At 57.6% G+C, this 42459-nt stretch carries 38 protein-coding genes; 12 read left to right on the forward strand and 26 right to left on the reverse strand.

The window, feature by feature from the left end:
• The 4 genes from RV1423_RS25455 to RV1423_RS30160 all read right to left on the reverse strand — a co-directional run.
• Window positions 1-1160: hypothetical protein (locus RV1423_RS25455; RefSeq protein WP_155835289.1), on the reverse strand; the 1160-nt coding region annotated here is incomplete at its 3' end.
• Window positions 1161-1568: 408 nt separating this feature from the next.
• On the reverse strand, window positions 1569-1769 hold the full coding sequence (locus RV1423_RS25465) for a hypothetical protein (RefSeq protein WP_034303125.1): 201 nt from the start codon (window positions 1767-1769) through the stop codon (window positions 1569-1571).
• A 33-nt stretch (window positions 1770-1802) separates the two neighbouring features.
• Entirely contained in the window at window positions 1803-2009 is a 207-nt protein-coding gene (locus RV1423_RS25470) for a hypothetical protein (protein WP_034303127.1), read from the reverse strand.
• Between the two features lie 131 nt (window positions 2010-2140).
• Window positions 2141-2302, reverse strand: coding sequence for a hypothetical protein (locus RV1423_RS30160; RefSeq protein ID WP_155835290.1), 162 nt, complete (start codon window positions 2300-2302; stop codon window positions 2141-2143).
• A 371-nt stretch (window positions 2303-2673) separates the two neighbouring features.
• Here RV1423_RS30160 and RV1423_RS25475 point away from each other — a divergent pair, with 371 nt between their 5' ends.
• Window positions 2674-3081: a hypothetical protein gene (locus RV1423_RS25475; RefSeq protein ID WP_051516955.1), complete on the forward strand. Its 408-nt coding sequence runs from the start codon at window positions 2674-2676 to the stop codon at window positions 3079-3081.
• A gap of 244 nt (window positions 3082-3325) precedes the next feature.
• On the opposite strand, the gene RV1423_RS25480 is transcribed toward RV1423_RS25475, so the two are convergent.
• A complete protein-coding gene (locus tag RV1423_RS25480; protein ID WP_034303129.1) occupies window positions 3326-3754 on the reverse strand; it encodes a CesT family type III secretion system chaperone in 429 nt (142 codons plus the stop codon).
• 622 nt (window positions 3755-4376) lie between these two features.
• Window positions 4377-5099, reverse strand: coding sequence for an SDR family oxidoreductase (locus RV1423_RS25485; RefSeq protein ID WP_034303131.1), 723 nt, complete (start codon window positions 5097-5099; stop codon window positions 4377-4379).
• A 161-nt stretch (window positions 5100-5260) separates the two neighbouring features.
• Here RV1423_RS25485 and RV1423_RS25490 point away from each other — a divergent pair, with 161 nt between their 5' ends.
• Window positions 5261-6646 carry an aminotransferase gene (locus tag RV1423_RS25490; RefSeq protein WP_034303133.1) on the forward strand — a complete coding sequence of 462 codons (1386 nt, stop codon included), beginning with the start codon at window positions 5261-5263 and terminating at the stop codon, window positions 6644-6646.
• A 151-nt stretch (window positions 6647-6797) separates the two neighbouring features.
• Here the strand turns inward: RV1423_RS25490 and RV1423_RS25495 are convergent, their stop codons facing one another.
• Together RV1423_RS25495 and RV1423_RS30165 are read right to left on the reverse strand one after the other, a co-directional pair.
• Window positions 6798-7634, reverse strand: coding sequence for an IclR family transcriptional regulator (locus RV1423_RS25495; RefSeq protein WP_231502508.1), 837 nt, complete (start codon window positions 7632-7634; stop codon window positions 6798-6800).
• Between the two features lie 368 nt (window positions 7635-8002).
• On the reverse strand, window positions 8003-8284 hold the full coding sequence (locus RV1423_RS30165; RefSeq protein ID WP_155835291.1) for a hypothetical protein: 282 nt from the start codon (window positions 8282-8284) through the stop codon (window positions 8003-8005).
• A gap of 270 nt (window positions 8285-8554) precedes the next feature.
• Between RV1423_RS30165 and RV1423_RS25500 the strand changes: the two genes are divergently transcribed.
• From RV1423_RS25500 to RV1423_RS28755, 4 genes are all read left to right on the forward strand, one after another.
• On the forward strand, window positions 8555-8962 hold the full coding sequence (locus tag RV1423_RS25500; protein ID WP_034303137.1) for a hypothetical protein: 408 nt from the start codon (window positions 8555-8557) through the stop codon (window positions 8960-8962).
• 544 nt (window positions 8963-9506) lie between these two features.
• Window positions 9507-10199, forward strand: coding sequence for a hypothetical protein (locus tag RV1423_RS25505; RefSeq protein WP_081769009.1), 693 nt, complete (start codon window positions 9507-9509; stop codon window positions 10197-10199).
• Between the two features lie 567 nt (window positions 10200-10766).
• Window positions 10767-15425, forward strand: a complete 4659-nt coding sequence (locus tag RV1423_RS25510; protein WP_034303139.1) for a hypothetical protein — start codon at window positions 10767-10769, stop codon at window positions 15423-15425.
• Window positions 15426-15430: 5 nt separating this feature from the next.
• Window positions 15431-15850, forward strand: coding sequence for a hypothetical protein (locus tag RV1423_RS28755; protein WP_051516956.1), 420 nt, complete (start codon window positions 15431-15433; stop codon window positions 15848-15850).
• A gap of 40 nt (window positions 15851-15890) precedes the next feature.
• Here RV1423_RS28755 and RV1423_RS25520 read toward each other — a convergent pair whose 3' ends face one another.
• Window positions 15891-16487 carry a HAMP domain-containing protein gene (locus RV1423_RS25520; RefSeq protein WP_231502509.1) on the reverse strand — a complete coding sequence of 199 codons (597 nt, stop codon included), beginning with the start codon at window positions 16485-16487 and terminating at the stop codon, window positions 15891-15893.
• Between RV1423_RS25520 and RV1423_RS30700 the strand changes: the two genes are divergently transcribed.
• Window positions 16440-16904 carry a hypothetical protein gene (locus tag RV1423_RS30700; protein ID WP_231502510.1) on the forward strand — a complete coding sequence of 155 codons (465 nt, stop codon included), beginning with the start codon at window positions 16440-16442 and terminating at the stop codon, window positions 16902-16904. The two genes, RV1423_RS25520 and RV1423_RS30700, sit on opposite strands and share 48 nt — an antisense overlap.
• 66 nt (window positions 16905-16970) lie before the next feature.
• Here the strand turns inward: RV1423_RS30700 and RV1423_RS28765 are convergent, their stop codons facing one another.
• The 3 genes from RV1423_RS28765 to RV1423_RS25535 form a co-directional block, all read right to left on the reverse strand.
• Window positions 16971-20141: a filamentous hemagglutinin N-terminal domain-containing protein gene (locus RV1423_RS28765; RefSeq protein ID WP_051516959.1), complete on the reverse strand. Its 3171-nt coding sequence runs from the start codon at window positions 20139-20141 to the stop codon at window positions 16971-16973.
• A gap of 54 nt (window positions 20142-20195) precedes the next feature.
• Window positions 20196-21857: a ShlB/FhaC/HecB family hemolysin secretion/activation protein gene (locus RV1423_RS25530; protein WP_051516960.1), complete on the reverse strand. Its 1662-nt coding sequence runs from the start codon at window positions 21855-21857 to the stop codon at window positions 20196-20198.
• A 654-nt stretch (window positions 21858-22511) separates the two neighbouring features.
• A complete protein-coding gene (locus tag RV1423_RS25535; RefSeq protein WP_034303190.1) occupies window positions 22512-23243 on the reverse strand; it encodes a GntR family transcriptional regulator in 732 nt (243 codons plus the stop codon).
• Between the two features lie 159 nt (window positions 23244-23402).
• Between RV1423_RS25535 and RV1423_RS25540 the strand changes: the two genes are divergently transcribed.
• Together RV1423_RS25540 and RV1423_RS25545 are read left to right on the forward strand one after the other, a co-directional pair.
• Window positions 23403-24650 carry an FAD-binding oxidoreductase gene (locus tag RV1423_RS25540; protein ID WP_034303142.1) on the forward strand — a complete coding sequence of 416 codons (1248 nt, stop codon included), beginning with the start codon at window positions 23403-23405 and terminating at the stop codon, window positions 24648-24650.
• A 16-nt stretch (window positions 24651-24666) separates the two neighbouring features.
• On the forward strand, window positions 24667-25665 hold the full coding sequence (locus RV1423_RS25545; protein WP_034303144.1) for a 4-hydroxyproline epimerase: 999 nt from the start codon (window positions 24667-24669) through the stop codon (window positions 25663-25665).
• 93 nt (window positions 25666-25758) lie between these two features.
• Here RV1423_RS25545 and RV1423_RS25550 read toward each other — a convergent pair whose 3' ends face one another.
• The gene (locus RV1423_RS25550; RefSeq protein ID WP_231502511.1) at window positions 25759-26829 is read right to left on the reverse strand and encodes an amidohydrolase family protein; all 1071 of its coding nucleotides are present in this window, start codon (window positions 26827-26829) and stop codon (window positions 25759-25761) included.
• On the opposite strand from RV1423_RS25550, the gene RV1423_RS30705 reads away from it, so the two are divergent.
• A complete protein-coding gene (locus tag RV1423_RS30705) occupies window positions 26806-27021 on the forward strand; it encodes a hypothetical protein (RefSeq protein WP_231502512.1) in 216 nt (71 codons plus the stop codon). The two genes, RV1423_RS25550 and RV1423_RS30705, sit on opposite strands and share 24 nt — an antisense overlap.
• A gap of 12 nt (window positions 27022-27033) precedes the next feature.
• Here RV1423_RS30705 and RV1423_RS25555 read toward each other — a convergent pair whose 3' ends face one another.
• The 7 genes from RV1423_RS25555 to RV1423_RS25585 form a co-directional block, all read right to left on the reverse strand.
• Window positions 27034-27738 carry an ABC transporter ATP-binding protein gene (locus RV1423_RS25555; protein WP_197035006.1) on the reverse strand — a complete coding sequence of 235 codons (705 nt, stop codon included), beginning with the start codon at window positions 27736-27738 and terminating at the stop codon, window positions 27034-27036.
• A 2-nt stretch (window positions 27739-27740) separates the two neighbouring features.
• Window positions 27741-28496, reverse strand: a complete 756-nt coding sequence (locus RV1423_RS25560) for an ABC transporter ATP-binding protein (protein ID WP_034303146.1) — start codon at window positions 28494-28496, stop codon at window positions 27741-27743.
• Complete coding sequence (locus tag RV1423_RS25565) at window positions 28493-29380, reverse strand: branched-chain amino acid ABC transporter permease (protein ID WP_034303148.1); 888 nt, start codon at window positions 29378-29380, stop codon at window positions 28493-28495. The genes RV1423_RS25560 and RV1423_RS25565 overlap by 4 nt, the downstream gene beginning before the upstream one ends.
• Window positions 29380-30252, reverse strand: coding sequence for a branched-chain amino acid ABC transporter permease (locus RV1423_RS25570; protein WP_034303150.1), 873 nt, complete (start codon window positions 30250-30252; stop codon window positions 29380-29382). The genes RV1423_RS25565 and RV1423_RS25570 overlap by 1 nt, the downstream gene beginning before the upstream one ends.
• Window positions 30253-30265: 13 nt before the next feature.
• A complete protein-coding gene (locus RV1423_RS25575) occupies window positions 30266-31483 on the reverse strand; it encodes an ABC transporter substrate-binding protein (protein ID WP_034303153.1) in 1218 nt (405 codons plus the stop codon).
• Between the two features lie 406 nt (window positions 31484-31889).
• Complete coding sequence (locus tag RV1423_RS25580) at window positions 31890-32789, reverse strand: dihydrodipicolinate synthase family protein (protein WP_034303156.1); 900 nt, start codon at window positions 32787-32789, stop codon at window positions 31890-31892.
• 162 nt (window positions 32790-32951) lie between these two features.
• Window positions 32952-33689, reverse strand: a complete 738-nt coding sequence (locus RV1423_RS25585) for a GntR family transcriptional regulator (RefSeq protein ID WP_306411232.1) — start codon at window positions 33687-33689, stop codon at window positions 32952-32954.
• 226 nt (window positions 33690-33915) lie between these two features.
• Here RV1423_RS25585 and RV1423_RS25590 point away from each other — a divergent pair, with 226 nt between their 5' ends.
• Window positions 33916-34935 (forward strand): Ldh family oxidoreductase, encoded by a 1020-nt coding sequence (locus RV1423_RS25590; protein WP_034303159.1) that lies wholly within the window; start codon window positions 33916-33918, stop codon window positions 34933-34935.
• A 63-nt stretch (window positions 34936-34998) separates the two neighbouring features.
• On the opposite strand, the gene RV1423_RS25595 is transcribed toward RV1423_RS25590, so the two are convergent.
• The 6 genes from RV1423_RS25595 to RV1423_RS25620 all read right to left on the reverse strand — a co-directional run bounded on the left by RV1423_RS25595 (window position 34999) and on the right by RV1423_RS25620 (window position 41939).
• On the reverse strand, window positions 34999-36273 hold the full coding sequence (locus RV1423_RS25595) for an amidohydrolase family protein (protein WP_034303162.1): 1275 nt from the start codon (window positions 36271-36273) through the stop codon (window positions 34999-35001).
• An 80-nt stretch (window positions 36274-36353) separates the two neighbouring features.
• Window positions 36354-37082, reverse strand: coding sequence for an ABC transporter ATP-binding protein (locus RV1423_RS25600; RefSeq protein ID WP_034303164.1), 729 nt, complete (start codon window positions 37080-37082; stop codon window positions 36354-36356).
• 1 nt (window position 37083) lies between these two features.
• Window positions 37084-39042: an ATP-binding cassette domain-containing protein gene (locus tag RV1423_RS25605; protein WP_197035007.1), complete on the reverse strand. Its 1959-nt coding sequence runs from the start codon at window positions 39040-39042 to the stop codon at window positions 37084-37086.
• A 14-nt stretch (window positions 39043-39056) separates the two neighbouring features.
• A complete protein-coding gene (locus RV1423_RS25610) occupies window positions 39057-39947 on the reverse strand; it encodes a branched-chain amino acid ABC transporter permease (RefSeq protein ID WP_034303169.1) in 891 nt (296 codons plus the stop codon).
• A gap of 303 nt (window positions 39948-40250) precedes the next feature.
• Window positions 40251-41402, reverse strand: a complete 1152-nt coding sequence (locus RV1423_RS25615; protein WP_034303172.1) for an ABC transporter substrate-binding protein — start codon at window positions 41400-41402, stop codon at window positions 40251-40253.
• A gap of 126 nt (window positions 41403-41528) precedes the next feature.
• Window positions 41529-41939 carry a thioesterase family protein gene (locus tag RV1423_RS25620; RefSeq protein WP_034303197.1) on the reverse strand — a complete coding sequence of 137 codons (411 nt, stop codon included), beginning with the start codon at window positions 41937-41939 and terminating at the stop codon, window positions 41529-41531.
• Between the two features lie 270 nt (window positions 41940-42209).
• On the opposite strand from RV1423_RS25620, the gene RV1423_RS25625 reads away from it, so the two are divergent.
• On the forward strand, window positions 42210-42459 hold a 250-nt coding region (locus RV1423_RS25625; protein ID WP_155835292.1), incomplete at its 3' end, for an NAD(P)/FAD-dependent oxidoreductase.

Here is a 42459-nt window from a genome sequence, read left to right on the forward strand (position 1 = left end):
TCCTTGTCGGTGTAATAGCCGCTCTGCGCCATCTGTTGCATCTGCTGCGCCGAAATCAACTGGATGTCGTGATCGTTCTGGAACTGGTTGATGGTCTTGGCCGCGCCCGACTCCGACGGCAAGGTCGAGCCGGTCGCTTGCTGATACGACGGCGGTGCGAACGACGGTATCTGGAAGCCACCCTGCGGGAAGCCGCTTGGGGAATTGAATCCGTACGGCGATGCACCGGTCGCTTGCTGATAAGACGGCGGCGCAATGCTGCCATCGTCGATCGCTTCGCCGAAATCGCCCATGCCCAGTTGGCCGTCGTGCTTGCCGTCGGTGGCCGATTCGAGTTTCTTGAACAGTTCGGCGTTGTTGGCCATGAAGACCTGTGCGGCAGCCTGCACTTCCGGCGGCACCTGGATGGTCTTGCCGTCCTTGTCGGTGTAATAGCCCGTCTCGGCAAGCTGATGCATCTGGCCGATGTTGAGCAAGCCGATGTCGTGGTCCTTCTGGAATTGATTGATGGTCTTGGCGGCGCCGTATTCCGACGGTCGGTTAGGCGAAATATGGCCGTTCATCACGGCACCCATGAATGCGTCGGGAGACAGGCCATAGATCTGCGGCCGGGAACTGGTGGCGGGATCGGAAGGATTCGAGGAAATCTTGCCGGACGATATCGCGCTGTCGTAATCGGCTGTGCTGAGCAGGCCGTCATACTGACCGTTCTTGGCGCTCTCCATTTTCTTGAACAGCGCACCGTTATTGGCCATGAACGCTTGCGCGGCGGCCTGCACTTCCGGCGTCACCTGGATGCTCTTGCCGTTCTTGTCAGTGTAATAACCGGTCTCGGCCATTTGCTGCATTTGCTGCACTGACAGCAGGCCGATGTTGTTGTCCTTCTGGAATTGATTGATGGTCTTGGCGGCGCTGGCGTCGGATGGCAACGCACCCTGCGTGCCCACCCCCATCATGTTGCGCAGGTAATTCTTGATGCCTTCCGGTACGGGCAAATTATTGATCCACGCCGCGACCTGGTCGGGCGGCATATTATTGCCGCCCTGATGGAGGTCGCAAGCCCCAAATTCGTTACCGGGAAAAGGCGGCTTACCGGAGTATCCGGGAAAACCAGCGTCGTAATAGGTGGTGGTATTGGTGATGGTAACTGTAACCGACATGCTTTTCTCCGAAATTTGGGGGTGGGTACTCAAACGTCTTGTCTCGTTATCCGGTAAGGGAAACGGCGTCCCTCGAGGAGATCGATATCCTCGCCGACGACAGCAGGCCTCACGGACTTGTTTTTAAGTGGCGGCGTCCATGCGATAGTTCCACCGGAACCGAAGGTGAAATGCGCATCGAAATATCTGCGCAATGCCGCGCCCATGAACAATGTGTCCATGCCGGGCAACGAGGAGAAAACACGATCGGAAGTCCGTACGCACGGGACGAGCCATTTCCCGGCCGTCGACAATATCGGCAAGCACACGAACAAGGCGCTACGCTCCGGAAAGTACAGAGAGACGGCGGCAAAATGGCGTAGCCGGCCCGATGCAAGCATCATCGGGCCGGCGGGAGTTACAAAAGAATCAGAGCGCGGCTTGGGCGCCATCCTCTGCTTTTTTCAGCATCTTGGCAAAGATGCCGATATTGTCGACTTCGGTCTGTGCCGCGTCGACGCCTTTCATGTCGGCGATCGCCTTCTTGGCGGCATTGCGCGATTCGGCGCTGGTTGCCGACGTGTCGGAGGACTCTCCGGCGAGGGAAGAAGCAGATGCAGAAGCAACCATAAAAACTCCTTTCTTGCGATTTGCCGTCGCGCGCTACTGCTGATCGTTGACGTTTTTCGCCATGGTGTTGAAGATCTTCAGCTTCGCCAACGAAGATGCCTGTTGCGATACCCATAACTGGAATTCTGCAGCTTGCGCAGCACCAGCCTGGGCTGCCAATACTGTCGGGCTTGCGCCTTGGCGCATGGAAGGATTCTCGGCCGCATAGTCCTGGCCGAGTTGACTTTGGAAAGTGGACATCGCACTCCTTCGAAGATCTGGGTGGGATCAGGGAAAGCGCCGGCTTCCCTGATCCCGATTTCAAAAAAATGTCGGGATAGAGCGTACCGGATGGCAGAACCTATCCCGTCGAACAACATTCGAGATGAATGTTATCCGCCTGCCAGATCATTTTTCGAAGTGGTGCGCCCCGATTTTGCGACCTTCAAACCTGTCGCCACCGCATCGACCGCTTCTTGTGCGGCATTCGTTGCTGTCATGTCGCCAATAGCTTGACCTGCACCGAGACCCGCTGCTGCGCCTGTTGCTGCCATGATAACCTCCATGAAAAATTAAAAAATACCGCCCGGATCAAGAAGTGAACAGAACGGTCGCCAGTAAGTGGGAAGGCCAAACCACTTGGTTCCACCGGCCATTCAAAAACCATTCTTGCGTCTCCTCCCCTGTGCAACGATCTCTTACCACGCATTGCTGTCTTCGCGCGGAATTGCCTGATATCCGGCAATGAGTGGCGCCGGACCGGTTGCAGTTCTGTGTTGCGGATCGGTTCAGATATTCGTGCATGGCGCGCACAGCGCAAATGATGTGTTGCATGACTTGCCGAAAGTGGAACTCTTGTGCTCTGCGCCGCAACCCAATGACGCAGTCACGATGTTTGATCAACCCCCTTCTTTAAGGAATCCCCATGAGTACTATCACAGGCTTTTCCAACGCGCCCATTACGGGCAATGTCCCCAGCGTAGCGGACATGAATGCCTACTCCGCCGGCTTGAAAGACCAAAAGACCGATGCACTGCTGAGCAAACTTGCCGATCCGTCGACCGAGCAATGGCAAAAGGATGCGATTAACAAGGAATTGCAAAACCGGGTCAATACGCAAAGCCCCGACGGCGCCAACGCAGCCGGCGGTCAAGGCGGCAGCGGCAGCGAGATGGATGAACTGCTGAAGAAACTTCAAAAGGGCACCATCTCGGACGAAGAGCTGCAAAAACTCGCGCAGATGCTCGGCGTCGATCCGGCCAAACTGGAAGCAATCAAAGGCAAGGATGGCGGAGGCCAAGCTCCGGTCGCCGGGGAAATCCAGGGCGGCTGATCGCTGGCCGGGCGGGAACGCCCGGCTTTTCTCCTGCCCCTGCGCAACACACGTCGGCATCGGCACCGCCCACCTCCATCGCGGCACCACGGCTGCGATATGCCTCCCTCGCCCGACCTGAGATTATCCGGTTTTACACGCACTCCACGAGCCGCATCGCCAGCTTCCTCACGTCCGTCCGGTCGCAATGCATGGCCTGTGGCGATCGATCTCCTTGAAAAACATCAGCGATTTTTCAAGCTTGTCAGTCGCTGCGAGGCTTGCTGGCGGATGCTTCGTCCGCCGCCAGGAAATAGTCCTGATGCCAGCATTGTGCCAAGGCGGAAAAATAATCCAGCGTCGAGCGCAAGGCGGCGTCATCAAGTTCGAGCCGGCAAACCAGCACAACCTGGTGGCTTGCGGCATCGTAGGTAAACGCAGCGCAACGTTCGTCGAATAAATAGGTGTTGATTTCCAGCAGGCGCAGCGGCACGAGATCGCGTCGGCCGGCCGGCATGGCGCCGAAGTCGCAATACAGCAGCAGGCTCTCAGGCGCCAGGACACCGCCGTAACACAAGGTGAATTCCCTGCCATAGAGGGTGATATGCGCCACCTGATAGGCAGTTCCCGGAGCGGGAATATTGAGACTTGCACATAAGCGATCAATCAAAACGCGGTAGCGTTCTATCGACATACTGCCCCTGATATTTTTATGTACGGCACCGGCCGACATTGCCAAAGCGGCAGCGCTGGCGCCGGCAAGGACTGCGGCAAGAAAACCCGGGCGTCCGCCGCCGCAGTTCAGTCACGCGGAATCATTGCCTATTCAATGTCTCCGGTTTGAGGCGCGGGCGGCTTGCTGCCGCCGGTAATGGTGCCGATGGGATCGGACAAGGCGCCGATCGGATTGCTCAAAACAGCGAGCGGGTTGGGAAGCATGGCCATCATTTCTCCTTGGTGAAAATAAGTCGAACAACGCTGCCTGACACAAACCGGAAGCACAGCAAACCTGCTGATCCTGCGTGTTGGCACAGGTGTGTCAATCCGCAGCGCTTGGCGGTTCCAAAACCATCGCAACATAGCGCCTCAAAAAACTGAAAGCAGCGCGGTGCGCACAGAAGATACCGCCCGAATGCGATGTTCCTGCAGAGCTTCCGCCTTCTGCAATTCAATCCACTCAAACAATGGAAAAGGATTCAAAAGTTTCAACATGACACATACGCACCACCGACACCTGAACGCATCTCACGCCATTTATGGTCAGCAATGATGCGATGTAAAAGACTATGCCAAGCGGCATTACATTTTCTAATGCCTCATGAAAATGCCGCCACCGGCACAGCGCCGAAACCGTCAGACAGCAAGAAATCGACGATGCGAGCGGCCGCTGTCGGCGAACTCAGCAAGTGGCCTTGACGTTTGAGTTCGTGAAATTGCTCGCGCAACGGGAACACCTCCTCCTGGGTGGCGCGCAACTCAGCCTGCATGTCGGTATCGATCACCCCGGGCGCGACGCTGCACAGACGCAAACCGGACGAACCGTCGAGTGCAGCAGCACGGGCATGATGATCAAGCGCTGCCTTGGTGGCGCAATAAATGCTCCAGCCGGCATAAGCGTCGCGACCGGTGCCGCTGGAAACATGCAAGATGCGGCGCTCCTGCGCGTCCATGGCGGCCACCGCGGCTGCCAACATCAGCGGCGCCGCGACATTCAGGGCCACGGCCTGCCCCACCGCAATCGGCGCCAGGCTGGCGAGGGCGCCTAAGGGTTGGACCGTACCGGCGTTGTTGATCAACGCAATCGCCATATCGTGCTCGTGTCGGCAAAACTGTTCCAGCGCCGGGCCGTTCAACCAGGCCGCCAGCCGCGCCGTGTCTGCCAAATCGATCTCGTGTTGCGTCAACAGCGCGGGAAATTCCCGCTGTAATATGGGGTTCTGCTGCCGCGACAATCCCAGCACTGCTATGCCGCGCCCCAGCAGTTCGGCGGCAATCGCAGCGCCAAGCCCGCGACTATGGCCGGTCACAATCGCTTTCATATCGAGCTCCTTTTGGTTGCCGTTCTATCCTGGTTTTGACTGGTCGCTTGCGCTTGTGTGAGATGGAACCGCTCCCGCATCGTCGTCACTCACGAAACAAGCGCGGCCGCCTGGCACCGATGGCGCAGCTAGCATTTTCCACCACACTCTCCGGAACTGTCATGAACCATTTCGTCGGCCAAGCACTGGCACAGAAGGATTACAAGGAAATTCACCTTACGCGGCATCTGTTGCCGTTCGAGGATCATAAGTTCCTGAAGAGCGCCGACACTCGCGTGATGGTCAGGGGCAAAGGCCTTTATCTGTGGGACGAACATGGCAACCGTTTTCTCGACGCCTTGTCGGGGCTCTGGTGCACAGCACTCGGCTACGGTCGCCCGGAACTGATCGAAGCTGCTGCACGCCAGATGGAAACGCTGTCCTATTGCAGCCAGTTCTTCAACACCACGCATCCCGCAGTCGCGGAATTGTCGAGCAAGCTGTTCGACATATTGCCGGCTTCCTACGGCCGCATCCTGTACACCAACTCGGGATCGGAAGCTAACGAAATCCTGATCAAGATGGTGCGCCGCTTCTGGCAACTGGCGGGTAAGCCCGACAAGAAAATCCTGATCGCGCGCCACAACGGCTATCACGGCGCCACCATCGGCAGCGCGTCGCTGGGCGGCATGAAGGCGATGCATGAATTCGGCGGCTTGCCGATTGCCGATATCCATCACATTCCCGAGCCGTACTGGTTCGGCTACGAGGGCGCGCTGACGGAACAGGAGTTCGGCTTGCAAGCGGCCCAGGAACTCGAGATCAGAATCCTCGAACTAGGCGCCGACAAGGTCGGGGCTTTTGTAGCGGAACCGTTCCAGGGTGCAGGCGGCATGATTTTCCCGCCGTCCAGCTATTGGCCGGAAATCCAGAGGATTTGCGAAAAATATGATGTACTGATCTGCGCCGACGAAGTCGTCGGCGGCTTCGGTCGCACCGGCCGCTGGTTTGCACATGAATATTTCGGCTTCGAGCCGGACATGCTGGCCATCGCCAAAGGCCTGACGTCGGGTTACATTCCGATGGGCGGCCTGGTGCTGTCGCGCAGGATAGGCGACGCGCTGGCCGATTGCGGCGGCGTGTTCGCCCATGGCCTGACTTACCAGGGCCATCCGGTGGCGGCCGCCGTAGCCTTGGCGTCGCTGCGCCTGCTGGATGAAGGCGGCATCATCGATCAGGTCGAGAGCGATACCGGTCCTTACTTGCAGCGTTGCCTGCGCCAGGCCTTGGGCGATCACGTGCTGGTCGGCGAAATCCAGGGAGTCGGCGCAGTGGCTGCGTTACAGTTGGCCTACATCAAAGAAGAAAAAAAACGTTTTGTCAATGAAGGTACGGTCGGCCAATATTGCATGCGCAAAGCGATGGAGCATGGCATGTTGTTACGTGCGGCGGCGGCGCGCCTGATCGTCGCCCCGGCGTTGGTCGCCACACATGGAGAAATAGACGAACTTGTCGCCAAGCTGCAACTTACTGTGGACGACACTGCGCGTGCATTGAAGATGATGTGAGCGGATAAGATAGAAAACGCAGGCAGAGCCGGCGGTTTTAGCACATCGGCGAACAGGATATCAACGAAGACGACGTCGACGACATCTGCCATACCGTCATTTCCGTCAGTCTCCCAACGACGCTCACCTGACGCATGAGTATGTCGAACCGTTACGGTTCGACATAACCCAATGCCGCTGAAAAACGGATCGACGCGAAACGCAATATCTCGACATATTTACTGAGATTTTCCTTCGGCACCCGGCTGGCCGGGGCCGTCATCGACAATGAAGCGATCACTGCTCCGGTGGCATCGCGCACCGGCGTTGCCACCGCCACCATATCGGTCGTCTTTTCCGAGAACGAGGTACTGTACCCATCTATGAGGATTTTCTTCAGTTCTTTTTTCAGCTCATTGCGCTTGGCGATGGTGTTTGGCGTGAATTGTTCCAGCCTGCCGCTCAGGATCGCTTCCCGGATTTCTTCCGGCGCATGGGCCAGCAGCAATTTACCGGAAGCGTCGACGAACATGGGACGGCGATCGCCCAACTGGCTATGTACGCGCAAAGCGTGCGGTGCATCCCACCAGGCGACGCAAATCGTTTCAGCACCATCGCGAATGCGCACCAGTACACTCTCATTGCATTCACGACCGATCGATTCGAGGATGTCCTTGGCGACATGGATCAGGCTCAATTGCGCCTGTGCCGCAGTGCCAATGATGAGGGCGCGATAGCCGAGACTGTAAGTCGCCATCGGCAACTGGCGTCGCACCAGGCCGCTTTCTTCCAACGTCGTCAGCAGTCGGAATGCGCGCGCCTTGGTATTGCCTGAGCGTTTGGCTAACTCCGTGACCCCTTTCCCGCCTTCTTCCGCTACCAGAAAAAGCAACTCGATTGCTTTGCTCACCGCATCAACGGTATAACTCATAAACGTTCCTTTGCTTGCTGTCATCCAACGACGACGCTTTTTATCGAGACCAGCTCCGCCTATATGCGAAAACGCCACTCTCGCAAGCCTTGTTTTTATTGGCGACAGGCTCGCTCCTTATCAGGGACGTAATTTTCGCAGAAGGCACTCCATCTGTCAGCTCCGGCCTGCTCCAAACCGGCACTGCACAAGGCTGTCGGCGTTGACTTGGTCAGCAAGAAAGCCCTCCTCCTTTCCCGAATATCCCACGCCTTCAACAATCAAAAAAATCTGGCGGCGCCGCTGGACAATGAATCAGGAGCATCACGCACCCGTCATTGCTGACACCGACCTGACCGCGCGTTTCCGTCAGGAACGAACCTGTTGGATCCATTACCAACGAGCGCTCTATCGACGCTTTCGTCAGGCGGTGGTTTTTATTGCTTGTGCCTGACCAAGCTTATTGCTTAAAATACATTGGATATCGTTAAATGATACTTTGTTTTACCAAAGGAAACAATATCAGAACTCGTGTCATCAATAGGCGTGAGTGCGAGCGTGTCCTGTTTGGGATGAAATGCAAGGCGCATCTGCGCTTGCAAGCGCAGACCGTTATGCAGGTGCGCGGCACGCTGTGCGCCCCCCCCCCCTCCTGCCCCTCCCAGGATTATCTTGACCGATCCTTGCCACGCCGAAACCTCATTGGTATTCCATCCGGCCTGCGATGGAATACCGAGGGAATTCCTCATCAGCTTCGGTGCTTTGGATAGCCTTGGCAGGCGTCCAGGCCAATAGCTTGCCGGCGCAGATACCGGCAGCACCTCATATAGTCTGGACGACCTCCGCCACGCAATTGAAACTGCCCGCGATTTCCCTGATTTCCTGGCAATAAATCTGCTGCGGATTTTCTCGCTGCCGGTTGCCGACGCCGCCATTTAGAGACATGTGCCGAAATATGCCCCACGCATTAAAGATGAGGCCCGGTAGAACTCTATGCGGCCAGGATGCACTCATGACGCATGACAGTCACCGGCAAAAATATGCACCATCTCGGTTTTTCATTGGAAGAAGCTTACCTGCACGCCCAACATGCCCGCCCCAACCGACGTGCGCTGATTACTTTGATCCAGGACGACGGCAGTTACTGGTGGGGCGGCAATATCAATAAATTGCGACCGCAATCCAGCGTGTTCCCCTCCCCGGCGGCAGCCGAAGAGTACCGTCAGTTGGTGAAGCGATTCCGTCATGGCCAGGCCGCCAAGGCGCACATGCTGCTGGTGCATGGCGACGGCGCATTCGGTGCGATCATGCTGGGCATGGAATCGAAAGAGGAAGCGCTGGCATGGCTGCACGACACTGTGCGGGCGCTACGGCAGCCAATGGTTGAAATGATCGAGGCAAGCAATGCGCTGGAAGTGGTGAATTGACGGCGGGATGTTCATTGAACACGTCTGGCCGCACGGCATTTTTCGGAATATTTCATTGACGCTCAGGATCATGTCGACCAACCCATCATCAGCGCTTCATTGCTTTTCCGTGCGCATCGATACAGGTCTCAGGCGCATAGAATATCTTGCCTTGGCGCGGCATAGCGCCGACGCAGTTTGCGCCGCACTGGAACGGTTCGGCATCTGTAGCGTCAGTGTCAGCGTCGCGCCGCGGCCCCGCCGTTAAATCGCTCCGCGTTTCCGATTCTCGTTACCTGCTCATGCCGGCCTGAACGGCGACGCCTGCTTTTCCATTTATCCCCTCTTTTCAGCAGGAAGGAACTGCGGCCACACACCGGACATTCATGGATAAATGAATATTCCGCCGGCAGCGTCCTGCAAACAGCACGCATGCCGGCCCAGTTGGATCGGCTTATTGCTGTTCTGCCCGCATCACCTTCTTGCCTTCCACAGCATCAAGCCGGTCTTTTTCCAGAATCGTTCATTGGACGCGTTCTTAACTTGATGAAAAAAAGAGAAGACCATGGAAGATCAATTTTTGCGCCCACCCGAATCGAGTTTCCCGCTATGGGGGCTGGTGCACACCCCCTCACGCGATGATGCCGACACAGGCATGCAAGACCAGACTTTTTATATCAACATCCGCAACCAGGGCGGCGTCCTGACGTTCGCCTCGGCCCTGGATGCCGAAATCTATTGCCAGCGCCTGTATGCCGCCGGCATGCAAGGTTGGACCCGGCAGCGCCTGGAAAGGATCGATCTCGCCAGAATCATGGCGACGATTCCCGCAGAAGAGCGCAAGCTCATGCTGGCGCTCGGTTTCTTCGCGTCGGACACCAACGACTTGCTGCTCGATAGCGACCAGACGCTGATCACGCCGTTGCTGCCGGTGCCATTCGACATGCACCACACTTTGCACGGCATGTCGCAATTGCGGATCAAGGCCGACGTCCTTGCCTTCATCCATGAATGGTGGGAACGCATCGGCGGCATGAACTATTCGGAGCAGGTGCATTCGCTGGGCAACTGGTCCGATATCGCCTTGGCGAAATGCGCCACCGAAGCCCTGGAAAAAGCTCAGGTCGTCGGCCTCGCGCAATATCGCGACGCCTGGACCAGCATAGGCACGGTGGAGGAATGCGCGGTGTTCGTCCCCGAATCCGGCGCATGGCAATTCACGCCGCTGGACGGTCCGCGCAATCGATTATTGCATTGACTATTCCGATCGACCACCGTACCGGTCCTTCAATCATTCCCTATTTCTTGCGGCCGGCGCGACCAGTTCCGCCGGCCGCTTCTACAATAAAAAGCTTTTTGGTTTATCTATTGACCGGCATCCTGGTCGGTTTTATCTGGAATTCATTTCATAAATAGGCGCCAGATGCGTTCTATGCACTCGCTAAAGTCCGCTCGCCGCTGCCATCACTGTGAGTGACGATCGGTTTTTCCGGATGTTCCTCGGCGAACAATTTCCTGCTTTCGTACAGTGACTCGGCGCAGATGATGCAGTTGTGTTTTGGAGAAGCGCAGCGAACCTCATCGGACGTGCGGCTACGCGGAAGAGAAGGCCACCGGGCACATCGGCTGCGGCCCCGCTTGCCCTCTCTTTGAAGAGGACGGAACCGGATATCGCAGATACTTACTCATGCATCAAGAGCTGTCCCAAACAGCGCTTGTCAAACTTTCTTGCTCTGAGGATTGCATAACGCGTTGCCAACTTTGAAGAGGCGGAGCAAGCCGCTGACGCGGGAGCTTTCTATCTCTATTCTCGGAACACGCCATCATGTTTTCCCTATTCAGAACAAATAACCATCATTCGTCCTCGCATTCGTCAAGCCATCGCGCCCACGCAAGCAAAGCGAATCCGCCAACCGTCAAGATCGGCGTTCCATCCCATATCGCCCGATATGGCAGGATCGCAAAAGAAGACAATTCACTGCAAGAAAATCTCTATACACGCTTTGTCAACCTGACTATCGCCGCCCAAAGCAAGCTACCGAAACGCATCACCGCAGCAGAAAAAACTGCCGACGGCATCGGCAAGGAAAAACGGGCTTGCGAAAAACGCCTTACCAACAATGAAAAAAACGCCGCCGAATATCCCGGACTTTCCGACGCGCAAAAGCAGGCGGTTGCTGAAAAGCTGGACTTGGTGGAAAAAGACGATGCGCAGCGCGAATCAATCGGCTATACCCGACTGAAACAAGAAATCGACGGGTACAAGGATGAGCGCGATGACATCAAGAAGGAAAAACGTCAGGCCGAGCACGATTTGCGCAAATTGAAGCGGAATAAAAAAATCTCCCAGAAAGAATATGACAAGAGTGAAAAAAAGCTGAATGCGAAGATCAACAAGCTCCAGTCAGATTTGGATACCATCGACGAAGAGTTGAAACAACTTGACACACGCAAGACTGAGTTGAAAAAGCAACTGGAACCCATGCTTGCAGAAATCGATGCCATCAACAAGAAGTTGGATCAATTGGAGGTATCGTCAGTCGACGAGAAAGCGCTGACCGAACTCTTCAAGGCAATAAGGGCGGATAAGAAAGAACTCGATTCGCTCTCAGGCACGCTTGCCGCTCTTGAAGAGGCGCCGATAGGAATCGGCGAGGACGATGCCCTGCGACCTCCCGTCGCGCCTGATGGCCTTGAAAGCAAGGACAAACTTGTCGCCCTGCTCGCTGGCATCCAGGCTGACCTGACAGTGCTGGATGAAGAAATGAAAGCAGGTCTCGACGCCATCGATAACGCCAGGCGAGCCTCCAGGACAACCGTTGAGAAAAGCGGCGCGCCGCCGACGGACAAGCAACGCACAGCGGTAAAAACCTCTTCCAGAAAAGAGGCGCAAAAAGCTCCCGTGGCAGGATGGGTCAGGACGCCCAAATCCAGGAACGCTGCGGGGACGAAGATCGGTTTGCAACAAGCTGCGAGAACGGACAAAAAATCTGCTCCAGTGACGACGGCAACCACGTCGACGGCGAGCGTTTCCGATCATGTGGCCCCTGTCACACCCGGCATGGTTGCACATGGCGACGATGCTGTCGCTGCCACGATAGCGGTAACCTCGACTGTAACGACAGCGGCAACCACCTCCGCGCTCCGTGAATCGACCGCCGCCAAGCCCAACACTGCCCTCGAAGAAACCTCGACCGAACTACCCGTACCTGCAACGCCGGCAAAAAATACAACGGCATCGGCCAGTACATTGAAAAGCAGCTCTGCCAAGGCCACCATGGCGGCGACATCCACACCGATGACCGCTGCCAGGACGACTGTGGCTGCCGACAGGCAGTTTGCCGTCTCCTCGAACAATGCCTCATCGGCCTCAACCGTCACGCCGGCATCGCAAAGCGCCACGGCGACGCCCGCCGCTATCAAGAAGAAAGCGCCTGTGCAGTCGGCGATCGTGACAAAAACGGACAGTGCCACAGCAGGCGTTCCAGCGGCAACAACATCGGAGACTGCAAAACCTGCCGTGGCTCCGTTCACTCCGAACGCATCGTCGGCGACCAACACCAGCGCTGCCGCGCCCCTTGCTGCCGCCACAAAAAAAAGCGCAGTAGTGGAACGGCCGACGACAGTACCTGTCGCACCAGAAAAACCAGTGGCGGAGGATGCAACGGCGGTCAGGGACACATCGGCGCACGCTGCCGCGACGGTGGACTTGAAAAGCGAGCCTGCCGACAAGGCCAGCATCTTGACCTCCTCCGGAACCACTTACCAATCTCGCAAAAAAGCTACCGTAACCGAACCCGTCATCGCGGAAACCGGAAAGACAACTGTCACCTCTCCAGTTTCAACGCCAGCCCCGGACAACAAGAAATCTGTGCCGACAACTGCCATGCCGGTAACAGCCGAACCTGACGAAACACGATCGCACAGCTCTACCTATAGCCTCAAATTCAAGGACGGCGTTCCTGTTGAAGATTCCGCACCGAAGAAGCAAGCCACCCAGGCCACGATGCAAACACAGAGTCCGACTCCGATCCCGGCAATGGCGTCGGACAGCAAAAAAACCGCGCCCGCGACACCGACGCCAACGCCAACGGCAAGGACCGAAAAAATCGAACCAACGCCTGCAGCCGCACCGGTGACCATCGAACCAGAGGCAACATCATCGCGCCGCTCCACTTATAGCCTCAAATTCAAGGACGGCGTTCCCGTGGAAAACCCCACGGAGATACCGGTGCCGCTTGCGACAATGGCGTCGGACAGAAAAAAACCCGCGCCCGCGACACCGACGTCAACGACAAGGACCGAAAAAATCGAACCAACGCCTGCAGCCGCACCGGTGACCATCGAACCTGACGCAACATCATCGCGCCGCTCCACTTATAGCCTCAAATTCAAGGACGGCGTTCTCGTGGAAAACCCCACGGAGATACCGGTGCCGCTTGCGACAATGGCGTCGGACAGAAAAAAACCCGCGCCCGCGACACCGACGCCAACGGCAAGGACCGAAAAAATCGAACCAACGCCTGCAGCCGCGCCGGCGACCGTCGAACCTGACGCAACATCATCGCGCCGCTCCACTTATAGCCTCAAATTCAAGGACGGCGTTCCCGTGGAAAACCCCACGGAGATACCGGTGCCGCTTGCGACAATGGCGTCGGACAGCAAAAAACCCGCGCCCGCGACACCGACGTCAACGGCAAGGGCGAAAAAAATCGAACCTGATGCGACGCCTCCGAATCTTTTCCAGTACGGCATAGCATTCGAACCCGGCGCAAATGTCGACGATTTAACGCAAAAACCGCAGGAAACCACCCCTGCGGAACCGTATTCCTCATCCTATAGTTTTGTTCCCGAACGCGGGACAATGAAAGAAGATCCGCACGCGGCACAGAAATCGCGAGGTGCGCAAGCATGGAAGATATTCAAACGCTCTTTTTCTTCGCTGACGCCTGAGATGCGGCAGGCAATTCTCGGCAAGACGCATACTTATATAAAACTCGTCGACTTCGATGCGCCTCAGACGAAGAAAATGAAGAGATATCTGCTCGTCAGCGACACCCTGGAAGAAGACCTGGTCATCAATAATCCTCCCAATCCATCCATTACGATACCGAAAACCAACGACCACTATCTTTTCATTGAGGTCTCGCGTCCGCATGCAACACGGTCGGAAGAGAAAAAAGCCGATGGAAAGAAAGAGAGGGAGAGAGACAAGGAACAAGAAAAATCTTCACGCAAGAAATCCTCGCAGAGCACGCCTACATCCAAAACGGGCGGCCCACGAAGCCGCAGAGCAGAGCCCTATATAGAAGAGCCACCGGACGAGGATGACTATCATCCCGCTGCCGGCAGCCGCAGGCAAAGGACGGGCAGTTCGCAACAGCCGCCTCCCTTCGAGGATGAATGGTATGCCCCGCCGCCCTTCCGGGACGAGACCGGCTATGCCGACGCTGAAGACTTTGAAGAGATCCATGTTCCGGATTTTGACTATGAATACCCTCAATACCCGTCCACGGCTGATACTGCGCATCTGCATCCGGATCATCGCAATCCGTATGAAAATCCGATGCATCCGCTCTATTGGCAGGCGCGCCAGGCGCAGACCGGCCCGGCAGAGCCGGCTTTTGACACAGATAATTACGAGCCTATGGGTGGTTTCGGCAATTACCAATCGACAGGCTACTTCGGCGGCGAGATACCAATGGACGGCATCCCGCGTCCCGGCACTTGGCCACATGCTGCCGGCGGCCCGGCTTATTTTAATTCAAGTCAGCCTTTCGACAATATGCCCCCTCCGCAACCAGACACCTTCCAGCGGGCGCAGACCTGGCCTGATCCCAACGACGACGCCCGGTTCAATGGCGTTCCTCCTTTCAGCACGATGCCGCCTGGTCCCGATCCGTTCCAGCAACCGTCGCAAGCGCCAATCTGGCCACAAGCAAATGCCGAAGAAGTTGTCATCAAAATCAAGGCGGAGCCCGTCCGTTTTACAGCCCCGCAGAAACCGAAAATCTATCTGAAAGGCGAGCAGTGGGAGCGTTGGCGCGTGGGAGAAGAACCCAAGCCGACCTTGGAAAAAGCCGACGCCACGGTTAAAGAACTTCAAACTCCCGGTGGGCTTGATGAAGGTGCTGTCAACACCTTGTACAAGGAATTACAGGCCTACACCAATACCGTGTTCAATGACCTCGACGATTTCCCGGATTTCAAAGAGGCCATGGAGGCTTATTCAACCAAGAAACTGGAAAAGGATGAAAAGGACGAACCAAAGAAATATGCCGGCTTGTCCGACAGCCAGAAGAAAGAAGTACGCGAACAATTCAAGGACGATCTTCGCAAGACAAATCTCAGCGAGCTATTTGGCGATTTCCTCAATGAAAAATACAAGGAAATTTTCGCCACAGTATTAATCGACGATCAGAGCAAGCTGTATGTCGGCCGCTTGAAGGTCAAGCTTGGACAACTCTCGTTCAATAAGAACTAAAAGCCATGAACTATCCTGCCCCTCTCAAGGCGAGCAATGCCGGGGCGATCCGCCTGTCGGCAATCGCGGCCGATCCTGTCGGCGCCCGTGCCTTGCATACCTTGCAGGTACGAGCCGGCAACCGCTTGCAAAAAATCATCGAAAAAGTCGCCGCGATACTGATCGAGCAGGCCATGGCGACCCATGAGCCGCAAGCGCGATGGCCGGCTGGCATGCGCCATTTCACCTCAGCCGGACGACGACGCGAGCGCACCGCGAAAGAATGCCGCGCACTGGCCGAAGACCTGGTCATGGCGGCGCTGAAGAATCTGGACAATCCCGATTGGGACCCGACACTTCCCGATAGTCGCCAACCTGGCAGTCAAAACCAGTTGCTGATGCTGCTGCAATCGGTGGCAAATCAGGCTGTAGCAGCAACGGATTGACTAGAATTGAAAATCAACGGCGCAAGCAAGGTAAAAAGCCTCAGGAAATCGCCAGCGATCTGCCGTCATCCTGCTCCGCCGCTCTCAACTGGAACACGCTGACCAGCGTGGCGTTCTTTTGCGTTACATCGTCGATCACGCCGATGATGCTGGCGATCTGCCTGGACGAATCGTTGATCACGCCCATGGTATCGACCACGCGGGCCACCATCTGGCCGCCTTTGGATGCGGCTGCGGTGGCCAATGCAGCGCCGTCGTTGGCGCGCCCGGCGTTTTCCGCACTGTGTTTGATGGCGGCGGCGATCTGCTCGGTGGCCGCGGAGGTTTCTTCAAGCGAAGAGGCCTGTTGCTCGGTGCGCACCGATAAATCCATGTTGCCGGTGGCAATCTCGGCCGACGCCGTGGCGATGTGATGAATGCTCCCGCGAATGTTGGCGATCAGTTCATGCAAGCTCAGGTTCATCGAGCGCAGCGCCGCCAGCAATTGCCCGACTTCGTCTTTCGAACTGACTTCGATGTCGGCGCTCAAGTCACCTTTGGCCACCAGCACCGCCGCCGCCAACGGCCGCACGATCGACCTGGTGAGGAAATGCGCGATCAGGATCGCCAGGAAAATCGCCAGCCCTTCCAATATCAACAGCAGCCGACGGCTTTGATCAACCGTTTTTTCAATCTCCGCATTGATGGCGTCGATCTGCCGACGCTGCGTGTTGAGCAAATCCTGCATCAGGCGCTGGAGGCGATCGCGGTGGTGCGCATGATGCCGGAATCGATCGCCCGATACCAATCGCTGCTGAGGTGCTCTTTCATCAACGGCTTTTGCATCATGGCGGCGGATGCCGCGCTGACCCTTTGCAAATTCCATATGGCGACGGCCGTGGTCATGCACGACAGCACCAGAATGATTCCCAGCCCCAGGCGCAACCGGCCGCCGATCTTCAAATTTGAAACATCCCGCTTCCCCGTGAAGTCCGAAAACCGCGGCCTTGCACGCCCGGGTTTTATTTTAAATATCGCCTATCATAATAGTGCATCGCACAACGATACGACATGAAGGGATCGAAAGCAAGCGCCTGCCCAGGATACCGGCAGGCCTCGCAGCAAGATCATGATCAGGTTCTCAAAAGAATTCAGGAACGCCTTTGGGTAAACGAATCCCGCCATCGATAATCCGCAGGTACAGGTCGCCGGTTTGCGCTTTCAAGCTGTCCTTGCCCGTAGCCTGCGAGATCACCGCATTGATCTGCTCCACGCTACTATCGGTGCCTTTGACTCTGCCGATCGTCGATGCCGCGCGGCTGTCGCCGACGGCGACGGCAGAACCCGGGGCGATGGTCGTTGGCGGAGCTGGCGTGCGCAGGGTCAGGACGCCATCGACAAAGATGAGATCGTAGTTGGATGCGCTGAGGCCGCCCGGCCGGATGTTGTAATTGCCGGCATTGAGCGCGCCTTGCGCCGAGCCGCCGTAACTGAGCGCGCCGGTAAGGACGGCAGTACTGTCGCCGGCGACAAAGCCTGAATAGCTGACGCCGTTGCCGCCGCTATAGGCGACGCCATCGGCCACTTTGCTGTCGTTGCCGGCACTGACGACCAGGTTGGCCGGATTGATGCGCACGTTGGCCGCGCCATAGCTGATGTCGTAGCCGTCCTGGGTCGAATAGAGGCCGGAAATCGCCAGCGTATTGTCGGCAGTGCTGTAGTTGCCGACATCTTTGGCTGTGCTCGCATAGTGCAAACTGCCCAGCAAACCGGCGCCGTTGGAGACGGTATAGGCGCTGCTGCTGCCGATCAATGTGCCATCGTAAGTCTTGTCGAGGGTCGTATCGGCCGTCACCGTGACCGGCTTGAGGAAGTTGCGCAACAACGGTAAAGTACTGCCTTCGTAAATGCGCCATATGCTGCTGCCGCCACCGACCTTGCCGATATCCCAGCCGGCCGCGGCATAGGTGGCGGCACTGGTCGCTTGCGCGCTGGACAGGCCTTTGGTGAGGCTATCCACGACGCCGTCATTGCCGGCGATGCCGACCGGCGTGTTGGCCAGCAGCCAGAACGATGTCGCGATACTGGAATTGGCGCCGTTGTAGCCGGCCAGCCCTCCGCCATAACTCACTGCGGCGGTCACGCGACCGGCCGCGTAGGCATTGCTGATACGACCGCTGGCGACGTTGTACCCGACCAGGCCGCCGATATAGCTGTTACCGCTGACATCGCCGGTGGCGTAAACGTTGCTGATGACGCCGCTGCTGTTGCCGACCAGGCCGCCGACGAATTCATCGCCGCTGATGTTGCCGGTGGTATAGGCGTTGCTGATGATGCCGCTGCTGGAACCGACCAGGCCGCCGAGCGTGGACTGGGCGGTGACGTTGACGCTGCTGTGCACGTTGATGGCGGAGGTATAGTTCTGGCCGATCAGTCCGCCGACGTCATTGTGGCCGCTGACATTGCCGCTCGCATAAGAATTGTAGACCTCGCCGTAACTGCGTCCGACCAGTGCGCCGACGCTGGAATAGCCGCTGATGTTGGCATTGATCAGGCCGATGTCGCGAATCACGCTGCCGCCGGAGGTATAGCCGAACAATGCGGAGAAGTCGCTGCTGCTGCGATTGACGCTGAGGTTGGTGACGGTGTGGCCCAAGCCGGTGAAGATACCGCGGAATTCCATCGACGAATTGCCCAGCGGAACAAAGCCCAGCCCGCCGTTCCAACCCGCGGTCGCGGTGGCGTCGATGTTGCTGCCCAGCGCATAGTATTGATAGGTGTTGTTGAGGGTGCCGTTGACTGCTTGCAAACCGGCCAGATCGTTGATGACCTGATAGGTTTTGCCCGCGATCGCCAGATACGGATTCGCGCCCGAGAGCGTGATGACGGAATTGTTGAGTTCGAATTTGCCGACGCCGCTGCCCGGGTCGCCGCCGTTGGCGGTATTCGGGTTGATGACCAGCCCGGCGTTGTTGCCTGTGGCAGTGATATCGGCCCGCACATCGACATTGTTGGCTGCCGTCAGCGTCAAGGTCGTGCCGGCGCTCCAGGCGATATTATCCTTGACAACCAGGTCGCCCAAACCGGCCCCGGCGCCGCTGCTGCTTTGCAAGGCGACATTGGTATTGGCGAGATTGGACGACAAGGTCGCGCCGCTGATGTCGCCGCCGCTGGCGGCGACCGTGAAGTCGTGCGGATCGACCAGCCAGGTGCCGGTTGTGCCGCTGGTTCCGGCATTGGCCAGGGTGCTGACGCGGGCGCCGTCGTCGATTTTCACCTGGGCCGCGCTGGTTTCGATGAAGCCGCCGTTGCCGCCCACGGGAGCGGAAGCATCCAAGGTTCCGCCGACCCGCACCAGGCCGTTGCTCATATCTCCCATGAGGCGGATCCGGCCGCTGCTGGCATCGATCGTCCGCGCTTCGATTACGCCCTGATTATTGACCACTGCCTGGATCAGGCTGTCGGCCGCCTTGGCGGTCAGCAGGATATTGCCGCCATCGGCGCGGATCAACTGCTTGTTCTCCGCCAACGCCTGCAAAGCGCCCTGGTTGACGGTCACGCCGAGCAAACCGTCGCCGGCAAAATCGAGGGTGACGTCGCTGCCGGCCGCCAACGCGACATTGCCGAGCCGCGCCACCAGCGTGCCCTGATTGCTCACCTGCCCTCCCAGCAAAGCGACATAGCCGCCGTCTGCGGCAGTGATAGTCCCCTGATTGACGACGCTGCCGGCGACGCCGCTGAATCGATATTTTCCGGACATGAAGTCGGCATCGCTGAGATTCAAGGTCGACGCCACCAGTCCGCCGACATTCACGCTGGCGCCGCTGCCGAACAGAATGCCGTTGGGATTGATCAGGAATACCTTGCCGTTTGCCGTCAGGTTGCCGTAGATCTCCGAAGCGCCGCTTCCTACGACACGATTGAGCGCCACGGAATTGCTGCTCGGCTGGACGAAGTTGACGCTTTCGCCGCGGCCGATGCTGAAGCTGTCCCAGTTGATCGCCAGCTTGTCGCTGCCCTGTGCGATCGTGGTGGTCCCGCCGCCGGAATTGATGCTACCGGTTCCGCTGCTGACGACGCCCCCAGTCGGCGCAGCCAAGGCCAGCGGTGCCGCCAACACCTCCAGGACCGCCAATCCGGCCAGCACAGCGACGACGGAGTATGTGACATCACAGGAGTGATGCTGCTTGCGGCAGGCAATGCGCGTCAACTGTCGCAGCGCCGACGCCACCGCTCTATGTATGAGCGTTTTATCTTGGCGCTGTGATTGGAAATGGACTGTTGCGTCTTTCGGATGGCGGTAGCGAAGCATTGCATTCTCCTTCGGGTCGATTGGTTACATCACGCTGCCAGGAACCAGGCAGTTCTAGAAAGACTTACTGAATTGCATCCACAATCTGGGCATCCTGTCGCGCTCCGCTGTCGGCGCGCCATCGGTGCGCCACGACAACGTGGCCTGCAGGCGATAGCCGTCCGGATGAGTCCAGCTTGCGCCCAGTCCGATGCCGGACAAGGTGCGCAAGTTGGCGCCGTCGGCTGCGATTGGGCTGTGATTGAGACGGCCGCGCGCGAGGTCGCCGAACAGCAGCGCCTGCCATTGCGATGTAATGCTGCGACGCCATTCCAGGTTCAGCATCAAGGCATCGTCGGACGGCGCTTCGCCCGAGGGATAAGCACGCACGCCATAAGGACCGCCAAGCGATATTTTTTCCGCCGAATCAAGATTGCCGCCGGCGACTTGCCCGCTCAGTTGGACCAGCAAGCGGTTGGCGTCGTCGAGCCGTTGCAAGCGCGCCCATTGCATGCTTCCCTTGATGAAACTGCCCTGGCTGCGATGACCGGCGGCGTCCAGATCGGCGCTGTTGCGATCCAGCTTCAGGTTGCCGACCGTCACGCTGACGCTGCCCTGGCTCTGGGCGCCGCCGTTGAAGCCGTCGGTGGCGTCGCCAAAAATACCGATCGTGAAATTGTTGAGATGCTTTTCGCTGCCGTCGCTGATCAGGTCGATGCGATCCACCAGCACTTTGTTCTCGAATCGCAACTGGCCGTTGAGATTGAAGCTGCGACTGCGCACGAGGGGATGCGTCAGGAAAATGCTGCCGATGCGGGCGGTGCCATGCGCATCGAGCGCCGAAAAATCCTCTCCCAGGCGATAGGCCATGGAGGCATAGGCAACCCCGACCCGCGTGCCGACGTCGTTGACCGGCAATTGCCAGGCGACGCGACCGTAGTTGAATTCGCGGCCGGAAGTCATCAGGTTGATCTGTAGCTGGTCGCCGATGCCGGATGGATTATTGAGCGCAAGGTTACCGCTGACGTGATATTGCCCGGTATAGCGGTTGCCGTAGTTGTCGATGCCGACGTCGGCGTCGACGCGGCTGCCGTCGCTGACGGTGACGTCGAGATCGGTGGCGCCGACGGCGGCGCCCGGCATCAACGCCGAACGCACGACAATGCCGGGAATGTCGCTGAGCAGCAGCAAGCTGCTCTCCAGTGAGGTTTTCCGTAACACCTGATCCATGCCGATCCGCTCTAGCCGCCGGCGTACATCGGCATCGCTCAAGCCTGAGGAATTGTGCAAGCGGATATCGCCGAGCCGGCCTTCCAGTACATGGATTTCGATATTGCCGCTGTCGATATGCTGTTCAGGCAAATAGGCGCGCGCCAGCAAGTAACCGTGCTGCCGGTAAAAGTAGGTTACCCGCGCCACTGCGTCAGACAATGTTGCCAGCGTGCGGTCGCTGCCGCGCAGGTCGGCCAGCAAGTCTTGCAACTGCGCCTCGCTGAAGGCGCTGACGCCTTCGAAATGGAAGGCGACGACATTGAAATGGACATCGGTTTGAGACGTCGGTCCCTGTTCGGCAGGCTGTGGCTCCGGCAAGGCGTCGATACGGGGTCCGGGCAATGCCGGCAGCGGCCTGGCATCGTTGAGCAGGCGCCCAGCGTCGGGAATCGTTTGCGCCCGCAGCGGTGTATTCACCAGCGCCAACACGCCTGGCAGCAGCAGCACCGCGGTGCGCTGAATCAATGGGAGACACCTCCCCCTTCCCTGGCAGACAGGGTGGCTTGATATTGTGTTCACCGAATATTCCCCGATTCGTAATACCGGCAAATGCCGGCAGGAAGAGCGTGTCGTTTCCCCTGACCGCTCTGGCTTGTTCCCTGAAATCGACTGCACCGTTTCTGTTGCTGTTTTCTTGTTCAACTTCTACAGACAAATTGCCAGCAGGCACGGAGACAATTTATGCGATTTCTTTGCATGGGTTTCTCAAAAATTCTCACTTCCAAGTAGAAATGCCAAAACGACATGACAATGGAACAAGAGAACAAGAACGAGGAAATCGTGGGGAATATTGAGCGGGACAGGACCTCTCTCCGCTGAGTTGCGGCAAGATCGAAGTCGTCACGCCCCACGGTCTTGCCACAATGTTCGCCAACATTGATCTGCTTATTGATTTGCTTATTGAGCCCTGCTCTCGAGGCAGGCCCCAAGAATCTGAATCAAGATGCATCCGACATAAATGACCGGCATTTTTTATATTTTCGACTCGCGCTTGCGCTGCTTTTCAGTGCACAAATAAAAAAACGGCCACCGATGTTTATCGATGGCCGTCTGCATTTCGATCGCTCCGCTTTTGCAGCGAAGTCAATATGACGATAAGTTCAGATGTTCAGATGAACGCTAAGTTTTCTTGCCCTTCCGAACGGGTGGAGCTTCTTGTTCCTGCTCATCCATGAAAGTGCGCACGATGGCGAGAATTTGTTCGGCGGCGCCCTTGATATGGGCTTCCAGCGCGTCGCTGGCTTGTTTAGGCTTGCGCCCGCGGCAGTACTCAATCAATTGCATGTGCTCCTTGTGCGCCTGCTTTCGGATCGGCGCATTCACGATCTGGAAGCGGAAATAGCGCTCGGACTTGTCATGCAAGGCTTTGACCATGGCCAAGGCAGTCGGCTTATCCGCTGCACTGTACAGAACTTCATGCAGACGCCAGTTCAGGCTGCCCCAATTGTTCGGATGAGTCTGATCCATCTCGGCAACCAAGCGCTCAGCCTCGGCCAGGCCGGCTTCCGGAATTTTCCGGGCCGCTTCGTACAATAACCATGGCTCCAGTCTCAGGCGAATATCAAAAAGCTCCTCGACTTCACCAGACGACAGCAGAGAAACCATGGCGCTACGGTGAGATTTTTGCTCGACGAGCCCCTCTGAACTCAGAAGGCGGAATGCTTCTCGCAGAGGAATACGACTGACGCCGAGCTCTTCAGCCAACGCCTCCTGGCGCAATTGAGAACCGGGAGCCAGTTCACCGTTGAGAATACGGCTTCGCAGCTCGTTGACGACAAGCTCGACAGCGGTTTTTCGAACCAGGCGCCCATCCCCGTTCGAGGGCGAATCTGCAGCAGTAGGATCACTCATTTTGAAGGACTTATTAATTGACACTGCGTAGGATATCTTATAATCTGAAAAAAGAATAAAGGATATTGGATACAATTTATTATTCAATTTTCGATCGTTATTAAAACGGCGTCATTTATCGCAGCACGTCGGCAACCCGCATTATTGAATCGAAACTACATGCCTCAGATCACAATTGTCGGCGCCGGCCTGATCGGTCTTTCATGCGCATGGCGCGCGCAAATGAGCGGTTGGGATGTGACGATCATTGACCGGCAGTTTGACGGCGACCGCGCCTCCCACGGAAATGCCGGCGGCATTGCCGTGAGCGAATCGACGCCGATGGCCATACCAGGGTTCAGCCTCAAAGTCGCCAGGTGGCTCCTTGACCCTCTCGGCCCTCTTTCCATTCGCCCTGCCCACGCATTCAAATTGTTGCCGTGGTTTATTGCTTTTAACCAAGTCAATAAACCGGAGAATTTCAAAAGGCTGTCATTTGCCCTGGCCAGTCTGAACAATCGTGTTTATGACGACTTTCTCCCCATGCTGAAGGACTTGGGCATCAGCGATCATTTGCATCGGCGAGGCGCCCTGACCGTGTATGAAAGTGAGCGCTCGTTCCAGTCCGAAGCCGCGGAATGGGCGTGGAAACGCGAACTGGGCGTGAAATGGCGCGCGGTGAGCCGCGACGAGATTCGTGTGCTGGAACCGAATCTTGCTCCGCTATTCAGTCATGGCCTGATGATCGAGGATTGGGGCCATATCAACGATCCGAAGAAGATCGTCGAAGCGCTGCGCTCTGCGATCATTTCTCGCGGTGCGATATTGATCCCGGGAGAAGTCGCCCGGCTTGACCTGAGCAACCGCTCGCAACCGGCGGCAATCCATGTGAACGGAAAGCGCATTGCCGGCGACAAACTGCTCGTGGCAAACGGCGCATGGGCTGGCCGACTGGCGGCAACAGTCGGCGATCGCGTGCTGATTGAAAGCGAACGCGGTTACAACACGACGCTTCCGGACGAAAGCCGGCGTTTGCATCGCGAAGTTATTTTTGCCGACAGGAAGTTTGTCGCGACGCCGCTGCAAGTTGGCCTGCGCATCGGCGGCGCTGCCGAGTTTGCAGGCCTGGACGCCCCGCCAAACTATCGAAGAAGCGATGCATTGATGCGATTGGCTCGCCGCTACATCCCTGGCATGAGCGAGCAAGGCGCCCAACAGTGGATGGGAAACCGGCCGACGACGCCGGACTCCATTCCAGTGCTGGGTCCCTCCCCTCAATCGCCCAATTTATTGTATGCATTTGGACATGGCCATCTTGGGCTGACCCAGGCGGCGACGACTGCCGCTATCATTAACGATCTGATCTGCGAAAATCCGACGATGGACCTCAGCGAGTTCTCCGTCGCGCGATTTGGCAAAGCGGCGTAACTGAAAGGAATACATCATGAGCGACACTTTTTTTTGCATCGATGCCCACACCTGCGGCAATCCAGTGCGCATGGTCGCCGGCGGCGCGCCTCTGCTCCAGGGGAACTCCATGCTAGAGAAACGAAAATTCTTCCTGGAGAATTTTGACTGGGTGCGCCGATCGCTGATGTTTGAACCGCGCGGACATGACGCCATGTCCGGTTCCATCCTTTACCCTCCCACGAGGCCGGATTGCGACATCGCGATTCTGTTCATTGAAGTCAGTGGCTGCTTGCCGATGTGCGGACACGGCACGATCGGCACCGTGACCGCGGCGTTGGAACACGGCCTCGTTCGTCCCAAAACACCCGGACTGCTGAAACTCGATACGCCCGCCGGTCTGGTCGAGGCAAAATATGAAATGAAGGATGGCCGGGTCGAATCGGTCAAGTTGACGAATGTGCCCTCATTCCTGCACAGTACCGGCCTCTCCGTTGAGGTGCCAGGACTCGGCGAAATCTTCTTCGACGTCGCCTACGGTGGAAATTTTTACGCGATCGTCGAACCGCAACGTCATTTTTTCGGAACCAGCTCGCTGAGCGTCGGCGATATCCAACGCTACAGTCCTCAGTTGAGGACGCTTGCCAATGAAAAATACAAATTCACCCATCCCGAGCAACCGGAGATCAAAGGCTTGTCTCACGTGATGTGGACCGGCAAACCGACTGTCGAAGGCGCTACAGCCAAAAACGCCGTTTTTTACGGCGACAAAGGAATCGACCGCTCTCCTTGCGGCACAGGCACCTCCGCACGTATGGCTCAACTGGCTGCACGAGGCGACTTGCGCCAGGGCGACGTCTTTGTCCATGAGAGCATTATCGGCACGCTCTTCAAAGGTACGATCGAAGGTACTGCCAAGGTCGGCGGCATCGATGCCATCATTCCCGGCGTTGAAGGTTGGGCGCGTGTATTTGGCCATAACACGATCACCGTCGACAAACACGATCCGCTATGGGAAGGATTCCTCTTGCCCTAGCGTCAACAAAGAGACCGGCTTGCACATGCGATGCAAGCCGGTCTCCGCGGACATCGCGCCGAAGATGTCCTATTGTCGAACAACCGGATCAGCTTAGCGAAGCCTGATTATCTTGCCTTCCTTCATCACCATATCAATGCGTTCGCCTTGTCCGGTCAACACGCTGATGTCGCTGAGCGGATTGCCGTCGACGAGCAGAAGGTCCGCAATGGCGCCTTCGGCGACGACGCCCAGGACGCCTTGCTTGCCGATAATCTCGGCGCCGTTGAGCGTGGCCTGGCGCAATACTTCCAGATTGCCGAGCACCCGCGCCCGGATAGTCAGCTCATCATTCTGGAACTCATGCATGTCGCCGAGCAGATCCGTGCCCAGCCCCATCTTGACGTTGTTGCGCTTCAAGGTTTCCAGGGCTTCGATCCCTTTCATCCGCACGATTTCATTTTTTTCAAGCGCCAGAGCCGGCACTCCCACCTGGGCGCCCACGCGCATCATCGCATCGTAGGTTACCAGCGTCGGCACCATGTAGGCGCCTGCCTTGGCCATCGTTTGAGCGGCTGCGTCGTCCACCAGATTGCCGTGCTCGATCGTGCGCACCCCCAACTCCACCACGCGCTTGATAGCGGCGCTGGTATAGGCATGCGCCATGACATACGTCTGATGCGACGTCGCTTCTTCGACGATCGCCTTGATCTCGTCGATGGAAAACTGCAAATTGCCGATCGGGTCCGTCTGGGAAGCGACGCCTCCCGACGCCATGATCTTGATCTGATTGGCGCCGCCTCTCATCTCCTCGCGCACCGCCTTGCGAACCTCATCGACGCCGTCGACAATGCGCCCGATGGCGCCGAGATTCCGGCAGCAACCGCAAGGGTCCGGGTCGCTGTTGTCGAAACGGTCCCGGAAATCGCCATGTCCACCGGTCTGCGAGAGTGCTTTGCCTGCGATAAACAGGCGCGGTCCCGCAATGACGCCGTCTTCAATTGATCGAGCCAGGGCGAAATCGGCGCCTCCCGCATCCCTGACGGTCGTGAAGCCGCGCCGCAGCATCCCGTTGAGAATCGGAACCGCACGCAACACGGCAAACGTATTCGGCAAGCGGCCATTCGTGCCGAGGTTGGCCACGGAGGCGATGACGTGCACGTGGCAATCGATCATGCCGGGCATCAGCGTCCGCCCTTTTCCTTCGATCACTTCGGCGCCGTCGATATGCAGATCGCCTTCTTTGATTTCACGAATGAGGCCGTTTTCGACGACAACCGAATACCTGCCGTCATCTTCGGGTTGGTCCAGATTCAACATCCGGACATCGCGTATTACTCTGATAGCCATTTTCTTGATTCCTTGAAAAGAAATTGAAAACCCGTCTTGCTAATGCTTGCCAATAAACAGATCGGCGGCGGCAGGATCGTTCAGCAGGTCAGCGGCGTCGCCTTCCATCGCTACTCGCCCCTGATCAATGATGTATCCCCGATGGCTGATAGCCAACGATTGTCGCGCGCGCTGCTCGACCATCAGCACCGCCGTACCGGCCTTGGGCAGCCGCTCCACATAGGTGAATATCTCTCCGACAAGCGCCGGAGAAAGCGCGGCGCTGGGTTCGTCAAGCAACATCATCTTCGGCTCGCGCATGAGCGCCCGCGCAAATGCCAACTGCTGGCGCTCCCCTCCGGAAAGCAGGCCGGCCTTGCGCTTGCGATGCCCGGCGAGCGCAGGGAACATCTCATACATCGATGCCGCCCGCTCCTTCTGACGACGTACGCCCTGCACCACCAGAAGATTTTCGTGCACCGTCAGGGACGGAAACACATTCGCCACTTGAGGAACATATCCGATACCCTGTTCCAGTCGGGATTCCACGCTTCCCTTCAGAATGTCTCGTCCCTCAAAAGAGATCGTTCCCGTCACACGAGGGAGCAATCCCATGATCGCCTTGATGATGGTCGACTTGCCGGCGCCGTTGGTGCCGGCAATGGTGACGATGTCTCCCGGGAACACATGCAGGTCAATTCCCTTGAGAATATCGACCTCGCCGTAGCCGCCCGTGATGTCGTGCATCTTCAATACTGCTTCCATCGCTAACTCCCCATGTAGGCAACGCGGACGGCCTTGTTTTCCAAGACCTCCTCGGGATTGCCGTGCGCAAGCAGCGCGCCCCGGTCCATCACGTAAAGATCATCGACCAGACGGTTCAGTGCTTCGATGTTATGTTCGATGATCAAGAAACCGATCCCGGTGTCATTGAGTTCCTTGATCCGTTGTGAGATTTCTTCGATCAATACGGGATTGACACCGGCATAGGGTTCATCGAGCAGGATGAATTTAGGATCTGACATCAGTATGCGCCCCAGCTCGAGCAGTTTCTTCTGTCCCCCGGAGAGTCCTCCGGCAAGCTTGTCAGCCACCGGCGCCAACTTCAGGAACTGCAAGACGCCCTGCACGCGCTCGCCGATTTCCGCCTCGGCCCGTCGGACCTCCGTCGGCGCGAACAAGAGCTTGATGAGCGATTCGCCAGGCTGCTTTCTGGCGCCGACCATGAGATTTTCGCGAACGGTCAGATGCTTGAATTCGCGCGGAACCTGAAAGGTGCGCCCAAAGCCGCAGGTGGCTCTTTCGACAGGCGACATGCTTTCGAAAGCCACATCGTTGAAGCTGATCTTTCCGGCGGTTTGCTTCAGGAATCCGCTTAATACGGAAAACAACGTGCTCTTCCCCGCGCCGTTCGGACCGATCATCCCATGCAAACCGGCAAGGCTCATCTCCATCGTGACGCCATCGAGCACCTTGAATTCGCCATACGACAATTCAATGCCGGAGGTCTTCAATGATGTCAATTTGCACTCCTTTGGCCAAACAGGCCTTGAGGCCGCCAGCGCATAAACAGGATCAACAGCAATCCAACCACGCCCAGTTGAACGCTCGCCATGGCGACATCCGATACGCCCGGAATGACGCCGCGCAGGAAGCGGGAACCCTCGAGCAGCACAACGAGCAGAATGGCTCCCGAGATTGAACCAAGCAGGCGCGCAACGCCGCCCACGATGATGGCGATCCAGACGTAGAACGTCACCAGGGGAAGAAACTGATCGGGAACGATGTACGTGATGTAGTGGGCATAGAAGGCGCCAGCAAGTCCGGAAACGGCGCCGCCGATCACAAGAACCTGGGTCTTGAAACGCGCCGGCGCTTTACCCAATGCAGTCACCGCAACCTCGTCATCGCGGATGGCCTGAATCGTCCGGCCGTAGGGACTTTGCGTGATGCGGCGCATCACCAGGGCGGTAACGATGTTCGCGGCGATCAGCGCCGCCAGCAAGAACAGTTCGCTGGCCTTGCCGCTCCAGGTCGGCCATAGGCGAGGCACGCCAGACACCCCCTGAACGCCGTTGGTCAGCCACTCTTCCTTCACGATGATCAATCGGATGATCTCGGAAAATCCCAAGGTGACGATGGCAAGATAATCATCCCTCAGTCTGAGCGCGATGCGTCCGATCGGCCAGGACAGCATCCCGGCAAGAACCATTGCGGCGGGAAACGACAACCATGCCGGCCAGCCCGCCTTCAGGGTCAACAGCGAGGTGGTATACGCACCGACGCCGAAGAATCCGACTACCCCGAAGTTGATGAGTCCCGTGAAACCATACTGAAGATCCAGTGCAAGCGCCAGCAGCATATAGATCGACATGATGATCAAAATGGTGGTGATATAACTGGTCATCAGCGCACTCCCTGAGATCGGTTGAACAGTCCTTGAGGACGCAAGAGGAGAACCAGCAACATCACGACGTAGGCAAGCGCGATCTTGTACACGAATCCGACAAACGGCGTGGACAGTTCCTGGGCCACACCGAGCAACACAGCGCCAGCGACGGCGCCGACGGGATTGCCGAGGCCGCCGATGACTGCGGCTGCGAAAGCAGGCAACAGGAGATTCCATCCCATTTCAGGAGAGATCGCCGTACGCACGCCAAGGACCGTCCCGGCGATTCCGCATACGGCGCCGGAGACAGCCCACATCATGACCATCGCGCGGTCTTTATGAATGCCGCAGACGCGCCCCAGATCCGGATCGTCCGCCAGCGCGCGCATGATTCTGCCGATAGGCGCGATATACAGCATTGCAAAAACCGCGGCCAATACCAGCACGATCAGGCCGGCCAACACCAGATCGGTCGGATTGATGAGTACGCCGCCCAGATTGATCGCCCGGGTCAGCGGAAGATTGAAGACCTTGGGATCGTGACCGAAGGTGATACCCAGAACGGATCGAATAAAAAAACCGACACCGATCGACGTCAGCAACAAGGTAATCACCGAACGGCGGATGACCGGCTTGAATGCCAGGAAGTAGACGAGAAGCGAAGTAATCGTGCCGGCAATTGCACCGCCAATGCCACCCAGAATAAGAGACCCAGTCAAATTGAACGCAAGCAAACCACCCACACCGCCGGTGGCGACCACATCTCCCGTTGCAGCATTGGGAAATCGCGCAAGGCCGTGCACCAGCGTTACCGCCAGTGCCGGAAGGGCGATGAGCAGCCCTTCCACCAGACCATTGAGCGCCAGATTAATATAATCAGCGAAATTCATCGAACAGCCTCTGTTACAACTTGACTATGTACTTGCGGACCAATTTACCTTTTTCGACGAAGGAAGCCGCGAAATCCGGCGTGACGTCATTGTTTTCATCGAAGTTGAACGCGCTTGATGCGCCACTGTAGGTGATGCGCGTACCTGCTGCCAGGGCCTTTTTACCGTCGGCAAAGTTGGTGACGACGGTGCCGCCGGTCGTGCCGATTTCGTGGACCTTCTTCGCGAGCACCTCGCCGGTGGCGTTAGGACCCAGCGCCTGGACCGCGAGCGCAAGAATGATGACTTCATCGTACGACATTGCCGCATAGACGTTGTCTTGCGCCTGCATGCCGGTCTGTTTCGCAAAGCGCTCCGCGAAGCTCTTGTATGCAGGGGAATCTTCCGCCGAGATGGATTCGACGGAAATGATTCCCTCGGTGACTTCCGGTCCGAGCGCTTTCAGGAGGTCTGCGTTGGCGGCCCAACCCGGGATGATCCAACGCGTCGGCTGGCCGGTCTGGTACCACTCGCGCAGGATGATCGTGGTGTCCGCGAGATAGGAACCCGTCACAATCACATCCGGTTTGGCGCGGAGCACTTCCTGCAGTTCGGAGCGATACGTCGGACGGTTCGGCTCGTAGACAACGCTGGCAACGACGCTCCCCTTCGCCGCCGTCCACGCTTTCTTGAAGCCGTCGGTATTGCCGACCCCCGATGCATTGTTGAATGCCATCGTTGCCGGACGTTTGAAATTTTCCTTCTTGGCGATCTGCGCGAATGCGCGGCCGAAACGCTCGTTCGTGGCCTGGAAGCGGAACCCCAGTTTCTTCGCGTTCGCCGGTGCGATGCTTAAGGCAGGTGCGCCGGCGGCATGCATCAAGAGCACATTGGAATCATTGGTGATCGGGATAACCGCCAAAGACTCGCCGGAACTCCAGGCGCCTACGATCGCTTTCACTTTCTGCACTTCAATGAGCTTCTTGGCGCCAAGCACCGCCGCTTGCGGATTCGTCTGGGAATCCTCCGCAAACATTTCAAACTTCGCGCCCGCCGCACCGCCGGCGCCGTTCACTTCTGCAACCGCCAGTTGGATCGCTTTCAGCATGCCGGCACCGTATGGCGACCCGGCGCCAGTGACCGGATTCAGGGATCCGATCTTAAACGACTCCTGCTGAGCCCAAGCGGGAATCACACACTGAGAAGAAATAAGACCAGCAATAGCTACAGTCAATAATTTGCGACGATTCATGACAACCTCCTTGGATTAAGCTTCGAACTGCATAATAATTTTGGATACAATATATTATTAGAGCAATATCTATACCTGCCCGCTGCCGCTTCCGGAACGCCCTTCACCCCTATTAAAATCCCGTCGCCTTCCATGTCGCTCCCATTGGGGGCAATGTGATGCACTTAAAAAATCAGGGCTTTGCACCGATACCGGGCGAGTCTTCTATTTTTGATGTTTGTCGTGCTGCGCGTGCGACGAAAACAAGTGAAATTACCGTGCCGGCGACGACAAAGAATGTCGCCGGACGAGCGAACAAAAGATTCGGCTCATACTGCAATGCAGCCACGGAATAGCATGGCGACAACTTCGTGCGGATCTGAGGGAACATGAAGTTGTCTGATCAGATTACTACCTGATTTAAAAATTACGCACTTGCCTTCAAGTCGCTGATTGTTTTTTCAACGATGGCGATAATGCGCTTGCGTTCTTCGCCTTCAAGCGCCAGCCGCGGCGCTTTGACTGTTTCAGAGAAGCCGGCGATGATATTTTCAGCCAGCTTGATGTACTGAACCAGTTTCACATGCGTATCCAGGTGGAACAGCGGCGTCAGAACGCGATACAGTTTGCGAGCCGAGGCGAAATCGCCGGCGACAGCGTCGTTGAGCAGTTTGACCGATTCTTTCGGAAGCGCATTGGCCATGCCGGAGACCCAGCACGTGGCGCCCAGGGCGACGCTTTCCAGAAGCAGGTCGTCAACGCCGCAGACGACAGCAAAACGATCGCCGAATTGGTTGAACAGATCGGTGACGCGCGTGGTGTCGTAGGACTCTTCCTTGATGGCGGTAATGTTCTTTTCAGTCTTCAATTGATCGAGCAATTCAGGCGTCAGATCAACACCATAGCCACGCGGATTGTTGTACAACAAGATGTCGATCGTCACGGCTTGGGCGACAGCGCGGTAGAACGCCACGGTTTCACGCGCATCCGACTTGTATGTCAGGCCGGGAAAGACCATCAGGCCGTCGACGCCGATCTCTTGAGCCGCGCGGGCAAAATCAACGGCACCCTGGGTGCTGGTCTCGGCAACGCCGGAAATCACAGGGACGCGGCCGGCGACGGTTTCCTTTGCGATACGCAATACCTGACGCTTCTCTTCCGGCGACAGCGATGCATTCTCGCCAACCATGCCCATCATCACGATGCCGCCTACACCGGCATCGATCAGACGCTCAAGTCCCTTCTTGATCGCGGCTTCGTCGAGCGCGCCATTTGCTTGCAGTTTTGTGGTGACTGCCGGAAATACACCTTTCCAGAGAACGGACATTGAATACTCCTGTTTGTGAAGAAATAAAGTGATCAGGCCGATCACCTGATCTCACGATCATCCTGTACCGCGAGCGGTGATTCTCACCCGTCGTCGATTTAAGTATATTGTATCCAAAAAATATTTGTAGAATTTTTTATAGATTTTTTGCGGCATCCGTTTCTATCCAGGCAACCGGACGGCTGCTTTGGCGCCGACAGCGACCTCATCTCCCTCGTCCATCAGTTGCCTGACAATGGCAAGGATTTGCACCGCAGCATCCTGAATATGATGTTGCATCACCTCACGCGCAACCTTGCCGTTGCGCTCCCGGCAAGACTTGATCAACTGGAGATGCTCGGTGCGGGATTGCTTCCGGATCGGGGCATTCACGATCTGGAAGCGAAAATATCGTTCGGATTTATCGTGCAAGGTCTTGACCAGCGCCAATGCGGCAGGCTTCTCGGCGGCATGATAGAGAACCTCGTGCAATTGCCAATTCAAACTCCCCCAGCGCTCCGGCCTGACCTTGTCCATTTCGGCAACGAGCCGCTCGGCCTGCTTCAACACCTCCTCTGAAATCTTCGCGGAAGCCTCCTCGATCAGCCATGGCTCAATCTTCTGGCGCAGTTCAAAAAGTTCTTCGACTTCAGACGCCGACAGCATGGAAACAAATGCTCCCCGGTGCGGTTGCAGCTCGACCAGGCCTTCCGAGCTCAGCAGGCGGAAAGCTTCTCGCAGAGGAATCCGGCTGACGCCGAGTTCTTCCGCCAGCGCCTCTTGCCGCAACTGGGATCCCGGCGCCAGTTTCCCGTTGAGAATTCTATTGCGCAGCTTCTCCGCGACCAGTTCAACGGCTGTCTTTCGGACTATTCGACGCCCTTCGGATTGCGACCGATTGGACGAGGAGGAAGTGTTCATGGCCATCAAGCATAGTTATTGACACGTTTAAGGATATCTTATAATCTCATTTTAGAATATTGAATATTGCATCCAATTTACATTATTCTTAACATCCAATGTGCTTCCGACTTCCCGCCGCAAAAACATTGCGCTGCGCTCTTCCTCCCATCCGGGTTCAGGATTTTATTTCCTGCCGAGTCGCTTTTGACGATCGGCACGGCCATCAATAACTATCAGGGATCACATGAACGAACCAGTTAATTTATCCTTGGCCGAGGTCCATCGACTTGCGGTTGAAGTACTTGAAAAAAACGGGCTTGGCAGCGACCATGCCCATGCCATTGCGAAAGTGATTACGGCAGGAGAGCGTGACGAATGCTATTCGCACGGCGTGTACCGTCTGATCGTGAGCGTGAACACGTTAAGGCAAGGGAAAGTCAACAAGACGGCGCGGCCCGAGGTTATCGACGTCGCACCGGCGGTTGTCAGAGTCGATGCGAATTTCGGATATTCCCAGCTCGCCTTCGAAATGGGGGCCGAGTATCTCGCCGAAAAAGCCCGCAAGGTCGGGATAGCGGCGCTGGCCATTAACAACTGCTTCCACTTCTCCGCCCTCTGGCCTGAAGTTGAACATTTGGCATCCAAGGGACTGGTCGGTCTGGCGCTGACGCCAAGCCATAGCTGGGTCGCGCCTGCCGGCGGCACCAGACCTGTGTTTGGCACCAATCCCATCGCATTCGCCTGGCCTCGGCCTGGGGGCGTGCCTTATGTGTTTGACTTTGCGACCAGCGCGGCGGCAAGAGGAGAAATTGAACTGCATCGCCGCAGCGGCAAGGCGATCCCGTTAGGCTGGGCGGTTGATGAAAACGGTGCGCCGACCGACAATGCCGAGTCGGCGCTGGCCGGTGCAATGCTCACCTTTGGACAACACAAAGGCTCTGCCTTGTCTTGCATGATTGAATTGCTTGCCGGCCCTCTGATCGGCGACCTGCTGAGCAGCGAATCCCAAGCACTTGATGCGGGGGCCGGCGCCACGCCCTGTCACGGCGAGCTGATCCTCGCACTTGATCCGAAGGTATTCTTGGGCGGCAATGTGAAAGCGAACTTCGAGCGGGCGGAAAAGCTGTTTCAGCAGATTACCGGCCAGGGAGCGCGACTTCCATCGCAGCGCAGATTCGATGCCCGAATCCGCAGTCAGGAAAAGGGCGTATTTGTGCCGCGGAAACTATTCGATGACATACGCGCCTTGATTCCGCTCTCCTGAGTCAGGCAGGCCGCCTGCAAGAGCTTCGCACCGATTCAAGGGTGAGTCCCGCGCATATCGGACTTATCTTCCCAATCTGAAATCCACTTCCGCAGCACGCCCCGGCAAGTCGAGCTGCGCCCGGACCGATGCCGCACGACTGACGACCTTGCCGCGCCGAATGACAAATCGCCGCGCCGCGCGCAAGCGGATTGCTTCAATCGGATCGGCTGCATCCAGCACGACGAAATCGGCATGGCAACCGATTTCCAGGCCATATCCTTCCAGCCCGAGAATGCGGGCCGGCGTTTCGGTCACGGCCCGGAAACATTCGCGCATGGCGTCCTGCCCGGTCATCTGCGCGACATGCAAGCCCATGTGCGCCACTTCCAGCATGTCCGCCGAGCCGAGGCTGTACCAGGGATCCATCACGCAATCGTGACCGAAAGCCACATCGATGCCGGCCGCCAGCATTTCCGGCACGCGCGTCATGCCGCGCCGTTTGGGATAGGTATCGTGATGTCCTTGCAGCGTGATATTGATCAGCGGATTGGCGATGGCGGCGACGCCGGATTCGCGTATCAGCGGCAGCAGCTTGCTGACGTAGTAATTGTCCATGGAATGCATCGACGTCAGGTGCGAGCCGGCTACCCTGCCCTGCATGCCCAGCCGTTGCGCATGGTATGCCAGGGTCTCGATATGGCGTGACATGGGGTCGTCGGACTCGTCGCAATGCATGTCGACGCGCAGGCCTTTTTCGGCCGCGAATTCGCACAGAATTTTTACCGATTCGGCACCGTCGGCCATGGTCCGTTCGAAATGCGGAATGCCGCCGACCACATCCACACCCATGGCGATGGCGCGCTTCAGGTTGGCCAACGCCGTGGCGCTGCGCAGCAGGCCGTCCTGCGGAAATGCGACGAGTTGCACATCCAGATAAGGTGCAACCTGTTTCTTCACATGCAGCAAGGCTTCGACAGCGAGCAGACGATCGTCGCAAATGTCGACATGCGAGCGAATCGCCAACAAGCCGCGTGCAACCGCCCAGTCGCAGTATTGCAGCGCACGGTCGATCAGCGCCTGTTGCGTCAGGTGCGGCTTCAGCTCGCCCCACAGCGCGATGCCCTCAAGCAGGGTGCCGGACGCATTCACGCGCGGCAGTCCGTAACTGAGCGTGGCGTCCATATGGAAATGCGCATCGACAAAAGGCGGCGTCACCAGGTCGCCGCCGGCATCGATTTCTTGCGCGCCGCGTACCGGGAGTGCAGGACCGATGGCGGCGATGCGACCAGCCTTCACCGCGATGTCGACATGTTGGCTGCCGTCAGTCAGCGTAGCGTTGCGTATGACCAGGTCCATCTGGCATGCCTCCTTAATCTGCCCGGCGCACGGCAAGCCGGGCGCCGGCGTATCCGGTTGCCGGCCTGGTAATCTGGAACTTAGTGATGCGTGCCACCGCCGAGATAAGCCGCCTGCACCGCCGGGTCGTTCTGCAATTTGTCGGCCGGGCCGTGTACGGATATCCTGCCGTTTTCCAGCACGTAGCCGTAATCGGCGACGTTCAATGCGGCAGCGGCGAATTGCTCCACCAGCAGCATCGTAATCCCCTGCTCTTTCAGGCGCAAGATGATGCGGAACACTTCTTCGACCAGGATGGGTGCGAGACCCATCGATGGTTCGTCGAGCAAGATGACTTCCGGGTTCAGCATCACGGCGCGGGCCATGGCGAGCATTTGCTGTTCGCCGCCGGACAAGGTGCCGGCCAGTTGCATCTGCCGCTCCTTGAGGCGTGGGAACAGTTCCAGCGCGCGTTCCAGGTCGCGGTTGATGTCGCCCTTGGGACGTGATCTGGTGAAACGCGGAAAAGCGCCGAGCAGCAGGTTGTCGATGACGCTCATGGTGGCGAAGACGCGGCGGCCTTCAGGCGAGTGAGCCAGGCCGGCGCGCGCGATCTTGTGCGAGTCCTGGCCGGTGACATCCTTGCCACCCAGGGTGACGGTGCCGCCCTTGGGCTTGATCATGCCGGAGATGGCGCGCATGGTGGTGGTTTTGCCGGCACCGTTGGAGCCGATCAGGGTGACCACTTTGCCTTTCGGCACATCCAGAGAAATGCCGTGCAACACTTCAACCTTGCCGTAAGCGGCCTGCAAATTCGAAATCGTCAACATCTCAAGCTCCCGCGGTGGTTGGGGTGGAATCACCGGCGCTGCCGCCGAGATAGGCTTCGATCACCTTGGGGTTGGCCTGCACTTCGGCCGGCTTGCCTTCGGCGATCTTCTGGCCGAAGTCGAGCACGGTGACAGTGTCGCAGATCGACATGACGACGTCCATGTGATGCTCGATGAGGATGATGGTGATGCCGACATCGCGGATCTTGCGGATGATGGCGACCAGTTCCTTGATATCGGGCGCGGTCAGGCCGGCGGCCGGTTCGTCGAGCAGCAGCAGGCTCGGGTTCAGGCCGAGCGCGCGGCCGATTTCGAGCAGGCGCTGTTTGCCGTACGGCAGGTTGCGCGCTTCTTCGTTGGCAAGATCGGCGAGACCCACGAACTCCAGGATCGCAGCGGCGCGCTCGCGTGCGGCGCGCTCTTCACGCTTGTAGCGCGGCGTCTGAATCATGACGTCGGCGACGTTGCTGTTGAAGGTGTGATGCAAGCCGACCAGGACGTTCTCCGTGGCGGTCATTTCACCGAACAACTGGACGTTCTGGAAGGTGCGCGCCACGCCGCCCAAGGCGATCAGCGACGGCGTCTGGCCGGTGATGGCGCGGCCATCGTATTCCACTGCGCCGTCGGTCGGGCGATAGATGCCGGTCAGCACGTTCATCATGGTGCTCTTGCCGGAGCCGTTCGGCCCGATCAGGCCGTGCACGGTGCCCTTGCGGACGTCGAGGTCGACCTTGTTGAGCGCCTTGAGACCGCCGAATTGCATCAGCACCTGGCTGACTTTGAGCAGGGTTGCGCCGTCTTCCTTGACGGCTGCCGTGGTGATGACGGCTTCGGCCTTGTCGCCGGCAATTTGCTGCGCCAGCGGGACACGTTTGCTGAACACGCGACCGAACAGGCTGCGGCAAAAACCGACGATGCCATCCTGCAGGTAGTAGACCACGAACAAGGTCATCAGGCCGAAGATGGTGAGACGCCAGTCGGTGATGTTTTCCAGCTTGTAGGAGAACGCGGCCATCAGGATGGTGGCGACGACCGGCACGGCAATTTCACGCGGGGTTTTGGTTTTCTTGACGACCGAGGCGACGCTGCCGAGGACGACGATGACGGCGGCGACAGTGGCGATCTGGCGGAACAGATCTATGTCGGACAGCAGGCTGGGCAACATCACCACGATCAGCGCGCCGATCAGCGAACCGATGCGCGACTTGCGGCCGCCCATGATCACCGCCAGCAAGAACAGGATGGTCAGTTCGAAGTTGTAGGTATTGGGCGAGATGTACTCTTCCGAATACGCATACAGGCAACCCGACAAACCGGCCAGCGCGGCGCTGATGATGAAGGCGTAGACCTTGTAGCGATACACCGAGACGCCCATGCAGTCCGATGCGATCGGACTGTCGCGCAACGCCTGGAAAGCGCGGCCGAGGTTGGAGCGCAGGATGCGATGCACGACGATCAGCGACAGCACCATGAGCACGGCGACGACGTAGAAGAATTCGACTTCATCGAGTTTGACGCCGCCGAACATCGGCTTGGGAAGCTTGACGCCCATCGGCCCGTCGGTGAGGAAAGTCATTTCGTTGATGAGGATCTGGATGATGGTGCCGAACGCCAGCGTCACCATCGCCAGATAAGGACCGGTCACGCGCAAGGCCGGCAAGGCCAGTACCGCGCCGAACACCGCCGTGACCGCGATGCTGGCCGGCATGGTGATCAGGAACGGCAGGCCGAGCTTGAAGTACAGCACGCCGGCGGTATACGAGCCGATGCCGAACAGGCCCGCATGACCGAGCGATACCTGGCCGGTATAGCCGACCACGATGTCCAGGCCGAACAGCAGGATGGCATAGATCAGGATGGTTTCCGCCAGATGCAGGTAGTAGGGATTGCGCACCACCTGAGGTAGCGCCGCCAGCGCGGCAATGCCGAGGAGGGAAATGAGAAGGACTTTTTTGTTCATATTCATTACACCTTTCAGACCTTCTTGATCGCAGTTTTGCCAAACAGGCCTGCAGGTTTGACTGCCAGCACCAGCAACAGCAGCAACAACCCGGGGACTTCCTTGTAGCCGGTCGAGATGTAGAAACCTGTGACGGTTTCGGCGATGCCGAGGATCAGCCCCCCGACGATTGCGCCCATGCCCGAAGTCAGGCCGCCGATGATCGCCACGGCAAACGCCTTCAAACCTAGCGCCGCGCCCATGGTGGCGCCGGTCAAGGTCAGCGGCGCCACCAGCACGCCGGCGAAGGCGGCTGTTGCCGAGGAAAGTGCGTATGAGAATGTGATCACCATGCTGGTATTGATGCCCATCAGGCCGGCGGCGTCACGGTCATTCGATGTGGCGACGACTGCTTTTCCGTAGATCGATTTGCGATTGAAGATTTCCACCGCGAGCATCATTGCCAGAGCGCCGACCACCACCAGCACCTGCATCGGCTGCACGTTGGCGCCGAATATCTGGAACGGCACGCCCGACAGCGGACTTGGAAACGGCAGGTCGTCCTTGCCCCAGATGTTTTCCGCGACGTTCTTGAAGATGATGGCGAGTGCGATGGTCGACATGATCCAGCCGAACTCAGACTTGATCTTGATCGCCGGACGCACGCCTATCCATTCGACGAACATGCCTTGCAGCGCGCCGAAGACCAGCACCACGGGGATCATGAGCCAGTAGTTGAGGTAAGGGCCGCCATGTATGTTGCCGACCACCGACAGGCCGACCAGAGCCCCCAGCATCAAGGCTTCGCCCTGCCCGAAGTTCAGTGTGCCGGAGGTGGCGAAGGTCAGTTGATAACCGAAGGCAATCACCGCGTAGATCATGCCTAGCGCGACGCCGCTGAAAACCAGCTGTAACAGAATATCCATTATTTCTACCCAAAAAGCGGCTGCCATTGAATGGCCGGTTGAGTCTGCCGGATTCTTTTCGAGTACTGGAATCGGAAAATATGACGAGTGCTGCCGAGCAAGGCGCGCGCCCCTGCTCGCCTTCGCTTTGCAGACGTCGGATGCCGCCGCTTGCGGCGGGCTAGCATTCCTTCGTTACCGCGACATTTTTTTCGCTTCCGGTACAAGTTAAAAAATCGTCAACAGACTCTGCGAAAAAGGCCAGTCCCCGGATCGCAAGGACTGGCCTTTATGCTTTAACGACAATTCACACTGCCGTCAGATTTATTTACCGAGAATGACGCGGCCGTTTTTCACTTCGCCCATCACAACCATATTCGGCTTGATCGCTTCGTGGTCGGTATGCGAAAACGGTTTGTCGTAGGTAGTCACGACGCCTTCCACTTTGGTGTTCAGGCTTTCCAGGGCGGCGCGGACCTTTTCGCCGTCAGTGCTGCCGGCTTGCTTGATCGCGGCGGCCAGCAGATAGATCGAGTCGTAGCCTTGCGCTGCAGATACTGCGGAAGGAATGCGGTCAACCTTGTAGGCTTTTTGATAGGCTTCGATGAAGGCTTTGCGCTTGGGCGTATTGCCATCCTGGATGAAGGTTTGCGGCATGCGTGCGCCGTTGCCGTTCTTGCCGGAATTGTCGATGAAGTTGCCCATCGACAGCGGCCAGCTACCGATGATAGGTACATGCCAGTTCAGCTTCTCCATGCCGTTGGCGATCTGCGCCAGTTCAGGACCGATGCCATAGGTCAGCACGACTTGTGCGCCGCCCTGCTTGGACTTCAGCAACTGCGCGGTCATGTCGACGTCCTTGATGTTGTACTTCTCAACGGCGACCGGCGTGATCTTCTTGGCGGTCAGGACTTTTTCCAGATCTTCACGACCAAGCTGGCCGTAGTTGGTGGAGTCGGCCAGGATCGCGACCTTGGTGAATTTTTGCTTGTCGACCGCTTCATCGGCAATCATCTTGGCCTGAATGTTATCTGCGGCCGAGGTGCGGAAGATGTAGTTTTCCTTGTCTTTTTCGAATTGCTTGGTGATCACGCTGCCGGTGGCGACGTTGTTGATCACGGGAATCTTGGCTTCCTGATAGAAGCGTTGCGACGCCAATGCGACGCCGGTGTTGATGAAACCGACTGTGGCGACGACTTTCTCTTTGTTGATCAGCTCTTGCGCAACCTGGACGCCACGTTCGTTCTTCGCTTCGTCATCGCGTTCGACCAGTTGCAACTGACGTCCCAGCACGCCGCCGGCGGCATTGATGTCGGCCACTGCCAGCTTGACGCCGTCGCGCATGGAAGCGCCCATCGGTGCAGAACCGCCAGTGAACGGACCGGAGACGCCGATCTTGATCGGATCGGCAGCCTGGCTGGAAAGGGAAAGGCTCAGCAATGCTGCTGCAACCAGAGCTTGGGTCTTGTAAGTCATTTGTCTTCCTCCTGGGTTTAATTATGTTGGCCAGACCATCTTGTGTGGACTATCTCCTTCCGGCTTCGGATCACTCCGGGCCCCCGGTGTCGGGGCTGATTCTGTCGTATCTACCTTTCTCGAAACTTACAAACCTGTCAGAGTTCGGCGGATACTATCGGGCAGCGGCACCGACTTTTCTTGTTGGAAGTTAACCCACACGATCTTTGCGCCGCCTTCAGCATAAATGATTTCCGGCTGATCGACACGCCGGATCTCATAGGTAGTTTCCACACTCGAACGGCCGGGCTGCTTTGCGTACATCCGGATTTCGATGTCCGCCGGATATTTAAGCTGGCGCAGGAAACTGCAGTGCGCATTGACGATCACCGGCCCGAGCCCCTCCGCGACCATGTCGACGGCTGCCGCCTCGATCCATTCGATGCGGGTCTGCTCCATGTAGCGGAAATAGACCGTGTTGTTTACATGGCCAAAGGCATCCATATCGCCCCAGCGAATTTTCATGCAGGATGTATGGATCAATATCTTGTCGGTCATCGGTACGGCCTCCCTTTCGAGCATTCTGTGCAATTGTTGAATTTATTTCACCTGGCGTTTCAGAGCCCTTTGACAGGACGTCCGTCCCGCTCCGATCAGTTTCGACTCGCGGCCTGCCCAGCGCCATTTCCATACTTACAAGAGGGAAATCACATAAAATACTTGGCATCGCGGACATATTTTGTCGTTCAGACTAGCATTCTCTCGCAAAATATTGAACAATAGAACGATCGTTCGCAAAATATTCCAACCATAAATACGGGACACCCCATGACTCAAACTCAAGATTTGCTGGCGCAATACGGCCCGCGCGAAGCAATGGAATACGACGTTGTCGTTGTCGGCGGCGGCCCGGCGGGCTTGTCGTCGGCCATCCGCATCAAGCAGCTCGCCGCCGCAGCCGGCAAGGACATCTCGGTGTGCGTGCTGGAAAAAGGCAGCGAAGTCGGCGCCCATATCCTCTCCGGCGCGGTCATGGATCCGCAGGCGATCACCGAACTGTTCCCCGACTGGAAAGAAC

This window comes from Herbaspirillum sp. RV1423, assembly GCF_000577615.1.
Lineage (GTDB): Bacteria > Pseudomonadota > Gammaproteobacteria > Burkholderiales > Burkholderiaceae_D > Herbaspirillum.

What these genes read in the sequence shown, in the direction of transcription:
- RV1423_RS28755 (WP_051516956.1), top strand. Translation starts at nt 15,431, where the DNA reads ATGAACTATCCTGCCCCTCTCAAGGCGAGCAATGCCGGGGCGATCCGC.
- RV1423_RS25610 (WP_034303169.1), bottom strand. Translation starts at nt 39,947, where the DNA reads ATGGATATTCTGTTACAGCTGGTTTTCAGCGGCGTCGCGCTAGGCATG.
- RV1423_RS25585 (WP_306411232.1), bottom strand. Translation starts at nt 33,689, where the DNA reads ATGAACACTTCCTCCTCGTCCAATCGGTCGCAATCCGAAGGGCGTCGA.
- RV1423_RS25505 (WP_081769009.1), top strand. Translation starts at nt 9,507, where the DNA reads ATGGAAGATCAATTTTTGCGCCCACCCGAATCGAGTTTCCCGCTATGG.
- RV1423_RS28765 (WP_051516959.1), bottom strand. Translation starts at nt 20,141, where the DNA reads ATGCTTCGCTACCGCCATCCGAAAGACGCAACAGTCCATTTCCAATCA.
- RV1423_RS25615 (WP_034303172.1), bottom strand. Translation starts at nt 41,402, where the DNA reads ATGACTTACAAGACCCAAGCTCTGGTTGCAGCAGCATTGCTGAGCCTT.
- RV1423_RS25580 (WP_034303156.1), bottom strand. Translation starts at nt 32,789, where the DNA reads ATGTCCGTTCTCTGGAAAGGTGTATTTCCGGCAGTCACCACAAAACTG.
- RV1423_RS25600 (WP_034303164.1), bottom strand. Translation starts at nt 37,082, where the DNA reads ATGTTGACGATTTCGAATTTGCAGGCCGCTTACGGCAAGGTTGAAGTG.
- RV1423_RS25480 (WP_034303129.1), bottom strand. Translation starts at nt 3,754, where the DNA reads ATGTCGATAGAACGCTACCGCGTTTTGATTGATCGCTTATGTGCAAGT.
- RV1423_RS25550 (WP_231502511.1), bottom strand. Translation starts at nt 26,829, where the DNA reads ATGCCCGGCATGATCGATTGCCACGTGCACGTCATCGCCTCCGTGGCC.
- RV1423_RS25595 (WP_034303162.1), bottom strand. Translation starts at nt 36,273, where the DNA reads ATGGACCTGGTCATACGCAACGCTACGCTGACTGACGGCAGCCAACAT.
- RV1423_RS30160 (WP_155835290.1), bottom strand. Translation starts at nt 2,302, where the DNA reads ATGGCAGCAACAGGCGCAGCAGCGGGTCTCGGTGCAGGTCAAGCTATT.
- RV1423_RS25590 (WP_034303159.1), top strand. Translation starts at nt 33,916, where the DNA reads ATGAACGAACCAGTTAATTTATCCTTGGCCGAGGTCCATCGACTTGCG.
- RV1423_RS25500 (WP_034303137.1), top strand. Translation starts at nt 8,555, where the DNA reads ATGACAGTCACCGGCAAAAATATGCACCATCTCGGTTTTTCATTGGAA.
- RV1423_RS25485 (WP_034303131.1), bottom strand. Translation starts at nt 5,099, where the DNA reads ATGAAAGCGATTGTGACCGGCCATAGTCGCGGGCTTGGCGCTGCGATT.
- RV1423_RS25510 (WP_034303139.1), top strand. Translation starts at nt 10,767, where the DNA reads ATGTTTTCCCTATTCAGAACAAATAACCATCATTCGTCCTCGCATTCG.
- RV1423_RS25535 (WP_034303190.1), bottom strand. Translation starts at nt 23,243, where the DNA reads ATGAGTGATCCTACTGCTGCAGATTCGCCCTCGAACGGGGATGGGCGC.
- RV1423_RS30700 (WP_231502510.1), top strand. Translation starts at nt 16,440, where the DNA reads ATGCGCGATCAGGATCGCCAGGAAAATCGCCAGCCCTTCCAATATCAA.
- RV1423_RS25565 (WP_034303148.1), bottom strand. Translation starts at nt 29,380, where the DNA reads ATGACCAGTTATATCACCACCATTTTGATCATCATGTCGATCTATATG.
- RV1423_RS25465 (WP_034303125.1), bottom strand. Translation starts at nt 1,769, where the DNA reads ATGGTTGCTTCTGCATCTGCTTCTTCCCTCGCCGGAGAGTCCTCCGAC.
- RV1423_RS25490 (WP_034303133.1), top strand. Translation starts at nt 5,261, where the DNA reads ATGAACCATTTCGTCGGCCAAGCACTGGCACAGAAGGATTACAAGGAA.
- RV1423_RS25555 (WP_197035006.1), bottom strand. Translation starts at nt 27,738, where the DNA reads ATGGAAGCAGTATTGAAGATGCACGACATCACGGGCGGCTACGGCGAG.
- RV1423_RS25475 (WP_051516955.1), top strand. Translation starts at nt 2,674, where the DNA reads ATGAGTACTATCACAGGCTTTTCCAACGCGCCCATTACGGGCAATGTC.
- RV1423_RS25540 (WP_034303142.1), top strand. Translation starts at nt 23,403, where the DNA reads ATGCCTCAGATCACAATTGTCGGCGCCGGCCTGATCGGTCTTTCATGC.
- RV1423_RS25545 (WP_034303144.1), top strand. Translation starts at nt 24,667, where the DNA reads ATGAGCGACACTTTTTTTTGCATCGATGCCCACACCTGCGGCAATCCA.
- RV1423_RS25620 (WP_034303197.1), bottom strand. Translation starts at nt 41,939, where the DNA reads ATGACCGACAAGATATTGATCCATACATCCTGCATGAAAATTCGCTGG.
- RV1423_RS30165 (WP_155835291.1), bottom strand. Translation starts at nt 8,284, where the DNA reads ATGAGGAATTCCCTCGGTATTCCATCGCAGGCCGGATGGAATACCAAT.
- RV1423_RS25570 (WP_034303150.1), bottom strand. Translation starts at nt 30,252, where the DNA reads ATGAATTTCGCTGATTATATTAATCTGGCGCTCAATGGTCTGGTGGAA.
- RV1423_RS25575 (WP_034303153.1), bottom strand. Translation starts at nt 31,483, where the DNA reads ATGAATCGTCGCAAATTATTGACTGTAGCTATTGCTGGTCTTATTTCT.
- RV1423_RS25605 (WP_197035007.1), bottom strand. Translation starts at nt 39,042, where the DNA reads ATGAACAAAAAAGTCCTTCTCATTTCCCTCCTCGGCATTGCCGCGCTG.
- RV1423_RS25470 (WP_034303127.1), bottom strand. Translation starts at nt 2,009, where the DNA reads ATGTCCACTTTCCAAAGTCAACTCGGCCAGGACTATGCGGCCGAGAAT.